Here is a 57671-nt window from a genome sequence, read left to right on the forward strand (position 1 = left end):
GCATGGCACGAATGGGGAATGCATGAGATCGATATGGCAGTACCAATGAGTCCTGATCAGGTACTTAGAAAACGAAGAGCAATATTCTATCACCAGTCTCAGAAAGATGGGGTGATGTTCCAGGGAGATGATTCGAGAGAATTCTGGGTAAGAGCCGAAGAAAGAAATAAAGAAACAGCTGGTAAATACCACCAATTAGGATTAGCAGATTATGCCGCAATAGAGGCGTTTAGAAGATATTATTACCAGGATTGATCTATGAAAAGCAAGTTTTTTTTATTCTTAGTTGTAGTAGGGGCATTTTGTGGTCAGATGCCTTTAGTTTTTTCACAAGCAGGATATACCTGGAAGGATGGGCGTGAATTTAAAATTTACGGACAACTGGATGATACGAATATATCTTATTATAAGCGTTTGCCAGATACATTAGAGCGTCATTTGAGAGCTCCTTTATGGAAGTTGTCTGAACAAGCTTCGGGCTTGTATATTAAATTTAAAACAAACACATCTTCCGTTTCAATTTCTTATCAGGTTGAAAATCCGATTGCGTTTCCTCATATGCCATCCACCGGGGTAAGTGGAGTAGATTTATATGCTAAATCTGGTGATACATGGCAATGGGTAAGCGGGAATTTTTCTTTTAAGGACACTATTAGTTATCATTTTAAGGGTATATCTTCAGATGAAGAAAGAATGTATCGATTGTATCTGCCTTTGTACAATCAAATAAAATGGTTAAAAGTTGGGGTTGATTCCAATGCAGTATTTCAAGCTATTGTTAAAAAGTCTTCGACAAATCCAATAATTATATACGGCACTTCAATTGCACAGGGAGCATGTGCTTCCAGAGCAGGAATGGCTTGGACAAATATTTTGGAAAGAACCATTGATTTGCCAATTATTAATTTAGGATTCTCAGGGAATGGAAGACTGGAAGATCCTGTAATAAATTATATCAAACGGTTTGATGCCAGTATGTTTATTTTTGATTGTATGCCAAATTTCACCAGTGGTCAAGGCTTAAATCCTATACAAGCCAGGATTCGTTTAAAAAAGGCTGTTTTAGAAATACGGAGTAAACATGTTGAGACCCCAATTCTTCTTGTCGAACATGCAGGGTATTCAGACGCGATTTTGCAAACCGGCAGGAAGACTATTTATGAAAACTTAAACAGGGAAGTGGTTGCGACATTTAAAGAATTACAAAGCCAGGGTATTAAAAATTTGTACTTGTTAAGTCGAGAAGAAATAGGATTAGGGGGCAATAGTTTTGTTGATGGGACACATCCAAATGATTTGGGGATGTATGAATATGCTAGCGCATACGGTAAAAAAATAAAAAATATTTTAGATTAATTAATTATGAATGTTATAACAAGATGTCTACTCAGCTGCATGATTATAGCTGGATTAAATTTTTCAAGATCTCAGACTTTAGATCCTTTTATTGAAAATCCGGACATTATAGAAATAAATAAGCTTCCTCCAAGAGCTAGTTTTTTTCCATATCAGTCTATACAAACTGCTGAATCTGATGAAATAGATAAAGCAGGTAATTTTCTTTCTTTAAATGGAACGTGGAAATTTAACTGGAGTAATTCACCTGAGGAAAGACCATTAGATTTTTATAAAGAGGATTATGCTGTAGATGGATGGGATGATATTGCCGTTCCTTCGAATTGGGAATTGGAAGGGTTTGGAGTTCCTATTTATGTAAATGCGAGATATCCATTTCAAAAAGGCAAACTTTCGCCACCAGATATTCCTGATGGCTACAATCCGGTGGGATCTTACAGGCATACATTTAGGATTCCGGATCACTGGAACCGACAGCATGTTTATATTCATTTGGGAGCTGTTAAATCGGCATTCTATATTTGGATTAATGGACAAAAAGTTGGGTATAGTCAGGGATCTAAATTACCTGCAGAATTTAATATTACTAAATATCTGAGACCAGGAGAAAATACAATAGCTCTCGAAGTTTACCGATGGAGTGATGGCAGTTATTTGGAGTGCCAAGATTTTTGGAGAATTTCCGGAATAGAAAGAGATGTCTATTTATATGCCAGACCTAAAACATACATTCAAGATTATTTCTCAAAGGCAGGTCTAATAAATAATTACGAGGACGGTTTATTAGATTTGGATATCACCATAGATAACGATCAGGATCGAAGCGTAAAAGGTAGCATAGAAGTTCAATTGGAGCGTAATGGAATATCACACTTTTTGAGTTCAAAAGAGGTAATACTCCAACCGAATAGTTCCGGTAATTTTTCTTTCACAAAAGAATTTCCGGAGATTCAAAGCTGGTCGGCTGAATTTCCTAATCTCTATAATTTAACTATCATTTTAAAGGATAGAAAGGAGCGTGTATTAGAGGTGGTTAAACGAGCCATAGGGTTTAGAACTTCTGAAGTTAAAAATGGGCAGTATTTATTAAATGGAAAACCAATTCTTTTTAAAGGAGTTAACAGACATGAGCATGATGCTATAAAGGGACATGTGGTTAGCAGAGCAGATATGCTCAGAGATATTAAAATTTTCAAAGAAAATAATATTAATGCAGTACGGACGGCACATTATCCTAATGATCCTTATTGGTATGAGCTTTGTGATATATATGGTATCTATGTTGTTGATGAGGCCAATATAGAATCGCATGGCATGGGGTATGATCTTACTCGTACCCTTGCCAATAATCCTGATTGGCTTAAAGCTCATAAGGCTAGGGTAAGCAGAATGATTGAAAGAGATAAAAACCATCCATCGATAGTAATATGGTCTTTGGGTAACGAAGCGGGCAATGGATATAATTTTTATGAATCGTACTTATTGGCTAAAAAGTTAGATGAAACCCGTCCCACTCAATATGAAAGGGCATGGCATGAATGGAATACGGATTTGTTTGTTCCTATGTACAGAACACCGGAAGAGGTTGAAGCGTATGCGAAAGATGACCAATGGGATAAACCTTTAGTACAATGTGAATATGCTCATGCAATGGGGAACAGTATGGGTGGATTCAAAGAATATTGGGATCTTTACGAGAAGTATGATAAGTTACAGGGTGGATTTATTTGGGATTTTGTAGATCAAGGAATTAAAACCGTTAAAAACGGAAAGGAAATTTATGCTTATGGTGGGGATTTTGGTCCTGAGGGAACTCCTTCAGATAATAATTTCCTCAACAATGGATTAGTTCAGCCGGATCGGAAATTAAATCCTCATATATATGAGGTAAAACATATTCATCAGAATATCAAATTCTATGAGGATGATTTGGCAAAGGGGAAAGTTCGAATGAAAAATTGGCATTTCTTTGATGATCTCAGGAATTATGAATTAGTATGGGAGGTGCTTGAGAATGGATCGAAAATAGGAACGGGAAAATTAGATAATATTCAGGTTCAACCTCAAGAAACATTGATTTTAGATCTTCCTTTCAAGTCGGTTTTAAAACCTGGGAAAGAATATTTTTTAAACCTGAAAGTGATTCTTAAAAAAGATGAACTTTTATTGAATAAAGGTTTCGAAATAGCTTATGAACAGTTTCAATTACAACCTTTTGAATTCAAACCTACCAATATTTCTAAGCAAAAAATTGATTATGAAGTAAGAGGGAATGAATTGATTGTATCTGGAAAAGATTTCGAAATGGTTTTTGATATAGAAAAAGGTATTTTGGATAAATTTTTATATCAGGAAGATCTGGTTTTAAAGGAAGGTCCACAGATTGATTTTTGGAGGGCTCCCACGGATAATGATTTTGGAGCAGGACTCCAAAAAAAGTATCGAGAATGGAAAGACTTGTGGATTACGCAAAAGGCGAAATATTCAATTGATAAAACCGAAGAAGACAAGGTCGTTCTTAATTTTGAAAAAAATGTTTTTGATGGCGATGCTAAACTAGTTCAAAGTTTTTCGATTCATGGAGATGGAAGTATGGAGGTTAAAAATGAACTTCGGGCCATGAAGGGTGAGCATTCTGATATATTCAGGTTTGGAAACTCTTTAGTTTTACCCGAGGATTTTAATGAATTAAAGTGGTATGGAAAGGGGCCGTTTGAATCTTATAGTGATCGTCAGCATGCCGCAAAAGTTGGCATTTATGAACAGCGTATTGATGAACAATATTTCCCTTATATACGTCCACAGGAAAATGGGACCAAAAGTGGAGTGAGATGGGTAGTTTTTGAGGGTGCTAATGGTATACAGCTCAAGATGTCTGCCGCAAAAGAGTTTTATTTTTCAGCGCTTAATTATAGTAAAGAAGTGCTTGATTCCGGTTTGGAAAGAAAGCAGGAGCACGCAGGTGAATTACCGAATCCGAGCAAAGAAGTTTATGTACACATAGATGGATATCAGCAGGGGCTAGGTAGTATAAATAGCTGGGGTAGGTTACCTATGGAAAAATACAGGTTGCCATTTAAAACTTATACATATTCTTATTGGATAATTCCGTCGAAAAAGCAATAATTATATAACGATAGTTTTTTAGTTAGTTTTTTGTAACCAGGATCGTCTTTATTGGTGAGTTATATATGTTGCTTACTAAAAGGTCCTGGTTATTTTTTTGCCAGTACTAAAGGGAGTAAAGATTTATATACCTCGTAGATCTTTTGATACTTGCAGTCATACATGTGTTAATACCTGAAAATTTCTTCTAACTGGTAGTAGCTATTTTTCTTATTAATTTATCATTCTTAAATTTAATTTTCTATTAAAAAACCATTTTATTAATAATATTTTAAAATTTTCATAATATTGCCACGATGGATACTATGGAAACAAATAAGCTGCGCATAAGGTTACTTCGTTATGGAGATGAGGATTCCTTTAAGCAACTCTATTTGGAATATTATTCAAAATTACAAGGAATAGGAAAGCGGTTTAATTTTAAGTTTTTAACACCGGAAGACTTTGTTCAGGAGACTTTTATAAAATTATATAAAAGTAAAGAGCAGCTTAAAGAAGATGTACTACTGGATAAACAAATCTATGTTATCTGTAGAAACATTATTTTGAATCATCTTAAAAAGGAAAAAAGAAGTATTTCTCTTGTCGGTGAGGACCTTATTGGCATGGAACATCAAGAAAATGACCAGGATTCCGAATTAATGGATAAAAAAAAGAAAGAGCTTTCGCGATTGATTAAACAGCTTCCAGAGAAAAGAAAAGAGGTTTTTACATTACATAAAATAGAACAATATACCTACGAAGAGATTGCAGAGATTACTCAATTATCTAAAAAGACCATAGCTAATCATATCTACCTTGCAAATAAGTTTATTTTAGAAAATCTTAAAAAAATTACCTTATAGATTAGGAACTTTCTTTTTTTCAATTGTTATGTATGTAAATAGCAATGAAAATTGGAAGAGCCTAAAAAAAAGTACAACGATATACTGGAAGACCTTTGGAACCAATCTCATGAGGTGTCTCATTCATCTGATGCAGAAGCTTCATGGCATCAATTTGCTGAGAGGGTTGGTATTAAGGAAAAACGTGAAGTGATCAGGATGCGAGCTATATATTATGCCGCAGCAGTAATTGCACTGACAATTGCCATTGGGAGTTTTATTTACCATCAGACCCGCATAGATTATTTGGTTGTTGAGAATCCAGGGATTGGTTATAAAAAAGTGATACTACCAGATAGCTCTATGGTATCTATTGCCCAAGGAACCACTTTGTATTATGCTCAAAACTTTAATGAGAAAAGAAGTGTCAGACTTGAGGGAGATGGATATTTTGAAGTTCAAAGGAATGAAGCATTACCATTTACTGTTGCCTGTTACAAAACATTAACTACTGTATTAGGAACTTCATTTAACATTAAATCGGATCGAAGGGAAAATGTAGATATCGCACTTTATGAGGGTAGTATTAAGGCTTCGGTGGAAGGAGTTAAGAACGATTGGCTATTAACTCCAGGTGAACAATTGAAATATAGAGGGCATAAAAAAATAAGTATAGAGCCCTTTAACAACTTTTTTAATCCTCTTGAATCCAATTTTGACCTTGAAAATGTTAGTGTAAAAGAACTTATAACCTACGTTAAGGAGATTTTTGGTTATGAAATTGTTATCGACACCGAATATCTTAATAACAGCATTACACTCCGAATCAATAAAAATGATTCTCTTCAAAATATTATAGAAGTAATAAGTACAATTTATAAACTAAAACCAGAAATAGATGAAGACATGAAAAGAATTACCCTATCGAAGTAAAAAAAGGATTCACCAAGCGTCCAAACTGAGAATCCTTTTTAGTAAAATTTAAAAACGGGAGTGTTAAGCATATTGTTTAACGGGCTCCGCTATTTAATTAACCAAAACTAACAAATTATTATGAGAAATCTACTCGTGGTGTTGTTTTTTATGACAACATTATTATGTTCTTCACAAGAAATTTCTTTATCCCTGAACAATCCTAAATGGGAAGAAATTCTTAAAAGAATTGAGTCTCAGAGCGAATACAAATTTGCTTACGACAGTACTTTTAAACTAACTACAAAATCTAATTTAAATCTAAAGTTTACCGATGCCTCTTTAGAGGATGTTATAGCATATTTGCAAAAGAATACGAATTATAATTTTAAGATTTTAGGAAAGAATATTACCATCACTGCCAAGCAGAATCAATCTTCGAAAGAACAGGCCATGACGGTGGAGGGGACTGTTTATGATGAGGCGGGTACACCACTTCCCGGAGTATCTGTAATGATTAAAAATACTACTGTTGGCGTTTCTACAGGTTTTGATGGTAAATACGGAATAGAAGCCAGGAAAGGAAATATACTGGTATTTCAATATATGGGATTTACCAAACAGGAGGTTATGGTTGATGGCAATCAACTGGATGTAACCTTGAAGGAAAATGTAGAAAGTCTTGATGAAGTTGTAGTTGTTGGATTTGCAACACAGAAAAAGGTTGATCTGACTGGTGCTGTAACTTCAGTAAAAGGAGATGAGATTGTTGAAAAACCCATGTCTGATGTTAGACAAGCTCTTCAAGGTGTGGTACCGGGTTTAACTATTATTGACAGAGGAGGTAGTCCGGGAAATGAGTCATTGTCTTTTAATATACGGGGATTAAGTTCTGTAAGCGCAAATACGAGTCCGTTGATCTTAATTGATGGAATTCAATCAGACATAACCCAAATTAACCCGAATGATATAGAAAGTATTTCGGTTCTTAAAGACGCTGCTTCAGCTTCAATATATGGAGCTCGTGCTGCCAATGGAGTAGTTCTTATAACAACCAAAAGGGGTGCTCAGGGAGAATATAAGGTAGATTACCACGGTTATGCAGGTGTTCAGACCCCAGCAACTTTACCCGAAGCGGTTACTGCCGAGCAATATTTACGTTTAGTCAATGAGGCATTGGTTAATGCGGGAAGGCCCGAAAAGTATTCTGAAGAATACATACAAAATACAATTGCTGGTACTGACCCTATAAATTATCCATATGTTAATTTGTTTGAAGAATTGTATAAAGATGGTTTCATTCAAAATCATTCTTTTGCTGTTCGAGGAGGAAATGAGGGAACAAAAATTGCGGTGTCTGCAAATTACTTAGATCAGGAAGGGATGTTGAAGAACACCAGGAGTACCAAGACCGGCGGTAGATTAAATGGTGACTTTAAGCTGAAAGATTATGCAAGGTTACGTACAGATATTTATTACAATAAGAGAAAATCTTTAACTCCCAACAGATATGGGGATGCCATTGGTGCTATTGTAGGGACTTCTCCTGTAACCGTTTTGCAATATCCAAATGGGGTCTATGGGCTGAATAAAGATAATACCAATGCTTTGGCTGCTCTTGAAAAAAGTGGAATGAACCAGAGTTTCAATGAGGACTTTAGTGTGAATCTTGGTCTGGACATTGATCTGATTGAAGGACTTACTCTAAAAACAGACTATTCTTATTTACGATCAACTTACAGGTATAAAAATTTCAGAGCTTCATATAATTTTAGAGACCCTAATGATATTTCTTCAATTGTTTATCGATGGACACCAAATCAGCTAGTGGATGGTCGCGATGAATCGGGACAATGGAACTTTAAGAGTATTCTTAACTACGACCTCAATTTAGATAATCACCAATTTAATTTTTTAGGGGGTATCGATGTTATTGAAAATAAGAGAAACAGAATCTGGGCTAGTCGACAAAATATTTATAATGAAGAAACCCCCGAGCTTAATTTAGGAGATGTCACTTCTGAAAAGAATGGAGGTTACAGCGAGGATTGGTCTTTGTTTTCCTATTTAGGACGGGTGAATTATAGCTTTAAAAATAAATATTTATTTGAGGGAAATATACGTTATGATGGCTCCTCACGATTTGGGGATGGTCATAAATGGGGCGTGTTTCCATCTTTTTCTGCTGGTTGGAGAATATCAGAAGAAGCTTTTATAGATTCAATTGAATGGATCAATAACTTGAAATTAAGAGGTTCATGGGGGCAATTAGGAAATCAGAATATTGGATTATACCGCTTTTCTTCAACAATATATTCGAATTACCCTTATAGCTTTAACGATAATGAGGTTGATGGTTTTTCGCAGCGGTATTATGCCAATGAAAACATAACCTGGGAAACTACTGAAATGACAGATTTTGGATTAGATATTGGATTATTTAATAACAAAATAGATATAGTTTTTGACTGGTTCATTAAGGATACTGATGATATGCTTCTAACCTTGCCAATATCTCCATTGGTAGGTTTGGATCCCTCTGAATTGAATATTGGTAGTGTTAGAAATGAGGGATGGGAATTCGCAATAAATTATAACGGGAACATTAATACATTTAATTATTCCATAGGTTTTAATATTTCTCAGATAAACAATACGTTAACGGACTTTGGTGGCAATGAACCTTCAATTAATAATTGGTTTATACTTAAAGAAGGTGAAGCTATTAATTCTTTTTATGGATATAGGTCTGATGGTCTTTTCCAGTCTCAGGAGGAAATTGATACCCATCCAACTCAGCCTAATCATGCGAGTTTAAAACCGGGTGATATTAAGTTGGTAGACTTAAATGATGATGGTGTTATCAATAGCGATGACAGGGCTATTATTGGTAGTAATATTCCTAAATATCAGTACGGAGTGAATTTGGGAGCTTCTTTTAAAGGTTTTGATTTAAATTTATTTTTCCAGGGAGCCTATCAAGTCGATAACTATCTCTATGGTGCCCCAAATGAAGGTCCTGCGTATGAGATATTTACGACTACACGTGTATTGGATCGTTGGACACCTGACAATACTGATGCCTCATTCCCAAGATTGGAAGCAGCTTCTAATAAAAATAATTATTTATTCAATGATTTTTGGTTAAGAGATGCCTCTTACCTGAGATTAAAGAACCTGCAACTCGGGTACTCACTTCCTGAATCGGTAATAGGGAGGATGAATGTTGATAAGATTAGGTTATATTTTGGGGGAACTAATGTGTTTACCATTACAGATGTTGAATCAGGTTTAGATCCTGAAACATTAGATGGAAGACCTTCTTATTATCCTCCGGTTTCTACCTATACGTTAGGATTACAACTTACTTTTTAACGATTAATGATATTAAAATATAAAGATATGAAAGTATATAAATCAATGATTGCGGTCTTTCTTCTACTATCTTGTATTGCATGCAATAACGATTTTTTAGAGAGAGCACCGAGTGATCAAATATCAACGGCCAATTTTTTTAAACAAACCAAGGATTTAGAGGTTGCACTGAATGCGGTATATGATGAAATAGGATTTAATTCATGGTGGGTTGCCTATGGTAGTGGAACAGATATGTTAAGGATTGAAGCGTTGACAGATAACGCTTTAGACCATCATTCCTGGAATGCGGGATATAGACTTGCCGATGGTACAGCAGCCCCGGATGACGGCTATTCCTCCTACAGGTGGAAAATGCGTTATGTTGGAATCCAAAGAGTTAATAGGATATTTGAAGGAGTTTCAGGTATAGAAAATATAGATGAAAAATATAAGAACAGGCTTTTAGGGGAGGCAGCATTTTTAAGAGCGTATTTTTATTTTGACTTGGTTTATCTCTTTGGCGATGTACCTTACCTAACCACCAGTGTTTCCCCAACCGAGGTTCAAGGAACTGAAGAAGGCCCTACCACCATTGCTCAAAGAGTGGATAAAGATCTAATTCTTGATGATTTGGTAACCCAACTCAATGCAGTCGTGAACGATTTACCAGTGTCTTATCCTGACTCCGATAAGGGTCGTGTAACCAGAGGAGCTGCACTTTTTCTTAAGTCTAAAATATTATTATATCAGGAAAAATGGAACGAGGCTGCAGCCGCAGCTAAATCAGTTATGGATCTTAATGCTTATCAGTTATTTCCAAAGTATGAAACCCTTTTCGATTATGAAGGGATTGGAAGCAGCGAGGTTATATTTGATATTCAGGTAAAACAAGATGTTAATCAGGGAGAATTCTACACGCAAAATTACGGACCAAATTCTGTCGGAGGATGGAGCAGTTCTTGTCCTCTTCAAAGCATGGTGGATGCATATGAGTGTATAGACGGATTAACGATTGAAAGCTCTCCATTGTATGATCCTAACAATCCATACGAAAACAGAGATCCTAGGTTAAGGTATTCTATTTTGTATCCTGGTCATGATTGGAGAGGTGGGGTGTATAATACAATTCCTGGTGCTACGTATGATAGTTCCATTGTTTATGGAGATCAATTAGGTGATGGAGCTCCGGGAGAGTGGAATAAAACTGCGACCGGGTATAATTGGTTGAAGTATATTTCTAATCAGGATATCGATGAGTCTGATTATTGGGATGGTGGAGTGCATTTTATACTGATGCGATACGCTGAGGTATTATTAGTTTATGCTGAAGCTAAAATCGAAGCTGGAAGCATTGACCAAAGTGTATATGATGCTATTAACGAGGTACGTCAGCGTGCGGATGTAAATATGCCTCCTGTAATGGGAGGGCTTTCTCAAAGCGAATTAAGAACTATAGTGAGAAGGGAAAGACGCGTTGAATTGGCCTTTGAGGGGCAACGTCTTTTAGATATCAGACGATGGAAAATAGCCGAAGACGTTATGCCGGGTGTGCCTGAGGGTTTAACTTACCTAGATGCTAACGATAATGAAGTTACCCTCAATTGGGGAGAACGTATTTTTGACCCTAATAAACATTACCTCTGGCCTATACCTCAAAACGAAATTGATATTTCAAAAATAGAACAGAATCCAGGTTGGTAGTACTTGAGTAGATCGAGAACTAACTTATAAATACCGATTTGTTTGCAGCCGATAGACAATATTTGATATTCTATCAATCCGATTTCGGCTGCATACAAGTTGGTAAGTACTCTTAGAAATCTAATTTTTTAGGGGCTAGGTTAGTATTGCCTAAATATTAATCAGAATAACTTACTTATTAAATGAATATGAATTACATGAGACTTTATTGTGTTTTCTTTATGATGCTACTATTTACAAAGATTTCTGTGGCTCAGGAAACCATTTATCCGGGTGCTAATGAAGGCACACCGTCGAAAGCGCAATATTTTAGTTGGATTAATAATACGAATGAAGGAGCTACAGAGGAACAAACCATGATCAACTTTGATTTTTTTGAATGGTTAAAAGACACCTATGGTATGCAGTTGGATATATATGCTTTTGATGCAGGAGCTATTGATGGAAAAAGATTTTATGGGAGTATAAACTCCGAAAGATTCGACGGACAGTTCCCGCATGGATTTGACCCTATTTATGAAAGAGCGAAAAGAATTGGATTCAGGCTTGGAGTTTGGGGCGGACCTGATGGTTTTGGAGATACCCCTGAAGAGGAAAAAAGACGTATACAACAAATGGTAAGCTTGTGCAGAGATTATGATTTTGCTCTTTTCAAATTTGATGCGGTATGTGGTCCTTTACGTCCTGAAAAAGAAGATGCTTTTATTGAAATGATGGAACAATGTCGAACCTATAGTCCGGATCTTATCCTTTTAAATCATCGATTAGGGCTTAATAAAGCGAAGCCCTATGCGACCACATTTTTATGGGGTGGTAATGAAACCTATATAGATGTTTTTATGACCAATAACACTACTGCTCCTCATCATCGGGCTGGTGCTTTAGCCAGAGGATTGGTGCCTGGATTAAAGCGATTAACGGAAGACCATGGAGTATGTATTTCTTCGTGTCTTGACTATTGGGATGATGATCTTATACTCCAGGCCTTTAACAGAAGTTTAATTCTTGCTCCCGAAATTTATGGGAATCCGTGGTTATTATCTGACGAGGAATTTCCCAAGTTGGCCAGGATCTATAATATTCATCGTAAATACAAGGATATTCTGACCAAAGGGATGGCACTCCCGGAAGATGTTTATGGACCGGATGCAGTTTCAAGAGGTGATCAAAATACGCGGATTATAACAGTTAAAAATTTAAGCTGGAGTGATAAGACGTATACCATTCGGTTGGATCAGGAAATTGGAATAAATGGAAGTGATGGTATTAAGCTAATTCAGGTGCATCCAAATGAACAGTATTTAGGCAGCTATACCTTTGGTGATGAGGTTAAGGTTAGTGTACCACCATTTCGTTCAGCTTTATTTATTGCAACGACAAGATCTTATGAAACTCCTTTAATAAAAGGTGCTCCTTATCAAATTATAAAAGATGTGCCGGGCGAGACTGTAATACTGGATGTTTTAGGAGCACCAGACTCCAAGCGTGTAATTTCTTTGCAAAATCCAGAATTATTCAAGAGCGGAATTGTTGAAGGTAAAAGCGCTGCTAAACTATTGGAAGGTAAAGGAGTGAAAGTGCGTTTTAAAGGAGAAGGTTTAAAACTTCCAACTCATCGAAAACTGAATGAATTTGAAGAAATACCAATCCCTCATGATTCAGATGCTTTGTATGAGGCTACTGTTTTTGCTGCCGATAATAATGCACTTGAGATACGATCGCTTCATCGTTCAGGGTCGACTGAAATACCTCAGGTTCAAAAAGCCAGAGATGCATTTTTTAATCAGAAGGTTTTTGTAGAAAGAGGTATCTGGGATAAGAACTTATTTGACGGAAGTATGGAAACTGGTTTTTGGCCTTCCCGAAAATATAATATTGATCAAAAGATAAAGGGAGGTGCATTTCGATTGAATTTAGGTGAATTGACAGCCATTGATCAGCTCATTATAAAGGTTCCGGATGATTTTTCTTTACAACCCTTATTGACTGGAGAGGCAAATTATGTTGAGGTTTCTAAAGATCTAAACGAATGGAAACAATTATCATACATAGCGGGTAAAACCATGTCTATTCACATAAACGATACTATTCAATACCTAAGATTTAAGGAGCAACCACAGCGGATAACAGAGATTGAGGGGCTTTATCAGGATAAACCATTAAATCGTAGAAACTGGCGGGCGTCGAACCTGTTTGCTTATTCAAATCAAATGAATCCGGTAAAAGCCTGGAAATCATCTTTTGTATTGGAGGAATTGGCTGGAAATAGTTATTTAAGTATTGCGCTTAATGGGAAGCACGGTATCGAAGGTGCCTATGTGGCAGCCAAGATAGACGGTAAATTGGTAGGAGCACCGGATAGAGCGGTTTCTTATCCTTCTAATACCTGGGAGTATGTTAATGCCAAAGCAGACAGTAATTATACATACTATATACCCTTAGACGATTCTTGTATAGGGAAGGATATTGAAGTTTATGTCATGGCTTATGATAAGGAGCATCTTGAAATACGTCCGGAGGTCTGGATATCATCACCTAATCAGGGGAAGGAAAAAATTAGAATTGAATTTGAACGTAAATAATCCAGAGCTATGTTTAGTAAAATAAAAACCGTCATGGTTTTCATTTGGTTACCATTTTTGGTAGCCTCTCAAGATAATGGTAAAATATACAGTGTAGTTTCACCTGATAAAGGGATCATTTTTAATTTAAAGGTTGGTAAGCAATTGCAGATTTCAGCTAGTTTTGAGGGTCAGGTTCTTCTGGAGCCTTCAATACTAGCAATGAATTTGTCTGATCGCGTACTCGGGGAAAATGCTGAGGTGGAAAACATAGAGAAGGCAAGCATTTCAGAAATCATTCATCCTATTGTAAAAATTAAAGAGGCCGAGATTTCCAATAATTGTAATGAACTACGGGTTCACTTTAAACAGGGTTTTTATTTAGTACTAAGGGCATACAATGAGGGATTTGCTTATCGTTTTGGTACTCAATACGATGAATCCATAACTATTCTTTCAGAAACAGGAGATTATCGTTTTCCTGAAAATCATATGGTTTGGTGGGGTAAGGAAACCCAATTTCAGTCTCATAATCAGGTGTTTTACGATTACCAGTCTTTGCGTAATACCAAGGCTACCGATTTGGCAAGTTTACCGCTCATCATTAACCCGATGCATGGACCTAAAATTGTGATTACAGAAACCGATTTGATCGATTATCCCGGAATGTGGATACAGGGCTCCGGAGCTAATACAATTTCCAGGGTTTCACCTAAATACCCTAAAACTATTGGTGCTTTATCAGATAGAAATCTTCCCATTTATGAGCGTGAAAATTTTATAGCTAAAACTAAGGGTTCCAGAACTTTTCCTTGGCGCATTTTTGTTGTTGCCAGTGATGATGCAGATTTAATAAATAATCAATTACCATTCGCTCTGGCCTCTTCCAGTCAGATTAAGGATCCGTCTTGGATTCAACCGGGAAAAGTATCCTGGGATTGGTGGAATGCTAACAATCTATTCGGGGTTGATTTTAAGGCAGGAGTAAATACAGCAACTTATAAGTATTATATAGATTTTGCCTCTAACTATGGAATTGAAAATATTTTATTAGATGAAGGTTGGTATACATTGGGTGATCTCTCTAAGGTTGTTCCTGAGATAAATATGGTGGAGATCCTTGACTATGCAAAACAAAAAGGTGTAGGTGTTATTTTATGGTGTGTTTGGAAAACTTTAGACGAGCAATTTGAAACAGCTTTTAAACAGTTTAAAGATTGGGGTATAAAAGGTATAAAGGTAGATTTCATGAACAGAGACGACCAGGAAATGGTGAATTTCTATTACAAAATAGCTAAAAAGGCTGCTGAGAATAAGTTGTTTGTTGATTTTCATGGTTCTCATAAACCTGCAGGAATTCATAGAATGTTCCCAAATGTTTTGACCATGGAAGGTGTGAACGGAGGGGAGGAGTTTAAATGGAGCATGCACCAAACTCCTGAACATGATCTTATAATTCCCTTTGGAAGAATGTTGGCAGGCCCTATGGATTATACTCCGGGTGCTATGATTAATGCTCAACAGAAAGATTATAGCCCGATATTTGATACACCAATGAGTATGGGCACACGTTGCCATCAATTAGCTATGTTCGTGTGTTATGAGAGTCCTCTTCAAATGTTATGTGACAGTCCCTCCCGATATTACAAAGAACCAGAATGTATGGAGTTTATGTCTGCGGTTCCGTCTGTTTGGGATGAAACCATTGTTTTAGCTGCGGAAATTTCCAATTATTTGTTGTTGGCTCGCAGAAATGGGAATGAATGGTATGTAGGAGGAATGACGGATTGGAATTCGAGAGCCATGGAAATAAACCTTTCTTTCCTTCCGAAGGATACAAAATATACCATGACTCTATATCAGGATGGGCTGAATGCCGATCGAATAGGAATTGATTATAAACAATCCAAACTAATCGTAGATCATTCTTTTAAGAAGTCGATTCATCTGGCTAAAGGAGGTGGTGTAGCTCTTCGATTGGTACCTGTTAATTAAAAATATTTAATTATGAAAAAAGTAATAAACTATAAAGTAGCTTTAATAAGTGTTTTATTTTTCTATGCGATGATGATTAACCTGGGGTGTAACTCTATAGATGAATCTTCTGCTGAGGAGACCAACAAGCCAGAGACCTCTAAATTTAACCTTAGCGTAGCAGCAATTGAGGAAGGGGCAGCTATTTATATTGATGGAGTGTATACCGGGAAAACAACACCGGCAAATTTTTTAGTTTCTAAAGGTGAACATGTGATTGGAGTTGGTCTTAATACTGCTAAAACTTATTTAAGGAGAGAAGTGCAAGTATCAAGTACCACCGAGCAATTGGTTATTTCTCTTGATGAAGCAGACCTGCAGCAACCAAAAAGGTGGAAGGTTCTTTTTGTAGGGGTAAATCAGGTTACGACTGCAAACGGTATTTGCATATCTTCCTACAGTACCGAACAATTAGATTTGGCTTACGAATTTCTGAAATGGAGTTTTGAAGAGAAGGTAGAGCCTTATTCATACAATACGACGAATTGGGAGTTTTATCGCAGCGATATTACGACTGATATTGTTCAGTTGAGTAATGATCATTTGATTAATCCGGAAATTTTTGAAAGTAAGGTTAATGATATACAAAAAGGGGATTATGATTTGATCGTATCCTTTTTTAGAGGGGCTCAACAAGATTGTTTCATAGCCGACTTTATTGGTATTGCCTGGTATGATGTAACGGCTCTCTCTTCTGAATCCTCTTATTTTACAATACGATATTACGATGATCTTGAAGGTGCCATAATAGCATCAAAACAAAACGATCCGGGAATGTTTATTCATGAATGGTTACATACGGTAGCCGAAAGGTTTTATCCAAACAGAGGGTATACCATGCCAACATTCAAAGGTCAGGTGGTTCATGCAGCAGAACGATATGGATATTCAGCTCCCTGGATGAGCTGGTATGAGGATATTATTGCAGGTAAGGTTAAGGACGGCTCCAGTTATGTAGGGATAGGACCTGAGGCATTTTTGGAATGTACAGTTAGGGAACAAGCTATTGGGCAATGTTTATGATTAGACAGGTGAAACACAATAGGTCACAATTTTATATGCCTTCACGAAGATTTGTTCAAATCATGATCATCTTGATGTTGGTTTCCTGTGCCAAGCAGCAACAAAGCAATAGGCAAAAAACTTCACAAACTGTTGAATCACATTTTATGGCACCAGCCTATACTCCTGGAAGTCTTGAGTTCGATATTAAAGAGGTTCCTTTCAGTAAGAAAGGGTCATATATGTCGTGTTCATCAAGAGGTTTAACTGATGATGATGAGGGACTTTTTATTTGGGATGTTTCGGGAAGAGGAGAAGATCGTGGTATTATTAAAATAGAACCTATATATCATGGAGATATTGTGGCTTCAACCATTACAGCAACACCAGAGAAATTAACCTTTAATACCGAATTTGGTGAATTGGGAATTAGCTTTGATGGCGATCAGGTATTACGTTTTTATTCAGAGCATGGCCTTGGTGTTAAATTGTCAGTTAGACAATCATATGTGTTACCTCGAAATGACCATCAATTAAGAATTATTCAGGGCGCCTTTTTACGGTATATGCTTAGTACCCTACGTGGTGAAATGCAACAGAAAGAAAATAAGGTTACCAATGGTATTATAATCAATATTGAGCCAGAGGATAATGGAATTATAGATTTTGTAATCGAAGAATATGAGAGTGAATGGAATGAACATGGGTATTCAGTGTCATTTTCGAAAGCAGTTGAGGAGGTTCGAAATCAGTTTTCTGAATGGATGAGAACAACACTTCCGGTGAATAAAGAGTACGAACATACAAGAGTATTGGCAGCCTATATAAATTGGTCAAGTATAGTTGCTCCCAGAGGTTTACTAAAAAGACCTACCATGTTGATGTCTAAAAACTGGATGCATCGGGTATGGAGTTGGGATCATTGTTTTAATGCTTTGGCACTTGCAGAAGGGAATCCCCAGCTTGCATGGGATCAATTTATGGTGATGTTCGATCAGCAACATGAAAACGGTGCATTGCCCGATTGCATGGATGATTATAGCATGATCAGGGGATATGTAAAGCCTCCCATTCATGGATGGGCGCTAGATAAGCTAATGATGCGTGGAGTGGTCACAAAGGAGCGTATGAAAGAAATCTACGAACCATTGACCAGGTGGACAGATTTTTGGATGAATTATCGGGACGATGATAAAAATGGGATGCCCCAATATCATCATGGTAATGATTCGGGATGGGATAATGGCTCTGTCTTTGCCGAAAACAGATATGTTGAAGGACCAGAGTTGAGTGCATACCTGATCATTCAAATGAACGTTTTAGCTAAAATAGCCAGAAAACTGGGAAGGACAAGTGATGCTGTTCATTGGGATCAAAAAGCAAATACTTTGCTAAATCGATTAATCGACCGGAGTTGGGTTAATGGAAAATTTGTTTCTAAGTATGTTGGTAGTGATAACTGGAATAAGAACAGTAAAAGTCTGATGGCTTTTTTACCACTGTTACTAGGAGAACGACTACCGATCGAGATCAGGGAAAAAATGATTCATGATTTATGTTCGGATGAAGGTTATGCCACGTTATATGGACCTGCGACAGAACATCTTCAAAGTTTGTATTATAAGGAAGATGGATATTGGCGTGGAGCTATATGGGCTCCAACCACCTATTTAATTATTGATGGTTTGGTCGCTTGTGGTGAAACTCATTATGCCAAAGAAATGACTACCCGTTTTGTTAATATGTGTAATGAAAATGGATTTGGTGAAAATTTTGATCCACTAACGGGAACTTCTTTGAGGGATCCTGCTTATACATGGACGGCAAGTGTCTTTTTATTATTGGCTCATGCAAATTTAGAATAAGAAATAGTTTAAGTTGGTTCAGTTTGTTTAAAGTCATTGCCGTATTACGGTGATGGCTTTTTTATTTTAATATGGAATTTGATATCAATAAGTAGTTAACAGGAAACTTACATTCTTAATCCATCAGGCTTTTTTGGGATGCATTAATAATGTTTATTTATTTTTAAAAGCTTAAAAGAAAACTAAATTGTTATCTGGTGATTAGTTTGTAATTTAGGTGAGGGTGGTAGGTTTATAGGGCGCTCCATTTTTATAATATTTTAAAATCATATAATTAGATGAAAGCTATTGTTTTAAATACATTATTTGCATTTTTTTTTGTCATGACTTCATGCTCCAATCAGGGAAGTGATGATCGACCTAATGTTGTTTTGATTATGGTTGATGATATTGGTTATGAGTGTATAGGAGCTTATGGCTCAACGTCCTATAGTACACCCAATATTGACAGGCTGGCCTCCAGGGGAATTCTTTTTTCTAATTGTGTTTCTCAACCTTTGTGTACCCCATCCAGAGTGAAGATTATGACTGGGAAATATAATTATAGAAACTATGATTATTTTGGACATTTAAATCTTTCGGAGTACACCTTTGGGAATCTCATGCAAGATTCGGGCTACGAAACATGCATAGCTGGTAAATGGCAATTAAATGGTCTTGCTTATAAGGATATCATAACGGATTGGAGCGATAGTTCCCGACCTGTTAAATTCGGTTTTCAGGAATATTGTTTGTGGCAACTAACCAAGGAGCGAAAACATGGCGGGCGCTACAGCAATCCATTGATCGAACAAAATGGAGAAGTATTAGAACGAAATGTAGATGATTACGGCCCCGATATATTCTCGGATTTTGTCATTGATTTTATTGAAAGAAAAAAGGATAAGCCTTTCTTCGTTTATTATCCAATGGTATTGGTTCATGATCCATTTGTTCCTACTCCGGATTCCTCTACTTGGTCAAACGTAGAAAACAGATATAAGAACGATACATCATATTTTAAAGACATGGTCGCCTATACCGACAAAATTGTGGGTAAGATTATCAATAAATTAGAGGCATTAGACCTTGATGATAATACCATAATAATTTTTACCGGAGATAATGGTACTCATCCTACTATTGAGTCTCAACTTGGTGAGGAACGAATAACAGGGGGGAAGGGTAACACAACAGATGCAGGAACTCATGTACCTCTAATTGTATATTGGCCCGATCAAATTAAGCGTCCTGTGGTTATAGATGACCTGATAGAGTTTAGTGATTTTTTTCCAACTTTAGCTGAGTTAACAAGCACCAACGTTGAAGCTGACGGTAAAAGCTTTTATCCATTATTGACAGGAGGAACTTATCAAGCCAGGAAGACTGCCTTTGTGCATTATGATCCTAGATGGGGTAAAAATGTAAATCGGTACAGAAACCAGTTTGTAAGATCTTTGGGATATAAGCTATATGCAGACGGTAGTTTATACGACTTAACAAATGATAAGCTGGAATTAAACCCTTTAACCATTGATTCCCTTAACACAGATGAACAAATTATAAGGACTGAATTAGTAAAAGAGTTAAAACGACATCCGGCCTGGAAATAAATAGACATTGAATAGCATCCTGATATTATTTATTTTGAGGTCGTATGTTTATTCAGCTCTTTCGGGAAATATCAAATTGTCCTTGTTGCAATTAATATTCCTTTGATCGTGTGTTTTTATCTAATAATGTTAAGCATGATCGTTGATTTGGTAGCGGATGGGAGGTCATAAAGGATATAGAAGTTGTTACAAAGCGGTTAAGTCTAAAATGATCTGTAATGTATTTGAACCAATGACTTTTGTTGTTTAACATGCTGATTCGTATTCTTTTAATGTTGTTTTGGTTTTCTTAATTTTAATAGAGTAAATCGGTAAAAAGTAAAGTTATGGAAAAGGCAAAAACATTTGATTCACTTGACAGAGAGGATAGAGAACTTCTACTAAAAGCGCCTGTATTGGTTTCATTTATGGCAGCCACTAAAGATAATATTATGGATGCACAGGAAAAGGCTGATGCCTTAGATATGGCTCATTTAAGAACTTTTACCGCGAATCCGAAGTTACAACCTTATTATATGGAGGTTGAGAAACGCTTTAAACCGCTGTTAAAAGAAATGATCGAGATGTATCTTCCTATGAATGAATATACCAGAAAGACAGTTAAAGAAGAGATCAATAAAATCAATGAACTTCTTGGAGAGATGGATAAGGAGTTTGCTACTCTATTACACAAAAGTCTTAATAGTTATGCGGAACACGTAAGAAAGGCTGATCGCAATGTTTTAGAATATTTCATGATCCCTTTTATAGTTCCCGGAATTAATGAATTATAGTATTTGATGAAAGATATCCAGGTTAGATGGGTACGCTAAAATAATTTGGATCCGTTAAATTAAATATGCAGATTACTCAGTTTAAAACCTGTAAAGTTTAAGGTGATTTCTGCCATGGCTAAAACATCTTTCAACGTTTAAATACCCATATAAATTCGATTCGAAGGAGATAGGCTCCCCGAATCGAATCATTAATAATTTGATTAACTTTCAGAAACTTCAACCTCAGAAGGGGTTTCCTCAAGTTGATTGTACTTCTCCAACTGTTCTTCTTCTCCCGTAAAGTATGGAAATACATCAAATATTGGAGATTCCGTAATAGATGGGATCGTATAATCACTCATGGTGTCTTTCATTGCCAATGTAGTGTTTTCGAACGCTTCTTTTACATCATTGGCCTGAACGAGTAAATAAATATTGGATTTACGTTCTTTTCCGCTTTGCTCATCAATGGTTATTAATGAAACTTTGGTTTTGAACCAACGATCTGAATTTTCAAACGGATGGACCTCAGAGAAATTAGCCACTTTGATATTCATGATCTGAAATTCCTCACTTGTTAACTCTACCATTACTTCATTAATTCTCGATTCAGCTTCGGTAAATGAAACAGCATCCAGAAGGTAGGTTTCAGAGGTTAGTTTTTGTTCTCCGGTTTCATGGGTTTTTCTATATTTTACTTTGCATTCGTACCAGGTTACGCTCATATTTTTAATTTTTTAGGGTGCCAAAAGTAAAATTAAAATGGTTCCATAAAAACTAATTAGACCCTGAGTTGTTCACAATTTATACTATCCGTACTTCAATACATCAGTATAGCGTTTAGATTGTGATGATTAGAGGTTAGGTCTGTTGATGAAGAGCAATGAATATACTTAAGGAAACATTTTATACAGGAATGAACAGTAATATACTCGTCCATACTTTATCCATACTTTAACCATACTTCATCTATACCGTAACTACGCTTGAAATATGCATTATTTGGTGCTTAATTTTGATGAGTTTGGTATTGAAAAATAAGATTTAAACGATTTTGCATGAATTTATACAATCTTATAAAATGCATGTAAAATTAGAAGATTATGAAAGAAACCTTAATTTTCTAATGTAAGTCTTTTGGGCTGTTTTACAGGTTTAAAAAGACAGCGGCACAAACAGATACATCATTCCGCAAATGAGAATTATGAAATTTAGTTAGGCATTTGGAACAGGGTATATTCGTTAGACTACTTATTAGTATAAAGAAGCTAATTCAATACGCACTTCTTTTAATTTTACAATGTATTCTTTAACATCGTGAATTAATTCACCGTCTTCGTCTAATTCGACCTTTTTGAATACACATACTTCATCATTAATTCTTTTGATATGTGCTTTGATGGTGGCATTTGAAAAGTAGATATTTACGATATCACCACAGCTGAATTTAGACTTTATTCTTTTAGCGAAGAAATTGGTTGAGAGTAAGTTTGGTATCATGTTTTATAAGTTTAGGTAAATAACAAAATTAAGATATTCCAAAATGCTGAAATTCATTCATTTACCGGGTAAACAGTACTTAATGTTCGATGTAAGTACCAAAACGAATTATTATAGAGTGATCAAAAATTTACAACCTTCATGAGGTCATGAAGGTTGTAAAATTCATTTTAAGAATGATTCTTATCTGTTTTGGTTGTTCATTTTTTGCATAATGGTATCAAATTTTTCATTGGTAATGGGATTTACGTTTTGAATTTTGAGATACCAGTTTAAAAAGTTATTCATTCGTTTAATTGAGCTTTGTCCTTTTTGAGATGTAATGGTAGTATTCATAACTCTCTGGTTTTTTTGGTATACATTGTAGTTACATACATCATTTAATCAATTATATCCTTAATAATTGTTTAAATGTAACCGATTTAACGGCAGTTCCATCATGAGATTACGAGGCGATAAAGTAGGTTTAAAACAGTTTAAATGAGCATTTAAAGCGTTTACTTAAATTTATGAAATTGAGGAGGTTAAGGTTGAAAGTTGTGGATTAACCGTGTTTAAAATCCGATAAAATGGGAAAAATGAATATTAATTCAGGGGGGAGATAAAAGAAAACCCCCACTCTAAAGGTGAGAGCGGAGGTTTAACACACACTAAAAACTAATCAAATTTAATGAATAGAGAATTGGTTGGTTAATGGTCTAGTTTAAATAATTGTGGACTGTCCGTAATTAATATTTTCCTGATTGTAGTTGATTGAATCCTCAGCATGAGCAATATAATCAGCAATAAAATCTCCTACTTGTTCAGTACCATACTGACTGTCCGGGTTAAGGTCGGTTGTTACTATTTTCATTTCAAGCGACTTATCGACCGCTTTATTTATGGCTTGAGCTTCTTCGTTTAATCCAAAATGCTCTAATAGCATGGCTGCCGATAAAATCGAGGCAACAGGATTTGCGATGTTTTTTCCTTTGGCTTGCGGAAAAGAACCATGAATTGGTTCGAACATTGCGTTTTCATCACCTACCGAGGCAGACGCTAATAATCCGATTGATCCGCCAATAACACTACCTTCGTCAGAAATGATATCACCAAACATATTTTCCGTTAAAATGACATCGAACTGACTTGGGTTTAAAATTAACTGCATTGCAGCATTATCAACAAAAAGGTAGTCTAATTCAACATCTTCGTAACTTTTACCAATATTTGTAACAACTTTCCTCCATAATCGGGAAGTTTCTAAAACGTTGGCTTTATCTACAAGTGTTAATTTCTTTTTTCTATTTCTTGCAGCTTTAAATGCAAGATGGGCAATACGTTCTATTTCTTTTTCTGAATATTCACAAAGGTCAGAAGCTATAGTTCCTTGTTCATTTAGTTTTTTCTCTCCAAAATAGATTCCTCCTGTGAGCTCACGATATATAGTAAGGTCGGTTCCTTCAATTCGATCTCTCTTTAAGGGCGATTTATCGATTAGTGTAGGGTAGGCCTTAATAGGTCTGATATTTGTGAAAAGTCCTAATGATTTTCTCAGCTTTAACAAGCCTTGTTCCGGACGTACTTTTGCCGATGGGTCATTATCATACTTAGGATCTCCGATGGCTCCGAATAAAACTGCATCATATTCCAGGCACAGATCCAAAGTTTCCTGGGGAAGCGGATCACCAGTTTTATCTATAGCAATAGCTCCAGCTAAAGCTTCTTTAAAGGTAAAAGTATGGTTATATACATCTGCTACGGCATTTAAGGTTTTAATTGCTTGAGCAGTTACTTCAGGTCCGATTCCGTCTCCGGATAATACAGCTATATTTAATTTCATAACTTCTTTACTTAAAATTTTCTGGAAGCTTCAAAAGCTTCAATCTTCTCACGTTTACTTACTAAAAAGTCGATATCATCATAACCATTAATCAAACACATTTTTTTATATGCATCGATATCGAACGATTCTTTAATGTCTGTATTTGCTACCTCAAAAGTTTGATCTTCGAGATTGACAATGAGCTCAGTATTTGCATTTTCTTCAATAGCATTAAATACAGCTTTTAATGTCTCTGGTGATACTTGAATTGGTAATAAGCCATTGTTCAGGGCATTTCCCTTAAAAATGTCGGCGAAATAACTCGATATAACAACTTTGAATCCATAGTCTGTAAGCGCCCATGCAGCATGCTCACGGCTACTTCCACAACCGAAGTTATCACCAGCAACTAATATTTTTCCGCTGTATTTATTATTATTGAATACAAAAGATTCATTTTCACTACCATCCTTATTAAAACGCCAGTCTCTAAATAAGTTTTCTCCAAAACCAACTTTATTAGTTGCCTTAAGAAAACGAGCAGGAATGATCTGGTCAGTATCGATGTTTTCGATGGGTAGTGGTATAGCTTGTGATTTTAATTTCTCAAATTTTTCCATAATATTCTTAGGCAATAACTAATTCTTCTTCCTCAATTTCTTTACTTACATCTACAATTTTACCGGCAATGGCCGTAGCCACTGCTACCAGTGGACTCGCTAAAATAGTTCGAGCTCCCGGACCTTGTCTTCCTTCAAAATTTCTATTAGAGGTAGAAACACAATATTCACCTGCAGGTATTTTATCTTCATTCATTCCTAAACAAGCGGAACAACCACTTTGACGTATTTCAAATCCTGCTGCTTCGAAAATATCTTGTAATCCTTCTGCTTTAATCTGTTTGGCAACTTGTTGCGATCCCGGTACAATAAGGGCAGTTACATTGTCAGCTTTTTGCTTTCCTTTTATATATGCTGCTGCGGTTCTGAAATCTTCAATTCTTGAATTGGTACAGCTTCCTACAAATACATAATTAATTGGCTTTCCAAGTAATTTTTCACCTTTTTCAAAGCCCATATACTTGATTGACTTTTCAAAAGAAACGTCATTGATCTCAGGTATACGGTCGGTGATTTTTATTCCCATACCCGGATTGGTTCCATAAGTAACCATCGGTTCTATATCGGCAGCATCAAACTCATATTCTTTATCGAATGTAGCTCCTTCATCGGTTGGAAGAGTTTTCCAGTAAGCTACTTTTTGATCAAACGCATCTCCTTCAGGGGCAAATTCACGGCCTTTTACGTATTCGAATGTCGTTTCATCAGGAGCAATCATTCCTCCACGAGCACCCATTTCTATACTCATGTTACAAACGGTCATTCGACCTTCCATGGTCATATCTTTGAAAACATCACCGGCATATTCTACGAAATAACCTGTACCAGAGTTGGTGCCTAGTTTGGCTATGATATAAAGAATAACATCCTTGGGAAGGACACCATTTTTAAGTTTTCCGTTTACGGTAATTCGCATACTTTTTGGTTTGCTTAACAGTAAACATTGGCTAGCAAATACCTGTGCGACCTGACTGGTTCCAATTCCAAATGCAATGGTTCCGAAAGCACCATGCGTAGAGGTATGGCTATCGCCACAAACCATGGTCATCCCTGGTTGCGTAATTCCTAATTCAGGTGCCATTACGTGGACGATTCCCTGATATGGATGCCCCAAACCATAAAGTGTAATTCCTTGCTTATTACAGTTTTCTGTAAGCATCTCCACTTGCTTTTTAGATAGAAGATCTTGAATGGGCAGGTGTTGATCTTTAGTTGGAACATTATGGTCTGCCGTGGCAACAATCTGATCTTTCCTAAAAACAGGTATGTTACGTTCTTCCAATTCTGCAAAAGCCTGCGGACTGGTAACTTCGTGAATTAAGTGTTTGTCTATATATAAGATTTGTGGCCCGTTTTCAACAGTATCTACTACATGAGCGTCCCAAACCTTATCGAATAATGTTTTCTTTTCCATTTATAAATTATGCAATCGCTTTAATATCAATTTTACTAAGTTCAATGATCTTATGAATATCGTCATCCAATACTTCTTTTTTAAGGTCGGCAAATTTCAGGAATTCCTGATAAACTTCATCAAGTTGTAACTTAGTTAATTCGTATCCTACATTTTTCGCACGGTAAGCTAATGCTGCACGTCCACTACGAGCTGTTAATACAATAGCAGACTCCGTTACCCCTACATCGGCAGGATCAATAATCTCATAGGTCTCCCTATTCTTGATAACACCATCCTGATGAATACCTGAACTATGTGCAAAAGCATTTGATCCAACAATCGCTTTGTTTGGCTGTACAGGCATAGCCATACTCTCTGATACCAATTTGCTCATTTCATACAAATGTTTCGAATTGATGTTAGTATCCAGGTTTAAGTATGGATGCTGGCGAAGAATCATAACTACTTCTTCTAAAGCTGTATTACCAGCACGTTCACCAATACCATTAATCGTACATTCTATTTGGCGAGCTCCATTGGCAACACCAGCGATAGAATTGGCAGTAGCCAAACCTAAATCATTGTGGCAATGGCATGATAAAATAGCCTTGTCTATATCCTTAACATTTTCTCTAAGGTATTTCATTTTTGCGCCATATTCTTCCGGAAGGCAATACCCTGTAGTGTCAGGAATGTTAAGTACAGTAGCCCCAGCCTTCACTACAGCTTCACAAATTTGAGCTAAAAATTCATTATCTGTTCTACCGGCATCTTCTGCATAGAATTCTACATCCTCGACAAAAGTCTTAGCGTATTTAACTGCTTCTACAGCACGCTCAATTATTTTTTCACGTGTACTATTAAATTTATATTTAATATGTGAGTCTGATGTACCTATTCCGGTATGTATTCTCGGCTTTTTAGCGTATTTTAGCGCTTCTGCTGCCACCTCAATATCTTTTTTAACGGCACGTGTAAGCCCGCAAACGGTAGCATTTTTAACGATCTTTGCAATTTCTGTAACCGAAGTAAAGTCGCCCGGACTAGAAATTGGAAATCCTGCTTCAATCACATCCACTCCCAGCAGATCCAGTCTTTCAGCTATAACCAACTTTTGTTCGGTGTTTAACTTACATCCAGGAACCTGTTCTCCATCTCTTAATGTTGTGTCGAAAATTTGGACTTGTTCTTTACTCATATTGAATTTTTATAGTAATTTCATTAATGTGGAACGAATATATATATTGCGGTGTTAAAGTCGAATACTTCTTTATATAGTATTACAACGTTTAATATAATTTTAAGATATTTAAAATACTGATAATCAGTTATTTACATTTTATTTTGTTACAATGACAAGCAGTCCAAAAGAACCATTATTTGTTTTAGTGAAGTCGCTCTCAAAATCTGAAAAGAGACAATTTAAACTCTATGTAAACAGGTTAGGGGTAAACGCTGATGCAAAATTTTTAGCCCTTTTTAATTTGTTGGATAAAATGAAGACTTATGATGAAGATGAAGTTTTAAAAAGTGGTATTGTTAAAAAACAGCAACTTTCAAATTTAAAAGCCCATTTATATAAGCAAGTGTTAACCAGTCTTCGAATGAATCCAGTTAACCAAAACGTTCGAACTCAATTAAGAGAGCAATTGGATTTTGCTACTATTCTTTATCATAAAGGCCTGTATAGGCAAAGTCTGAAAATTTTGGATAAAGCTAAAAAGCTGGCCATTGATAATGAGGAGAAGGTTATAGCCTTTGAAATTGTCGAATTAGAAAAGGTAATAGAGACTCAATACATTACGCGAAGTATAAGTGGCAGGGCCGATGAGCTAGCGGTGCAAGCCAAAGAATTGATGCAGGACAATGTGATTACGAGTAAGTTGTCGAATCTTTCCTTACAGCTTTATGGGATAATGCTAAAAATGGGTTATGTTAGAAGTGATGAAGAGTACAAATGGGTAACCGATTATTTTAATGCCAGAATGCCTGAGTTTAAAATTGAAGATTTGGGTTTTAGGGAGAAACAATGGTTGTATCAGGCGGAATTGTGGTATAGTTTTCTGACGCAAGACTTTTTGAATTGTTATAAATTTTCAAGTAAGCTGGTCGATTTGTTTTATGATCACAAGACGATGATCTATTTAAATCCCGTATTCTTTTTAAAAGGAAGTAACTATTTATTAGAGTCGCTTTATTACATAAAGTATAAATCTCAATTTCAGCAGAGTTTGTCCAGGTTGGAAGAGACCCTGGAAGATAGTCAGTTCCCGAAAAATGGAAATTTAGAGGTTCTGTCTTTTTTATACATCAATAGTAACAAGTTAAATCTTCATTTTCTGGAAGGTACTTTTGAAGAAGGTTTGCATTTAGAAAAGCCTATTTTAAAAGGTTTAAAAGGATTTAGTGATAAAATAGACGAACACCATGTAATGATCTTTTATTATAAGCTTGCTTGTCTTTATTTTGGAATAGGAGATAATAGAAAATGTATCTTTTATTTGAAAAAAATAATTGATAATAAGAGTTTAGTAATGCGCGAGGATCTTATGTGTTTTTCCAGAGTACTGAGTTTAGTGGCTCATTATGAAGCCGGACTTGATTATCATTTGGAAGTGCAGTTGAAAAGCACTTATAAGTTCCTTTTAAAAATGAATGATCTTCATGAGGTTCAAAAGGAAATGATCAAATTTTTAAGAAACCTCGGTAATATTTATCCTCATGAATTAAAAGGAGAATTCAAAAAATTACATTCCCGATTGAAGAAATATGAGAATGATCCTTACGAAAGGAGAGCTTTCTTATATCTCGATATAATTTCATGGTTAGAGAGTAAAATAGAAAATAAGCCGGTTGGTGAGATCATCAGAGAAAAATCTAAACTTTTAATTCGATAAGCTTTTAAGCTTAAGAAATACTTATAGGGTTGGTAACAAAATCACATCATTTACGGCATATTCTGGAACTTAATTTCGCGGTACTATGCATTAGTACCTCGGGAACACTGGGCAAGTATATAAGTTTACCACCTGAACAAATCATTTTGTTCAGGTCAATTATTGCGGTAATTTTCATCTATATTTATTGTAGGTTAAGGAAATACGACTTTAAAATATCGGGGTTAGATTTCAAGATGGTTCTAATTTGTGGTGTTTTTTTTGGCATTCACTGGGTGACCTATTTCTATGCATTAAAGCTTTCTACGGTTGCTATAGGGATGCTCTCGATATATACCTATCCGGTGATTACTTCATTTTTGGAACCTGTAATATTAAAAACAGGATTTCAAAAATCGCATTTGGGTTTAGCGGTATTGGTTTTAACAGGTATTTATTTTCTGGTGCCGGAGGTGAGTTTTAAAAACGATCATTTTATAGCCGTAGTGGTGGGGATAATTTCTGCTTTATTTTATGCCATTAGAAACATTCTTATGAAACCAAAAGTGGCACGTTATGACGGGTCTGTTTTAATGTTTTATCAATTATTGGTCATTGTGTTAATGTTGAGTCCTTTATTATTATTCTCTGATTTTCTGCAGGTGCAAACTCAATTGTTGCCAATTGCCTTTTTAGCGCTTATTACCACTACAGTTGGCCACACGTTGTTATTGATGAGCTTTAAGCATTTTAGTGCTACTACGGCAAGTATTATGAGTAGTGTTCAGCCTATATACGGGATCCTTCTCGGGATGCTGTTTTTAAATGAAATACCAGAACTTCATACCATTATTGGAGGCCTATTAATCTTGAGTGCTGTATTTATCGAAAGTACCCGAACTATGCGGACTGCCAAAAATTCATAATTAATTACAGGCCTGCCACAATGGATCGTTTGGAAGCGGAGCAATAATTGAAACAGGTTCTTTCTTTACCGGATGAACAAAACTTAGTTTTCTTGCATGTAAATGGATACTGGCATCTGGATTACTTCTGTTAAAACCATATTTAAGGTCTCCTTTAATTGGACAACCAATTGCTGAAAGTTGACTTCTTATTTGATGATGTCGACCAGTTTCCAAATCTATTTCTAATAAATAGTAATTATCGAGCTCTTTGATGACTTTGTAATGCAGTACGGCCTTTTTACTGTCAGGTACCTCATTAAGGTGAGCATAGGATTTATTTTGTTTGGAGTTTCTAACCATCCAATGAGTCAAGGTGTCCTGGGTGTGGGGAGGTTTATTTTTTACCAATGCCCAATATGTTTTACTTGCTTCTTTAGATGCAAAAAGTTTATTTAAGCGAGGTAAGGCCTTTGATGTTCTTGCAAATAAAACAATACCGGTAGTGGGGCGGTCTAATCGGTGTACCACTCCTAAATAAACATTTCCTGGTTTATTGTATTTTTCTTTTAAGTAATCTTTTACAATGTCACTGAGAGGTGTATCGCCCGTTTTATCACCTTGTACAATATCACCGGCTCTTTTGTTTATAACTACAATATGATTGTCTTCGAAGAGTACCTGAAGGTTCTTTTTGTTTGATATTTTTTTCAAGGTGATAAAGGTTGAGAATTACTTAGTATTGTTCATCATCATTAGGGAAGTCCTGATTTTTAACATCAGCAACATATTGTGATACGGCTCCGGTGATTTCGTCATAGAGGTTCAAATAACGTCTTAAAAATCGAGGACTGAATTCATGGGTAATCCCTAACATGTCATGTATCACTAAAACTTGACCGTCTACTCCATTACCCGCACCAATACCAATAATAGGAATGCTTACACTTTGAGCTACTTCTTTCGCCAGATTTGCAGGGATCTTTTCCAGAACAATAGCAAAACAACCAATTTTTTCCAGGTATTTGGCATCCTCTTTTAATTTTTCAGCTTCCTGATCTTCTTTGGCTCTGACTGTGTAAGTGCCAAATTTATAAATAGATTGCGGAGTTAAGCCCAAATGGCCCATAACCGGGATCCCTGCGTTTAAAATTCGCTTAATAGATTCTTTAATTTCTTTACCTCCTTCAAGTTTTACTGCATGTGCGCCACTTTCTTTCATGATACGGATTGCTGATCGCAAGGCTTCTTTTGGGTCGCTTTGATAACTACCAAAAGGTAAATCGACCACAACCAGGGCTCTATCTATTGCTCGAATTACCGAACTGGCATGATATATCATTTGGTCGAGAGTGATGGGGAGCGTTGTTTCATGTCCTGCCATAACATTACTTGCTGAGTCTCCTACTAAAACTACATCGATTCCTGCTGCGTCGACCATTTTGGCCATACTATAGTCATATGCAGTTAACATGGATATTTTTTCTCCATGTTTTTTCATATCGACAAGTGATTTTACGGTAACTCTTTTGTATTCTTTTTTAGCTACAGACATAATGATTGTTTTTAGAGACAGTAAAAATAATGAGTTTTGTTAAACTTTTCTTTAATCGTATCGTTAAATCCTTATTCCTGTTTAACTTTAAAAAAAATAAACTTCCATGTTACGTTTTATACTATTGGTTTTGTTGTTCTTAACTCAAATGGTTTTTGGGCAACGTTCTACAGACGAAGCTGCAGTAAAGGAAACAATTGATGAGTTTTTTACTGGTTTTCACCAACAAGATTCGATTCAAATAAAAGCAACGGTGTTCAATCCGGTGATGCAAACTATAGGAAAGAGTAAAGAAGGTCTGACTTTGGTTAGAACAGAAACTTTTTCTAATTTCTTAAAATCAATTGTATCTATTCCTGAAGACAAGGTGTATCAAGAGAAGTTATTGGGCTATGAGATTAAGATTGACGGAGACATGGCTCACGCCTGGACTCCGTACGAATTTTGGCTAAATGATGAATTTAGTCATTGTGGTGTCAATTCTTTTCAATTGGTTCGCAAGGATGACGACTGGAAAATTATATACATAGTTGACACCAGGAGGAGGGAAGGGTGTCAGTAAACAATTTTTTTAAAATATTAGCAATCACTCAGGTTAACTCCTACAGCCAGGCCTCCTTCAGAGGTTTCTTTATATTTTGAATTCATATCCTTAGCGGTTTCCCACATGGTATTGACAACTTTGTCTAAAGGGACTTTTGCATTCTTAGGATCTGTATCCATGGCTAACTCGGCGGCATTAATTGCCTTAATGGCTCCCATAGCATTTCGCTCAATACATGGTACTTGTACCAGTCCTGCAATAGGGTCGCAAGTTAATCCCAAATGGTGTTCCATGGCAATCTCAGCAGCAATCAGAACTTGCTCAGGTGTTCCACCCATTAACTCCGTAAGTCCGGCAGCAGCCATGGCAGAGGATACTCCTATTTCGGCCTGACATCCTCCCATGGCAGCAGAAATAGTAGCACCTTTTTTAAATATACTGCCAATTTCTCCTGCTACTAGCAAAAATTGTTTGATATCATCGAAGTTGGCATCGTGATTTTCGATAACCATATAATACATCAATACCGCAGGTATAACTCCTGCGCTCCCATTTGTTGGGGCGGTTACAACCCGACCCAAAGAAGCATTAACCTCATTAACTGCAATCGCGAAACAGCTAACCCATTTAATGATTTGACGGAATTTAACCTCTGTATCACGAATTGCATAAATCCATTCTACGGGGTTGTTATATGGTTTTTCACTGATGAGTTTTTGATGTATATCGTAAGCTCTTCTTCTTACATTCAGACCGCCGGGTAGGGTGCCTTCCGTATGGCAACCAGTATACATGCATTCTAACATGGTATCCCACACCCGATTCAATTCTCTGTCAATTTCATCATCGCTTCTTAGCGACTGCTCATTTTCCAAAACTATTTCTGAAATAGTTTTGTTGTACTTTTCGCAGTGCGCCAGAAGTTCAGTAGCTTTTTGGATAGGATGAGGAAAGGTTTTAAAGGTAGCCAGGTTTTCTTTGGCATGAGTCCGTTCTTCCTTAACCACAAAGCCTCCACCTATTGAATAGTAGGTTTCACTATGTTGTGAACCTTCATGTGTGGTAGCTTCAAAAGTTAGTCCATTGGCATGAAAAGGTAAAAATTCTCTATGAAAAATAATTTGATTTTTTGGATCAAATTCTATTGTTCTTTTCCCTCCAAAATCGATGGTGTGCCCATCTTCGATTTCTTTTATGATGGCGTTAATGTTTTCAACCGGAACATATTCAGGATCGGCACCAGCCAATCCGAGCATAATAGCCAAGTCGGTGGCATGTCCTTTTCCGGTTAGGGACAGGGAGCCATAAACATGAACTTTTATTGCATTCACTTTTTCAAACAGACCTTCTTCCTGTAGTTCTGAAATCCACCTTTCGGCTGCTCTCCAGGGTCCTAAAGTATGCGAGCTGGAAGGGCCAACTCCAATTTTAAGCATATCAAAAACGCTAATACACTCCATTCACGAAATCGTTTTAGAATTTGGCAAATATACATTTTGTTGTAAAAGTAACTAAAGAGAATATTAAATAGTTTACAATCATTTTTTCTTTCAATGAAGATATTTCAGGTATAAAAAACATTTATGACAGCTTGTCATATTTTGCGTAATGGCATAGTCATTGACATATACAGAGCGAAACATTAAAAGAATTTTCAACACAATTTAGAAAATATAAGAACATGAGTAAAATTATTGGAATTGACTTAGGAACAACCAACTCTTGTGTTTCGGTGATGGAAGGTAACGAACCTGTAGTTATACCAAACGCAGAGGGTAAGCGAACTACACCATCTGTGATTGCTTTTGTTGAAGGAGGCGAAATAAAAGTTGGTGATCCTGCAAAGCGTCAAGCTGTAACAAACCCGCATAAGACTATTTATTCGATCAAGCGTTTTATGGGGAATAAGTTTGATGAATCAAAGAAAGAAGTAGCGCGTGTACCGTATAAGGTAGTTAATGGAGATAATACGCCAAGAGTAGACATTGATGGTCGTTTATATACACCACAGGAGTTATCGGCTATGATTCTTCAAAAAATGAAGAAGACTGCAGAAGACTATCTTGGTCAGGATGTAAGTGAAGCTGTTATTACAGTTCCTGCATATTTTAATGACTCACAGCGTCAGGCTACAAAAGAAGCAGGTGAAATTGCAGGATTAAAAGTACGCCGTATTATTAACGAGCCGACTGCAGCTGCTTTAGCCTATGGTTTAGATAAGAAATCAACGGATCAAAAGATTGTAGTTTTTGACTTTGGTGGAGGTACGCATGACGTTTCTATCCTCGAATTGGGAGATGGTGTATTTGAAGTACTTTCTACTGACGGAGATACCCACTTAGGTGGAGATGATGTAGATGAAACTATTATCAATTGGTTGGCAGAAGAGTTTAAAGCAGAAGAAGATATAGATTTAAGAAAAGATCCGATGGCGCTTCAACGTTTGAAAGAAGCTGCGGAAAAAGCTAAAATTGAGCTTTCTTCTTCATCTCAAACTGAAATTAACTTGCCATATGTAACTGCTACGGCTTCGGGACCAAAACACCTGGTAAAGACATTAACACGATCTAAATTCGAACAATTAATCGATGAAATCGTAAAAAGAACTATTAAGCCTTGTGAATCTGCTCTGAAAAGTGCAGGTATCTCCACTAATGATATTGATGAAGTTATTTTGGTTGGTGGATCTACTCGTATTCCAGCAGTTCAAAAGGCAGTTGAAGACTTCTTCGGTAAAAAGCCTTCTAAAGGAGTTAACCCAGACGAGGTAGTTGCTGTAGGTGCTGCTATTCAGGGAGGGGTATTAACTGGAGATGTTAAAGACGTATTGTTATTGGATGTTACTCCGCTTTCATTAGGTATTGAGACTATGGGAGGTGTAATGACTAAACTTATTGAGGCAAATACGACGATACCTTCAAAAAAATCTCAGGTATTCTCAACTGCAGCGGACAATCAGCCTTCGGTAGAAATACATGTGATACAGGGTGAACGTCCAATGGCACAAGATAATAAGACTATCGGGCGATTCCACCTGGATGGTATTCCACCAGCACCAAGAGGTGTTCCTCAAATTGAAGTAACATTTGATATTGATGCTAACGGTATCATTCACGTAACCGCTCAGGATAAGGCTACCGGTAAGAAACAGGATATTAGAATCGAGGCTTCATCTGGATTAACAGAAGAGGAAATCGAAAAAATGAAGCAAGAAGCTGAAGCTAACGCAGAAGCTGACAAGGCTGCTAAGGAAAAAGTAGATAAGCTGAATGAGGCAGATGCAATGATTTTCCAAACGGATAAGCAATTAAAAGACTTCGGAGATAAGCTTTCTGATGATAAGAAGAAGCCAATTGAAGATGCTTTAGAAGAATTGAAAAAAGCTTATGAGTCTAAGGATGTTGAAACCATCCAGCCAGCTTTGGATAAAATAAATGAAGCCTGGAAAAATGCTTCTGAAGAGTTGTATAAAGCTCAGGCAGAATCACAACAGGCTGAAGGTGGTGCTCAACAAGGCCCATCAGCAGGAGCAGCTTCTGGATCTAAAGAATCAGATGATGTTCAGGATGTAGATTTTGAGGAAGTAAAATAAATTTCTTCCATCTTATAAAAAAAAGCGACCTCAGGGTCGCTTTTTTTATGTTTTTAGATTGATTAAATGATATTCCCGTAGGTGTCGACTACTAAATTTTTCTTTTGATTATCCTTACGTAGTTGAATTCTATATTGTTTTTTGGTGTCCTTGTCTACATAATATGAAACCAAGTAAATATCTTTATGTAACGTCCATCCCGGATATTTCTGATATACAGAATTTCTTATAGCCGGAGGTAATAGTACATTTTTGAATTTCTCATAAGATCTTACAATTTTACCCTCTTCATCAAAAGTGGCAATAATCATACTATTAGTATGCTCGAAAAACACTTTATACGAATCGTATTCATCATCAAATAGGTCAGATTCTGTAATGTCATAACTGGCAACTTTGTGCTGCATGTCTTTAACATTCTCCGGAGAGTTATTGTCTAATACATCTTTTAAATAAGTGGTGTTTATTGGTGTTGCCGATACGGTAACACTTTCCAGTTCAACTTGTCCTACCTGAGAATATCCTACGTTTATAAAGGCCATAGCTAGTATAGCCATCAACATCTTTTTCATAATGATATGTTTTAATGGTTAAAAATAATGTTAAGCTAGAGGAGGGAATAGCACTTTATTAATACTGCTGATCATTAGTATTTTGCTACTTAAATTTACGAATTTAAGGGTTCAAGTTTTGCTACTTAGGTATCAGATCTGGCTATTTTGTGAAAAGTTTTAGAAAATAGGATCATTTTCATAATAAAATCTAAAACAAGCCTATTTGTTAGATTCTGTTATTTTAATGAGAGCTTCAATGTTATTGATTGTAATGTGTTTTCTTGTAATATCAATGATACCTTCTTCTCTTAAATGTTGCAGTTGTCTGTTAACGACAGCTCTTGTAGTTCCAATCATTCCAGCAAGTTCATCATGAGATAAATCACTGATTCCATCAATGGTATTGGATTTTTTATTCGAATGGTTCAGTAATAGTTTCGCTAATCTGGTAGAAGTGTCTTCGAGGCTAACATCAATGACATAATTTTCTAAGGTTCTGATTTGTTTTGTCAGGTATGTCAATAAATTTTGAGTGAAGCCCGGATTCTTATCTATCCAGGTTTTCATATTTACTATAGGTATGCACAAGACTTTTAATTCGTCTAAAGTTTCATAGTAAACATGATGCTCTTGATTGTCTAATAGTGAAAGTACATCAAACATATCTCCTTTTCTTAACATGAATAAGGTTAAATGCCTGTTGTTGGATCCGTTTGTCTTATATATTTTAAGTCTTCCGGATATGATAATGTGAAATTTGTAAAGTGCTCTTTTGCAGTCAATAATACAGGTTTTTTTAGGCCATTCTTCTGCCGATCCAAGCTGTAAAAGGTTGTTCAGTTCACTATCGCTTACTGTGTTTAGGAGTGGGTTCTCTCTTAGAGAATCTAGATATTTCTGATATGTTTTAAAACCACTTTCCATATACCACATAAAAATTACTTATAACATGAAAGGTTATGTGAGAATTTGGGTATTGTTTGAGGGCTCTGTTACGTCTTAATACAAATAGACCTATGTTATTTGGAAAGTATTACTTAAATATACGAAAAAATAAGGCTTGTAATGGCAAAATGTATATTAGGTTGCGTTAGGTCTTTAAAATAAGTCGTTGGATATGACAAAAAATTTAACAATGATGCGGATATTTGTAGTGATTAAATAATATCAATGATCTAATGGATTTTAATAAAGAAGAAATACTAGCTAAATGCAATGCGATATGTGAAAACACCCTAATGGAAACATTGGAGATAGTGTATACGGATGTTGGTGATGATTTTCTGGAGGCCAAGATGCCAGTTAATCATAGAGTGCATCAGCCTGATGGAGTACTGCATGGAGGTGCCATGGTAGCATTAGCAGAAAGTGTGGGTAGTGCGGCTTCAATGGTGTTTCTGAACTCTAAAGATTTTTTTATCAGAGGTATTGAAATTTCAGCTAATCATGTGAAAAGTGTTAAAGAGGGTGATGTTTATGCAAGAGCAACTGTTCTTCATAAGGGTAGGACCACTCAACTTTGGAACATCCAGATTAGAGACGGCAATGAAAATTTAATTTCTGTGGTAAAATTAACAACGATCGCATTACCTAAAAAGTAAGGATGATTAGCAATCAAGATCTCTTTAATAAAATACAGCTTCAATTTGATAGACAGCTTCCTTTTGTTGTTTTCAGAGAACCTTTAGGGAAAACGCTGACCTTAGTTTTGCAGGATACGGATACCCTTGAGCGTTTAAATTCTTTTGAAAAAGAGGGGTTTGTTTTTGCTCCTTTTGATCATTCAAAAAAAGGTGTACTGTTACATCCGGATACTATTTACGTGTCAGAATATCATGGGTTGAGTGATTCGATGTTTTCCGGATACCAGAAGGCTGTGGAGGATTCGGGAAAAGAGAATCATGTTAATTTGGTGTCCATGGGGATCGATAAAATTAAGGATGGTTTATTTAGTAAAGTAGTGCTTTCAAGATTTCAGGAGGTACCATCCAATGATTTAAAGCCACTTGAGGTTTATAACCGGCTACTCAATAGATATAGAAATGCTTTTGCCTACTTTTGGTATCATCCAAAGGTAGGGATGTGGATGGGAGCAACTCCTGAAACTTTAATTGATATCAAGGGTCAGCATTTTAAAACCATGGCCTTAGCAGGTACTCAAAAGTATAATGATTCTGAGGAGGTATGCTGGGGACAAAAGGAATTGGATGAGCAAAAAATTGTAACGGATTTCATTCTGGAAAGTCTAGCTGGTTTATCTGACGACCTTGAGGTGTCTGAGGTGACAACTATCAGGGCTGGAAATTTATTGCATTTGAAAACAGACATTAGAGGAGAATTGAATAAGAGTTTTGATGTAAAAGATTTGATAGAAACATTACATCCGACACCTGCCGTTTGTGGTTATCCTAAAGATCAATCCAATCGCTTTATTTTACAACATGAAAATTACGATCGGAAGTTTTATACCGGATACTTGGGCTATTTCAATGGGCAAGAAGAACGTTCTTCATTTTATGTAAATCTCCGATGTATGCAGCTTTTTGAGGATAAAGCAGTTATATATGTAGGGGGAGGGATTACTCAGGATTCTGACCCTGTTTCAGAATGGGAAGAAACAGTTAATAAAAGCCAAACCATGTTGAATGCACTTGGATAAATAAGTTTTCATTTCCTTCGGTTATCCTATCATTATTGAGTATTTTTACGCGGCAAATGAGACTTCATAGTACATGAAATATTCTAATATTCCAGCTGCTCAACTTATCGTGCAGCTTTGTAAGCAAAAGAACATTCAACATATAGTAATATCTCCAGGTAGTAGGAATGCTCCATTAACAATTGGTTTTTCGGAAGATCCTTTTTTTAACACCTATAGTATTGTCGATGAGCGGTGTGCTGCCTTTTTTGCGATGGGTATTGCTCAACAAATAGGAAGACCGACTGCTGTTATTTGTACTTCAGGGTCTGCTTTGTTAAACTATTATCCTGCCGTGGCAGAAGCTTTTTATAGTGATATTCCATTAATGGTAATATCGGCAGACCGTCCGGTATATTCTATAGATATAGGAGATGGACAGACGATTCGCCAGAAAAATGTTTTTGAAAACCACATTTTGTATAATGCTAATTTAAAGCAAGATATTCGTAAAGAGGGGACTGTGGTTTTTGGGGATGGAAAACTTCAACCCGAAATTATGAATGCGTTAAGTTCCGGGAATCTTCAGAATGGAATTCAACATTACAATAGTTTTGAAGTAAATAAGGCTATTAATATTGCTATTGGTAAAAAGGGGCCGGTTCACATAAATGTGCCATTTGAAGAGCCTTTATATCAGATGATAGAGCGTCCAACGGTTGCCATAAATCCAGATCATTTAAAAGATGAAAATTTCGATAGCGATAATGAGGAGCTTTCGGCTTATGTTGATGTTTGGAATGCCTCTGAAAGAAAAATGATATTAGTTGGGGTGAACCCACCAAACGCTATAGAACAAAGGTTATTAAATATCCTTGGAAAAGATGATTCCGTTATAGTCTTTACTGAAACAACGTCAAATCTAAGTCATGAAAAATTTTTTCCGGGAATAGATAAGATCATAGCCCCTATAGAAAAAGATGTGAATAGCGAACAATTATTTGCTGAATTAAAACCTGATGTTCTGTTAACCTTTGGTGGAATGGTGGTATCCAAGAAAATTAAAGCATTTTTACGTAAATATCAGCCAAATCACCATTGGCATGTTGATACCAAAAAGGCCTATGATACCTTCAAGTGTTTGGGTAAACATTTTCAAACCACTCCTAATGAATTTTTGGAATCATTTTTACCTCAAACCAAATCGGTTAAAAGCGAATATCATCCTCATTGGTTCAAGGTACAAAACTATAGAAGAAAAAAGCATAAAGAATATTTAAGTGAAATTCCGTTTACGGATTTCAAAGCTTTTGATCAATTGCTAACTGCAATCCCCGACAATTATCAATTGCAATTAAGTAATAGTTCTACCATTCGTTATGCACAGTTATTTGAAATAAATGAAAGGACTACTGTGTTTTGTAACAGAGGTACCAGTGGAATTGACGGAAGTACTTCAACGGCTATTGGTGCTGCGACAGTTGCAGATGAACCCACCCTTTTAATTTCTGGTGATCTGAGTTTCTTTTATGATAGTAATGCATTATGGAATAATTATATCAAAAACACTTTTCGTATTATTGTAATTAATAATTCTGGAGGAGGTATTTTTAGAATTCTTCCAGGGCATAAGAATACGGATAATTTTGATACTTATTTTGAAACCAAGCATAATTTGCAGGCAGATCATCTATGTGAAATGTATGGTTTTGAGTATTTAAAAGCTGAAAATGCATCGGAAGTTGAAGAAGGCTTGAGTACCTTTTTCAATTCAAGCGATAAACCTAAATTGTTAGAAATATTTACACCAAGGCAGCTCAATGATGAAGTTTTGTTGAAGTATTTCGAGTTTTTAAACCAAAAGTAGGTTTTGACCTGCTTGTATAAGACAATATATTATGATTAAAATTGGAGAATATAATACGCTCGAAATATTACGACTTACTTCTGTAGGGTTATTTTTGGGAGATGAAGAGGAGAATGATATCCTATTGCCTAATAAATATGTTCCGGAAAATTATGAGATCGGTGATAAGCTGAAGGTTTTCTGTTACCTGGACCATGATGAACGTCCGGTAGCGACCACCTTAAAACCTAAAATAATCTTGAATAATTTTGCTTTACTTCAAGCCGTGGAGGTGAATGAAATAGGTGCATTTATGGATTGGGGTCTTGAAAAACATTTGTTTGTGCCTTACCGTGAGCAAGCCCGTAAAATGGAGAAAGGGAAATGGTATTTGGTGTATTTATACATGGATGAGGAGACAGATAGACTGGTTGCTTCGAGTAAGACGAATAATTTTATTTCGAATGAAGAATTATCCGTTGAAAAGTTTGAAGAAGTAGATTTGATAGTTTCAAGACATACAGAAATGGGTGTGGAGGTTATCGTCAATCAAAGGCACAAAGGTCTGGTTTATGAAAATGAAATCTATAGTGATTTGCATTTGGGAGACCGTTTGAAGGGGGTTGTGAAAAAAATAAGAGATGATCACAAAATTGATATTTCTTTACAACAGATTGGTTATAAGAATATAGAACCTACTGCGCAAAAAATACTAAAGGAACTAGAGGATAATAACGGTTTTCTTGGTTTACATGATAAAAGCGATGCTGATTTAATAAAAGAGATGTTGGGAATGAGTAAAAAGAGTTTTAAGAAGGCCATTGGATCCTTATACAAGCAAAAACTCATTCAGATTAAAGAAGACGGTATTTATTTAAACAAATAAAGGAAAGGATTTAATAAAAATAATAGCATATGAGTTCACCAAATTGGAGAATAATAGAGGGTTATGAAGATATAACTTATAAGAAATGTGATGGTGTAGCCCGGATAGCATTTAACAGGCCTAATGTAAGAAATGCATTTAGACCAAAAACAACGGCTGAGTTGTATAAGGCATTTTACGATGCCAATGAAGATACCAGTATCGGTGTTGTTTTATTATCTGCTGAAGGACCATCAACCAAGGATGGTGTTTGGTCATTTTGTAGTGGAGGGGATCAAAAAGCCAGGGGTAAACAAGGTTATGTAGGCGATGATGGATATCATCGTTTAAACATACTTGAAGTTCAGCGTTTGATTCGTTTTATGCCAAAAGCGGTTATTGCTGTAGTTCCCGGATGGGCTGTAGGAGGTGGACATAGCTTGCACGTAGTTTGCGATTTGACTCTTGCCAGTAAGGAGCATGCTATTTTTAAACAGACTGATGCGGATGTAACTAGTTTTGATGGTGGTTATGGATCGGCATATTTGGCAAAGATGGTAGGGCAGAAAAAAGCAAGAGAGATTTTCTTTTTAGGAAGAAACTATTCAGCTCAAGAGGCCTACGAAATGGGAATGGTAAATGCTGTTATACCTCATGATGAGTTGGAGTCAACAGCTTATGAATGGGCACAGGAAATTTTAGCAAAATCTCCAATTTCTATCAAAATGTTGAAGTTTGCCATGAACCTTACTGATGACGGTATGGTAGGGCAGCAAGTGTTTGCAGGAGAAGCTACGCGTTTAGCATATATGACAGATGAAGCAAAAGAAGGGCGTAATGCATTCTTAGAAAAGCGTAAACCAAACTTTGATAAAAAGTGGATTCCTTAATAAAAGGAACTTACGGAGATTATAATAATTAATAAACTTTTTATGTCGGGTAAAACAAAGGCTTTTATAGCTGCTGCACGTTTGCGAACACTTCCTTTGTCTTTGTCAGGAATCATCGTTGGAACCGGATTAGCTGCGGCTGATGGATATTTTAGTTGGCAAATTTTTGTTTTGGCTTTACTGACCACGGTTGGATTTCAGGTGCTGTCAAATTTTGCAAATGATTATGGAGATGGTGTAAAGGGAACTGATGCAAACCGAGTAGGAGAAAAGCGGTTGGTAGCTAGTGGATTAATTACTCCAAAGCAGATGAAGAGCGCTGTCATTCTCACTACTGTTATTACTTTAGTGATTGCACTAATGTTAATTTATGCGGCATTTGGAAGTGAACATTTCTTCTTGTCTTTTATTTTCTTTATTCTGGGAATTGCTTGTATTGTAGCTGCAATTAAATATACTGTTGGTAAATCTGCTTATGGATATTCAGGTTTTGGAGATATTTTTGTTTTTATTTTTTTTGGTTTGGTTAGTGTGGCAGGCTCTTATTTTCTTTATGCTAAAGCCCTGGATTTGACGATTTTTTTACCTGCACTGACCATCGGTCTTTTGAGTGTTGGAGTTCTAAATCTCAATAATATGAGAGATCGTGAGACTGATATCCAAACGGGTAAAAACACGATGGTGGTAAAAATAGGGGCAGAATTTGCAAAGTATTATCATTACTACCTTTTAATATCAGCCATGTTCTTTAGTTTAATTTTTGTTGTTCTAACTTATAAAGGCCCTTTGAATTTACTTTTTATAATAGCTTTTTTCCCACTTGTGAAGCATTTGGTTACGGTTTATAAAAATGATGAACCGCAAGAGTTAGATCCTGAGCTAAAAAAATTGGCACTCGGTACTTTTTTATTTTCTGTGTTATTTACGTTAGGACAAATTTTGTAAATTCAAGAAAAATAAAACCTTAATTTAAAAACAATCTTTGTAGATGAAAATTACATTTTACGGTCATGCTTGTTTGGGGATTACAATTGGAGATATTAATGTCCTGGTGGATCCGTTTATAACTGGAAATGAAAAAGCCTCACATATTGATATAGACAAAATATCAGCGGATTATATTTTATTAACACATGCACATCAAGATCACATACTTGATGTAGAAGCTATCGCCAAAAGGACTAATGCGGTGATCGTTTCAAATTTTGAAATAGCTGCGTATTATGGTAAAAAAGGTTTTGATCATCACCCTATGAACCATGGTGGTACATGGGATTTTGAGTTTGGAAAGGTAAAATATGTTCCGGCTATTCATACTTCTTCTTTTCCAGACGGTAGTTATGGTGGTCAACCCGGAGGGTTTGTGATTGAAGGAGAACATAAAAATATATATATCGCAGGTGATACTTCATTAACTATGGATATGAAGTTAATACCAATGTTCACTAAATTAGACTTAGCTATTTTGCCTATAGGAGATAACTTTACAATGGGTGTTGATGAGGCGATCAAGGCTTCCGATTTCGTTGAATGTGATAAGATAATGGGATATCATTATGACACATTTGGATATATTGAAATAGATCATGAAGAAGCGAAGCGTAAATTCTTTGATAGTGATAAAGATTTGATGTTGCTTGAGATTGGCGAAAGCATCGAACTTTAAATAATTGAAGAAATTATCCATGAAAGCAACCTACCACAAGTATATTCTTGATTTTAAAAAACCAAGCGGGACCTCAAGAGGTGTTCTTACCCAGAAAGAAACCTGGTTTATTATTTTAGAAGAAGATGGTAAAAGAGGAATTGGCGAGTGTGGTATACTCAGATCTTTGAGTATCGACGATAAACCCAATTATGAGGACCGACTCAAGTGGGTTTGTGATCATATTCATCTTGGTAAAAAGACATTAATTCACAAGCTAAAACACTATCCATCAATTCAATTTGGCTTAGAGCAGGCTTTTTTATCTCTTGAAAGTCAAAATGAATTTTTGTTATATCCTTCAGACTTTACAAGTGGTAAGGATTCTATCGAAATAAACGGATTAATTTGGATGGGGGAGGCTTCTTTTATGAAGCGACAGATAAAAGAAAAGCTCCATCAGGGTTTTCGATGCATAAAGATGAAGATAGGAGCCATTGATTTTGAAACAGAAATTAATCTTTTAAGAGCCATTCGTAAAGAGTTTTCATCTAATGAAATAGAGTTAAGAGTTGATGCTAATGGCGCTTTTTTACCTGATGAGGCTCTCGAAAAATTAAAGTGCCTTTCAGAATTTGAACTTCACTCTATAGAACAGCCCATAAAGCAAGGTCAATTTCAGGACATGGCTAGACTTTGCGAATTATCGCCATTACCAATAGCCCTTGATGAAGAATTAATAGGAGTCTTTGATGTAACAGAGAAGGAGGAGTTATTACAAGTTATAAAACCGCATTATATTATTTTGAAGCCAAGTTTGGTGGGAGGATATGGGGGTAGTACTGACTGGATTGATCTGGCGGATAAAATGGATATAGGTTGGTGGATAACGAGTGCGTTAGAAAGTAATATCGGTCTTAATGCCATTGCTCAATGGACCTATACTTTGAATAGTAAAATGCCTCAGGGACTTGGAACAGGTGGATTGTACACCAATAACATCGATGCCCCGTTGGAGGTTAAGAATGGTGCTTTGCATTATAACAGGAAGGTAGATTGGAATTTTAATTTATAATAAGAACATGTATATAGAACAAGGTTATAAAGGGAACATAGGTTTATGGAAATATTGGGTACTTCCAGTATGCTTTATCGGGTTTATTATTTTTAACTACATCAGTACAGTTAATTCGCCGGTGAGTGTAGAGGCTATGCTTCAGAGTATGATCGACAAACTCGGATCAAACATTGTTCTTATTATATTGTTGGCGCCATTGGCGGTTGGACTATTTGTTGTTTGGGGTTGGGTAAAGCTGGTACACGAACAATCGATCACTTCGCTTACCACTTCAAGAAGGAAGGTTGATTGGAAACGAATTTTCTTCGCTTTTATTCTTTGGGGAAGTATATCTTCCGGAATGATAGGTGTTGATTATTTTTTAAATCCCGAAAATTATCAGTTAAATTTTAATTTAGTTCCGTTTTTAATATTGAGTCTTATCAGTATTGTTTTAATTCCCCTTCAAACGAGTTTTGAAGAATATATGTTTAGAGGTTACATGATGCAGGGTATAGGACTTATGGTTAAAAATCGATGGGTTCCCTTATTTGTAACTTCTATTTTGTTTGGTTTAATGCATTTGGGGAATCCGGAGGTGGAAAAGCTCGGCTTTGGTATCATGGTATATTATATAGGTACCGGCTTCTTTTTGGGAATAATTACTTTAATGGATGAAGGATTAGAGCTTGCCTTAGGGTTTCATGCTGCTAATAATTTATTTACAGCCTTGTTGGTTACTGCTGATTGGACTGCTTTTCAAACAAATTCGGTTTTAAAGGATGTTTCTGAACCTGTATTGGGTTTTGATGTATTATTTCCGGTTTTTATAATCTTCCCGATATTGATCTTTATTTTTTCTAAAAAGTATCATTGGAGTGATTGGAGGGCTAAGCTTTTTGGGGAAATAACAGCTGTTGAACCCTAAATAATGATGAATGAATATTTATGAAATTATTGGCTGGATAGGCTCATTTTTTTATCTCGTTGCCTATGTGCTTCTGAGCTTTAACAAAATAAGGCCGGACAGATTGCCATACCAGGTTATGAATGTATTGGGAGGTTTATGTTTGGTAATATGTGCCTATGATACCAAAGATCGTCCTAATTTCTTTACCAATCTTGTATGGATGATTATAGGTTTTATGGCAATACTAATGATTTTAAAAAAAAAGAAAAGATCTTGATTTAGACCTTTTCATTAATTTTAAGCATTTCCAGCGCTGCTTTTTTATATCGCTTTATCTTTTCTTCATATACTGGGGTTGAAGCATCATATAAAGAAAGATAGTAGTAGGAGCCTTCTACTAAAATAAAAATAAGTTCTGCTGTTTCTTTGGCATTTTCAACTTCTACAACGTTATCCGTTTGAGCTTCTTTAATGACTTCAGTTAGATAGTTTCTTAATGATTGATGCATGTTTTTATAAGCTTCCTGTATTGCTTTATTTCTAAAAACCAGAGCAAAGCTGCTATAAAACACACCATCATCTATAAGGGAGTTCCATTCCCTTGAAAACAGGTTGTTAATAGTACTTATCAGTTTTGTACGGCTATCTCCTGAATGGTTAGGATTATATAAGGACTTATAGTTATCCAGAATATAATTGATTAGTCCAAATATTAACTCATCCTTAGAGTTAAAATAATGGAGAATAAGGCTATTATTTACATCAAGTTCTTTAGCCACTTTAGCTACTGATGTATTTTCCAGGCCTTCTTTTTTGGCAACATTATAAAAGGCTTCTATAATCTCTTTTTGTCTTTCTTTTTTTAAACTTTTTCTACCCATTATGCAAACATAGTTAATATTTAGTTAACAAAAATAATACAAAGATTTTAAATTGATTGACCATTCAATCAAAATATTTTAATACTTTAGCATTCCATTAACGATAACCTAATTAATAATTAAAAGTAATTAAATGAAAGCTTTAAACTTGTTTAATGTTGTGAGTAACAAGGCAGGTGGTTGTTTTTTAAAAAGGAATGAAATAGGCAAAAATCTATTATTATTTACATTTTTAATTCTTAGCCACGTTGTTTTTGCGCAAGAAAAATTGGTAACTGGAACTGTTACCGATATTGAAACAGAACAGCCATTACCAGGCGCTACTGTTATGTTAAAAGGTACCACTACAGGTCAGGTTACTGATTTTGATGGTAAATTTTCAATTGCAGTACCTTCTTCTGAATCGATTTTAGTAATATCCTATGTTGGGTTTAAAACGACAGAGGTAAAAGTAGGGGGGCAAAATACCTTAAACGTGAAACTTCAAGTCGAAGCCAGTGCCTTGGATGAAGTTGTGGTTACTGCTTTGGGGATTCAAAAAGAAACTAAGGCTCTTGGGTATTCAGTTCAAGAGGTTGAAGGGGAGTCACTTGTTAAGGCAAGAGAACCTAATGTGGTAAACTCTTTAACAGGTAAAGTTGCCGGTTTAGTTATTAGTAATAGTACTGAATTATTTCAGGATCCCGGAATTTCATTAAGGGGAAGACGTCCCTTAATTGTTATTGACGGAGTACCAAGTACTGATAATGATCTTTGGAAGGTTAATGCCGATGATATTGAAGATATAAGTGTGTTAAAAGGAGCTACGGCTTCTGCACTCTATGGTTCTATTGGTCGAGGTGGAGCTATGATGATAACCACAAAAAGAGGTAAACAGGGAAAGGCATCTATTGATTATAATGTGAGTGTCATGTTTCAACCTGATTTTATCCGTATTCCTGAAGTACAGAGTACTTATGGGAATGGTAATAATGGAGTATATGAATATGTAAACGGTTCTGGTTCTGGTTCTGAAGGAGCAGGTTGGATTTGGGGGCCTAAATTAGATCAATTAGATCCTTCTACTCCGAGCGGTTATTGGGAGACCCCTCAGTTTAACAGTCCAATTGATCCAGTTACAGGGGAACGTATTCCTATTCCTTTTCTATCACGAGGTAAGGACAACGTAAAGAACTTTTTTGAAACGGGGATGATCGTTACAAATAATTTATCAGTAAGTGGAGGAACTGAAAAAAGTAACTTTAGAGTTTCAGCATCACATATTTACCAAAAGGGAATTGTACCTAATACAGATTTAAAGAACTCTTCATTTGGTGTATCCGGAGGTTATAAAATAACCGACCGTTTAAATGTTGACGCTTCTTTAACCTATAACAGACAGTATACGAGTAACTTTCCTGATGTTGGATACGGACCGTTCAATTACTTATATAATTTAGTTTTATGGACAGGACCAGATGTCGATGTACGGGATCTTAAAAATTATTGGGTAGAAGGACAAGAAGGAGTGCAACAACGCCACTTTAATAAATCTTGGTATAACAACCCTTATTTTATAGCTTATGAAGCTTTAAAAGGATATTATAAGGACAATAGCTTTGGACAAATACGTTTAAATTATGAAGCTACTGATGACTTAAACTTTAGTTTGAGATCTGGATTTAATTCCTCAAATGTTAATAGAGATTGGAAAAGGCCAAAAAGTTTCATTGGCTATGGAGATGTATCCTTAGGAAATTATTCGGTTGCTAATAACAATGAATTCAGCATTAATACGGATTTATTAGCAAGTTATAATAAAGAAATATCTGAAGATTTTGTTGTTACAGCTACTGCTGGTGCATCCAACAGATATAAGTCATGGCGAAACATGAATGTAGGCACTGATGGGCTTACAATTCCTGAATTTTATAATATTGACAATTCTATAAACCCAATAAGTGGAGGGAACTGGAATGGAGAAGAACAGGTAAATAGTGTTTATGCTACGCTAGATCTGGAGCTCTTAAACTCCATGTATATTAATATTACAGGAAGAAATGACTGGGTTTCTACTTTGCCAGTTGCGAATAATTCCTTTTTCTATCCTTCCATGTCATTTTCAGTTGTACTTTCCGATTTATTGAATTTCGACGCAAGTGATCCATTTATTAAATTAAGAAGTTCTTGGGCTAATGTTGGTGATGGCGCTCTTCCAGGCGGTACCTATTCCCAATTACAAGCTTATGATACAGGAAGAACCTGGAATAATACACCATCCCTTTCTTATCCTGGAACACTCTTAAACCCTGATTTAGAACCTGCAAATTCAGATACTTATGAATATGGTTTAGACGTTAGGTTTTTTAATAACCGTTTAGGTCTTGATGTAGCATATTATACCATAACAGATACTAATAATATTGTTTCTATTCCGGTTTCGACAACTTCAGGATATGGTTCAAGGCTGATTAATGGAAATGTTTATAAAAGAAGGGGTGTAGAGCTCGTTTTATCAGCAACTCCAATAGAAACAGATAATTTCTCCTGGAATTTGGTATCTAACTGGAGTCATAGTTACAGGACCCTGGAAGAGGTATATGATGGTTCGGATAAGTTGAACAATATCAAGGTTGGAGAAAGAACTGACCAGATTTATAATTGGCAATATTTAACTACCCCGGGAGGTCAGCTTATTTATGGAAGTAATGGTATGCCTTTATGGGAACCGGTAGTTAGATACCGTGGTAATAATGATCCGGATTGGGTTTTTGGTCTTCAAAACACCTTTACCTATAAGAACTTCAAGTTAAGTGCTTCTCTTGATGGAAGAATTGGAGGTTTGATATATTCAAGTACCAATCAAAAAATGTGGTGGGGCGGAACTCATCCCGGTACTGTAAATGAGCATCGTGATGCTGCCAACAATGGTGAGTCGACCTACATTGGACCCGGAGTTGTGGTTGTTGAAGGAGATGTTGAATATGATGTAGAAGGGAATATACTAAATGATACACGAATTTATGCTCCTAATACCACCAAGGTTAATTATATCTCATGGATGAAAAATACCAGTAATGCACTATATGATCATTACTATGATGAAACTTTCATGAAACTAAGAGAAATCATTTTAACCTATAATGTTCCTAATGGCTTTGCCAATAAAATAGGATTTCAAAAAGCATCAGTTTCTTTAATCGGAAGAAATCTTGCGGTATGGTCAGATTTACCAAATGTCGATCCTGATCCGGGTTATGATCTTTTGCAAACACCATCTACAAGAAATATAGGTTTCAATGTTAACTTAACCTTTTAATTAGTTCAATAATAAAAAGATGAAAAATTTAAATATCATATTTAGCTTAATCTTGATCACCATATTTGTGGGATGCAAGGATTTTGAGGAATATCAAATTGATCCAAACAGGACGACTGAGGGTGACCCTGGTCTACTTTTAACTGGAATTCAAATAAGCAATCTGCAACAAGTAACTTTATCCGCAGCTTTGGCATGTAGACAAATGGTTTATACTGATGGGTCTTCTTCGGAACAATATTACGGTTGGCAACGATCTGGATTTGGGGCATACAATAGTCTCAGACAAGTTGTTAAAATGGAAGAAGAGGCCATGAAAATTGAGAACACTAATTATATAGCTTTAGGGAAATTTTTCAGAGCCTATATATTTTTAAGGTTAACGAATACCTTTGGGGATGTACCTTATTTTGACGCACTTCAGGGATCTGAAGGAAATTTCACTCCCAAATATGATAAGCAGGAAGATATATATCTAAGTATTCTTGATGACCTAAAAGCAGCCAATCAATTACTGAATGAAGACAATGGAATTATAAATGGAGATTTAGTGTATGAGGGATCTATTGAAAATTGGAAAAAAGCGATCAATTCTTTGAGTCTTCGAGTTTTAATTTCACTATCTAAAAAAGAAGGCAATACGAAATTAAATGTTGTAAATCGTTTTAAAGAGATTGTGGAGAATCCTTCGCTATATCCAATCTTTAATTCAAATCAAGATAATCTTCAATTGCCTTATTATAATTTAGAAGGTAATGAGTATCCTTACTTCAATAATAACAGCATTAAAACGGCCTATTATTTTGATGAGTCTTTTGTTGATTTACTTAAAAACTATGAAGATCCCAGGTTATTTACGCTTGCAGACAAAGAAGAAAATGGAAGTGATTTAGAGGAGACAGATTTTAATGCATATGGAGGATTCGATGGAAGTGCATTATTAGATGTCAATACCGGTAGATTAGCCAATGGAGAAGGCTCGCCAATTGATGAGCGATATTACAATGATCCAATAAATGAACCTTCCATTGCACTCGGATATGCGGAGGTTGCTTTTACACTGGCTGAGGCAGCAGCGCGCGGTTGGATTAATTTAGATCCGGCCGAACAATACTATAAAGGTATTGAAGCTTCTATGAAATTCTATGGTGTTGATAACCAGGACATAGAATCTTATTTACAAAATGCTGCAGTTCAGTATGTACCGCAACAGGGGATAGAAATGGTTATTACCCAAAAATACATATCATTCTTTATGAACTCAGGATGGGAACCATTCTACAATCAACGCAGAACAGGATTTCCTGAGTTTAAGACGAATGGAGGTGGTGTATTAAACAATGAAATCATACCTATGCGTTGGATGTATCCTCAAAGTGAAATTAATGAGAACCTTAATAATCTGGAATCGGCAGTAAACCGTCAATTTCCTGATGGTGATAATGTTAATGGAGAGATGTGGTTATTAAAACAAGAATAAAAAAAGTTCAAAAAAATGAAAAATCTTAGATTAATAATAGGCTTATTAGGTATTTTGGTAGTGTTAGCCTGTAGCGACGATGACACTATAAAAGATCCTATCTTTGAATTTATTTCCTTTCAGAATGAGTCGGTTACTATAAATGAAAATGGAGGAAGTATAGAACCAATACCGGTTGTTCTTAAGTTGATGGGATATGAACCTACGGAAGATATAAGAGTAGATTTATCCGTTACCAACACTAATGTTGAGGAAGGTATAGACTATGAATTATCTTCAAAATCATTAATTTTTAAAAGTGGAAGTTTTATCTCAGACACCTTATTCGTAAGTACCATCGACAATGAGATCGGGACTGACCTGGAAAGAAGTTTTGATATTCGTATTGAGAACATTAGCAAACCGGAAATAAAAGTAGGGTTAGGTATTGAAAATCCAACTAATGCTGTTATGAAGGTAGTTATAGCAGATGATGAATGTACAGAAACGATTTCTGTTTTTGACGGAGCACTAACGAATCAAACACCATGGGGAACACATGATATTAATGGATCGGTGAATGGTTCTGTTGTTACTTTAGTAGGGAACTTAATTACCTATTCACCATTTTCCAATGCAACTCTGGAGGTTACTTTAACACCGGATTTGGATGGAGGAACAAAGGGATCTGCAACGTTTGATGATTTTAATGCTGGTACGGATAGCGATGGATATGAATATCAGTTCAGACAGGTAGGGTCAGGTTCTTATGATGTTTGTTCAGGAGAAATACATATTGGTTTTGATGTGTATTATATGTCTGGCGGATCATGGGTTTATTGGTATACAACAAATAATACAATAACTCTTCAGTAACTTAAAAGTGAAGTTACTTTAGTTTAATTTGGTTGATCTAAATGAAGGGAGTTTAACTCCCTTCATTTTAATTTAAAAATTGAATGAAATGATAAGACAAAAGCTGAAATATTTATTCATTACACTTCTATTTGTAGGCGTGTTTAGTTGTGAAGTTACCAAAAAGCAACAGGATCAAGATGATAATACCATATCTGAAGAGATTTCATTTAATGGAACTTTAAAGGTTTTATCACTCAATACATGGCATGAAACAACCCGGGTTGAAGGAGGGTTTGAAGCATTGGCAGAAGTCATTGAGCAAGCGGAGGCTGATATTGTGATGCTATGTGAAATTAATAATTACAATAATGTTACTTTTAGTACGAAAATAGTGGGGGAGCTTAAAAAAAGAGGAATTGAGTATCATTCTTTCAATTCTGGGAAGTCTCCAATTATTTTATCTAAATATAACATTATTGCTACTCCGTCAATAGCATCGAATTCACTAACAAAGTGTATCGTAGAAGTGAATGATGAAACCACCCTGGCAGTTTATGCAGCACATCTTGATTATACGCATTACGCATGTTACTTGCCAAGAGGATATGACGGCATTACCTGGAAAAAACTTCCGGAACCTGTTTTAGATGTTAATGAAATATTGGCTCAAAATAAAGCTTCACAACGAGATGAGGCGATATCATTGTTTATAGAAGACGCATCTAAGGAAAAGGAAAAAGGAAACCTCGTGTTTTTAGGTGGAGACTTTAATGAACCTTCACATTTAGATTGGACAGATGCAACAAAAAACATGTTTGATCACAATGGGGTGGTAGTGCCATGGCATAATAGTGTTATGCTTGAGAAGCAAGGCTATTTAGATTCCTATAGAGTAAAGTTTCCGGACCCGGTATCGCATCCTGGATTTACATGGGAGGCTTATAACAGGGATGTGGAAATTTCTGAAATGATTTGGACCCCTGATGCCGACGACAGGGATCGAATTGACTTTATATATTACAGTGAAAATGAGCGATTAAATGTAGAGGATGTTATAGTTGTGGGACCTTCAGAAACTATTGTTAAAGGTCAAGCTATACAAGATAAAACGGCTTCTGATAAATTTCTGGAACCCACGGGTAAATGGCCTTCAGATCACAAAGGTGTTTTGGCTACCTTCAAAATAGAGTAAAATTAAAGGATATTTTAAAGTGAAAAATTATAATTCCAAAAGAAGAGAGGCATTAAAAAAGTTGGGGATGGCAGCCGGGGCTATATCTTTAAGCCCTATCCAATCTATAGCATTACCCAAGAAATTAAAACACACTACTAATAGACTTTTAAGATTGGCCCATATTACGGACATTCATTTATCTTCAGCTAATGATGCTCCTAATCGTTTCAGAAAATGTTTGTCCGAGATAAAAGATCATGATGTCGATTTCTTCCTTAACGGTGGTGATACAATTATGGCTGCGGATTATAGTCATATAACACGTGAGAGTGTTATCGAACAGTGGAATGTTTGGGATCAAGTACGTAAAGAATTTGATACCTACAAAATGTACAGTTGCCTTGGTAATCACGATATGTGGTGGGCAGCACCCAATAAAGATGATGAGATGTATGGAAAAGATTATGTCATTAAAAAATTGGGAATGCCTAATCGGTATTATAGCTTTTCTCAAAAAGGATGGTATTTTATTATACTTGACAGTAATAATAAAAATGCTGGATCTTTGGATGAGGAACAGCGTACTTGGCTTGAAAATGAGCTTGATAGGATTCCGAATAATGCATCGGTGCTAGTGATGTCTCATTATCCTATACTAGGCGTAAGTACCATTCCGTATGGAGGTAGCCATACAGATAGTGCCTATATTACCAAATTGTTCTATGAGCATAGTGATAAAAAAATTCATTGTATAAGCGGTCATATGCATTTATTGGATAGTGCCACCTATAATAATGTTAATTATTATTGCAATGGATCGTTGAGTGGATTTTGGTGGGGAGAAGGAAATAAAGACTCTGCTAAAAAATACTGGTATCACGAAACACCGCCAGGTTATGCCATAATAGATCTTTTTGAAGACGGATCTATCACTAATACTTATTATCCACATTCTTTTTAGTAAATGAAAAAGTTACATTTAGTAATATTAGCATTAGCTTTCAGTCTATCGGGTTGTAAGGATAAAAATGAGCCAAATACTTTCAAGGTCATGGCCTGGAATATCCTTCATGGGGGAAATGATATAGAAAACGGACCTGAGAATGTAATTCAAATAATAAAAGAAGTTAATCCGGATGTTATTTTAATGGTAGAAACATATGGATCAGGTAAAAAGGTAGCAGATGCTCTTGGATATAACTTTCACCTCATTGCTCCTGAAGGAACATCTGAAGATGACAAAGGAATCAATTTATCCATCATTTCCAGGTATCCATTCGGAGATCGCATAGATACTGAGCATCCATTTTATTTGGGTGGAAGAGAAGTTTTTGTAGATAAATACAAAGTCCGTTTTTTTACCAATTGGTTTCATTATTTACCGTGGCATGATCAGCCTCATGAAATGGGGAAAACTGCAGAAGAACTTCTTGAATGGGAGCGAACAGAGACCAAATTTAAAATGATTCAGAAAGTTTTGCCCTATCTTGAAACATATGCCTCACAAACGGATTCTATCCCCATGATATTCGGAGGAGATATGAATACCCCATCTCATTTAGATTGGGGCGAAAATACTAAAGAAATACATAACGGGTTAGTGGTTCCCTGGTATGCTACCAAGGTATTAGAAAGTATAGGATTAAAAGATACGTATAGAATGTTGAATACTGATCCTATTCAGAATCCCGGAATTACATGGGATGTAAAGGATAAAAAAGACGAACACCGAATAGATTATATTTTTTATAAAGGGGCTAAACTGACCCCTATAAGCTCAGGGTCTTATAAAGCATTCCTAAATGAACCTTTTCAAATAAATAATAAAACCATCAGATATCCATCTGATCATGGTTTTGTCGTCACAACTTTTAAAATAAACTAAAACAAATACATAGCAATATGAAAGCGAACTTCAAAATAACATTAATTTGTTTATTCATCATGAACATATTTTACGCTCAAAAAGCCAGGGATAAAGTATTGTTTGTAATAGTTGATGGTATTTCATCTGATGTTATCGAAAAAATTAATACGCCTAATCTGGATGCCATCACAAAGGAAGGAGGTTATACCACAGCATATGTTGGAGGAGAAAAAGATGGTTATTCGCAAACACCAACAATTTCTGCTGTAGGTTATAATAGTTTAATAACCGGGACATGGGTAAATAAGCATAATGTTTGGGGGAATAGTATCAAGGCACCTAATTATAATTATTGGACTATATTTCGATTCGCAGAGGAATTAAGACCAAATCTTAAGACTGCGATATTCTCTACATGGCTTGATAATCGTACTAAGTTGATAGGAGAAGGAAAGCCAGAAACCGGAAATATAAAATTAGATTACCATTTCGATGGTTTTGAGCATGATACTATAAATTTCCCACATGGCAATAGTAGTATGTATATTCATAAAATAGATGAACACGTAACCGATGGAGCCGCTTCATATATTAAGGAGGGAAGCCCTGATTTAATGTGGGTTTATCTTGAATATACAGATCATATGGGACATGAGAATGGTGATAGTCCGCAGTTCCATAATTCTATTGAAGCCATGGATAAAAAGATAGGTAAATTATGGAATTCTATTCAGTATAGAGAACAAAATTTTAACGAAAACTGGACTATTTTTGTTACAACAGATCATGGTCGTGATGAACACACGGGTAAACATCATGGTGGACAAAGTGATAGAGAGCGGTCCACGTGGATTGTTACAAATTCCAAGAACTTAAACTCTTATTTTAAAGAAGAGGTTCCAGGAGTTGTTGACATTATGCCAGCCATGTTATCAAAACTAAAACTTGAGCCGGAGAAAAATCAACTTTGGGAAATTGATGGAACTTCAATTACCGGCAAAATTTCTGTTGCAAAGGCAAAGGCAAAAAGAATTAACAATGGGAAAATTCAATTAACCTGGAAATCATATAATCCTAAAGAAAAATTGAAAATATGGATTAGTAGTACTAACAATTTTAATCAGGGTGCTGATGATCACTATGAGCTTATAGGAAAGGTGAAATCAGGTGCGGAAAAAACAGTGTTAGAATTAGATGTTAGTTCTTCGGAAATATATAAAATTGTTATTGAAGGGAAATATAATAGTAATAATACTTGGATAGTGAATAAAAAATAGCATCATACTTTTAATATATATTATGTTTATGCCCTACAAACTGGTAGGGCATTTTTCATTTCTGCTCAGGCTGTTAATATATTGTGCATGGAAATTAAAAACTATTATTGATCATTAGGATCGATACAATACAAGAACAAATTAACAATGAATCAACTTTTAAAAAAAATTAGCCTGCTGTTGTGTGTAGGGGCATTAAATCTGCACGGACAAACACTAGATCCGGTAATAGAGAACCCTGATGTGGTAGCGATAAATAAATTACCACCAAGAGCCTCTTTTTTTGCATATGAATCTTTGCAACAGGCAGAAGAAAATGAATCTTCAAGATCAACACGCTTTTTATCCTTAAATGGTACCTGGAAATTTAACTGGTCGAGGAGTCCGGAATTAAGGCCAAAAGATTTCTATAAGAGTAATTATTCAACTCTGGGGTGGGATGACATAGAGGTGCCTTCAAACTGGGAAGTTGAAGGTTATGGAATTCCTATATATACCAATACTGAATATCCATTTAATACCACCAATCCAAATCCACCGGATATTCCGGATGGATACAACCCGGTAGGTTCTTA

Annotated in this window: 47 protein-coding genes and 1 pseudogene (1 of these 48 running past the window's edge); 35 read left to right on the forward strand and 13 right to left on the reverse strand. The window is 35.9% G+C overall.

Annotated features, from left to right (window positions below):
• From BM361_RS11915 to BM361_RS11975, 13 genes and pseudogenes are all read left to right on the forward strand, one after another.
• A pseudogene (locus BM361_RS11915) lies at window positions 1-255 on the forward strand (glucosamine-6-phosphate deaminase); the annotation flags it as partial.
• Between the two features lie 3 nt (window positions 256-258).
• Window positions 259-1356, forward strand: a complete 1098-nt coding sequence (locus BM361_RS11920; protein ID WP_074979072.1) for an SGNH/GDSL hydrolase family protein — start codon at window positions 259-261, stop codon at window positions 1354-1356.
• Between the two features lie 39 nt (window positions 1357-1395).
• Entirely contained in the window at window positions 1396-4482 is a 3087-nt protein-coding gene (locus BM361_RS11925) for a beta-galactosidase, LacZ type (RefSeq protein WP_074979074.1), read from the forward strand.
• A gap of 296 nt (window positions 4483-4778) precedes the next feature.
• Window positions 4779-5327, forward strand: a complete 549-nt coding sequence (locus BM361_RS11930; protein WP_317039398.1) for an RNA polymerase sigma factor — start codon at window positions 4779-4781, stop codon at window positions 5325-5327.
• Between the two features lie 51 nt (window positions 5328-5378).
• Window positions 5379-6239, forward strand: a complete 861-nt coding sequence (locus BM361_RS11935) for a FecR family protein (protein ID WP_074979076.1) — start codon at window positions 5379-5381, stop codon at window positions 6237-6239.
• A 120-nt stretch (window positions 6240-6359) separates the two neighbouring features.
• Window positions 6360-9593: a SusC/RagA family TonB-linked outer membrane protein gene (locus BM361_RS11940; RefSeq protein ID WP_074979078.1), complete on the forward strand. Its 3234-nt coding sequence runs from the start codon at window positions 6360-6362 to the stop codon at window positions 9591-9593.
• Window positions 9594-9620: 27 nt separating this feature from the next.
• Window positions 9621-11276, forward strand: a complete 1656-nt coding sequence (locus tag BM361_RS11945) for a RagB/SusD family nutrient uptake outer membrane protein (protein WP_175496580.1) — start codon at window positions 9621-9623, stop codon at window positions 11274-11276.
• Between the two features lie 197 nt (window positions 11277-11473).
• Window positions 11474-13858, forward strand: coding sequence for a hypothetical protein (locus BM361_RS11950; RefSeq protein WP_139226712.1), 2385 nt, complete (start codon window positions 11474-11476; stop codon window positions 13856-13858).
• Between the two features lie 33 nt (window positions 13859-13891).
• Complete coding sequence (locus BM361_RS11955; RefSeq protein ID WP_175496581.1) at window positions 13892-15832, forward strand: glycoside hydrolase family 97 protein; 1941 nt, start codon at window positions 13892-13894, stop codon at window positions 15830-15832.
• Window positions 15833-15844: 12 nt separating this feature from the next.
• Window positions 15845-16894 carry a PEGA domain-containing protein gene (locus BM361_RS11960; RefSeq protein WP_074979086.1) on the forward strand — a complete coding sequence of 350 codons (1050 nt, stop codon included), beginning with the start codon at window positions 15845-15847 and terminating at the stop codon, window positions 16892-16894.
• A gap of 146 nt (window positions 16895-17040) precedes the next feature.
• Window positions 17041-18738: an amylo-alpha-1,6-glucosidase gene (locus tag BM361_RS11965; RefSeq protein WP_074979428.1), complete on the forward strand. Its 1698-nt coding sequence runs from the start codon at window positions 17041-17043 to the stop codon at window positions 18736-18738.
• A gap of 278 nt (window positions 18739-19016) precedes the next feature.
• The gene (locus tag BM361_RS11970; RefSeq protein WP_217643775.1) at window positions 19017-20330 is read left to right on the forward strand and encodes a sulfatase family protein; all 1314 of its coding nucleotides are present in this window, start codon (window positions 19017-19019) and stop codon (window positions 20328-20330) included.
• 326 nt (window positions 20331-20656) lie between these two features.
• The gene (locus BM361_RS11975; RefSeq protein WP_038263310.1) at window positions 20657-21103 is read left to right on the forward strand and encodes a hypothetical protein; all 447 of its coding nucleotides are present in this window, start codon (window positions 20657-20659) and stop codon (window positions 21101-21103) included.
• A gap of 203 nt (window positions 21104-21306) precedes the next feature.
• Here BM361_RS11975 and BM361_RS11980 read toward each other — a convergent pair whose 3' ends face one another.
• The 7 genes from BM361_RS11980 to BM361_RS12005 all read right to left on the reverse strand — a co-directional run bounded on the left by BM361_RS11980 (window position 21307) and on the right by BM361_RS12005 (window position 27603).
• On the reverse strand, window positions 21307-21810 hold the full coding sequence (locus tag BM361_RS11980) for a DUF4494 domain-containing protein (RefSeq protein ID WP_038263312.1): 504 nt from the start codon (window positions 21808-21810) through the stop codon (window positions 21307-21309).
• 529 nt (window positions 21811-22339) lie between these two features.
• Entirely contained in the window at window positions 22340-22585 is a 246-nt protein-coding gene (locus tag BM361_RS11985) for a hypothetical protein (RefSeq protein WP_074979087.1), read from the reverse strand.
• 183 nt (window positions 22586-22768) lie between these two features.
• Window positions 22769-22921, reverse strand: coding sequence for a hypothetical protein (locus BM361_RS16990; protein WP_161808345.1), 153 nt, complete (start codon window positions 22919-22921; stop codon window positions 22769-22771).
• Window positions 22922-23288: 367 nt separating this feature from the next.
• On the reverse strand, window positions 23289-24407 hold the full coding sequence (leuB, locus tag BM361_RS11990; protein WP_038263316.1) for a 3-isopropylmalate dehydrogenase: 1119 nt from the start codon (window positions 24405-24407) through the stop codon (window positions 23289-23291).
• Between the two features lie 11 nt (window positions 24408-24418).
• The gene (gene leuD / locus BM361_RS11995; RefSeq protein WP_038263319.1) at window positions 24419-25009 is read right to left on the reverse strand and encodes a 3-isopropylmalate dehydratase small subunit; all 591 of its coding nucleotides are present in this window, start codon (window positions 25007-25009) and stop codon (window positions 24419-24421) included.
• 7 nt (window positions 25010-25016) lie between these two features.
• Entirely contained in the window at window positions 25017-26423 is a 1407-nt protein-coding gene (gene leuC / locus BM361_RS12000) for a 3-isopropylmalate dehydratase large subunit (RefSeq protein WP_074979089.1), read from the reverse strand.
• Between the two features lie 7 nt (window positions 26424-26430).
• The gene (locus BM361_RS12005) at window positions 26431-27603 is read right to left on the reverse strand and encodes a 2-isopropylmalate synthase (RefSeq protein ID WP_074979091.1); all 1173 of its coding nucleotides are present in this window, start codon (window positions 27601-27603) and stop codon (window positions 26431-26433) included.
• 154 nt (window positions 27604-27757) lie between these two features.
• Between BM361_RS12005 and BM361_RS12010 the strand changes: the two genes are divergently transcribed.
• Window positions 27758-29302, forward strand: coding sequence for a hypothetical protein (locus BM361_RS12010; protein WP_074979093.1), 1545 nt, complete (start codon window positions 27758-27760; stop codon window positions 29300-29302).
• A gap of 29 nt (window positions 29303-29331) precedes the next feature.
• Window positions 29332-30207, forward strand: a complete 876-nt coding sequence (locus BM361_RS12015) for a DMT family transporter (protein ID WP_074979095.1) — start codon at window positions 29332-29334, stop codon at window positions 30205-30207.
• On the opposite strand, the gene BM361_RS12020 is transcribed toward BM361_RS12015, so the two are convergent.
• Both BM361_RS12020 and panB read right to left on the reverse strand, forming a co-directional pair.
• Window positions 30208-30900 (reverse strand): RluA family pseudouridine synthase, encoded by a 693-nt coding sequence (locus tag BM361_RS12020; protein WP_074979097.1) that lies wholly within the window; start codon window positions 30898-30900, stop codon window positions 30208-30210.
• A 22-nt stretch (window positions 30901-30922) separates the two neighbouring features.
• Window positions 30923-31741, reverse strand: a complete 819-nt coding sequence (gene panB / locus BM361_RS12025) for a 3-methyl-2-oxobutanoate hydroxymethyltransferase (RefSeq protein WP_038263332.1) — start codon at window positions 31739-31741, stop codon at window positions 30923-30925.
• 106 nt (window positions 31742-31847) lie between these two features.
• Between panB and BM361_RS12030 the strand changes: the two genes are divergently transcribed.
• Entirely contained in the window at window positions 31848-32303 is a 456-nt protein-coding gene (locus BM361_RS12030) for a nuclear transport factor 2 family protein (protein WP_074979099.1), read from the forward strand.
• A 17-nt stretch (window positions 32304-32320) separates the two neighbouring features.
• Here BM361_RS12030 and BM361_RS12035 read toward each other — a convergent pair whose 3' ends face one another.
• The gene (locus tag BM361_RS12035; protein ID WP_074979106.1) at window positions 32321-33745 is read right to left on the reverse strand and encodes an L-serine ammonia-lyase; all 1425 of its coding nucleotides are present in this window, start codon (window positions 33743-33745) and stop codon (window positions 32321-32323) included.
• Window positions 33746-33966: 221 nt separating this feature from the next.
• Between BM361_RS12035 and dnaK the strand changes: the two genes are divergently transcribed.
• The gene (gene dnaK, locus BM361_RS12040) at window positions 33967-35877 is read left to right on the forward strand and encodes a molecular chaperone DnaK (protein ID WP_074979108.1); all 1911 of its coding nucleotides are present in this window, start codon (window positions 33967-33969) and stop codon (window positions 35875-35877) included.
• Between the two features lie 62 nt (window positions 35878-35939).
• Here the strand turns inward: dnaK and BM361_RS12045 are convergent, their stop codons facing one another.
• Window positions 35940-36449, reverse strand: coding sequence for a hypothetical protein (locus BM361_RS12045; protein WP_051413424.1), 510 nt, complete (start codon window positions 36447-36449; stop codon window positions 35940-35942).
• 201 nt (window positions 36450-36650) lie between these two features.
• Window positions 36651-37364: a Crp/Fnr family transcriptional regulator gene (locus tag BM361_RS12050; protein ID WP_083425940.1), complete on the reverse strand. Its 714-nt coding sequence runs from the start codon at window positions 37362-37364 to the stop codon at window positions 36651-36653.
• A gap of 245 nt (window positions 37365-37609) precedes the next feature.
• Here BM361_RS12050 and BM361_RS12055 point away from each other — a divergent pair, with 245 nt between their 5' ends.
• From BM361_RS12055 to BM361_RS12100, 10 genes are all read left to right on the forward strand, one after another.
• Window positions 37610-38032 carry a PaaI family thioesterase gene (locus tag BM361_RS12055; protein ID WP_038263349.1) on the forward strand — a complete coding sequence of 141 codons (423 nt, stop codon included), beginning with the start codon at window positions 37610-37612 and terminating at the stop codon, window positions 38030-38032.
• 2 nt (window positions 38033-38034) lie between these two features.
• Window positions 38035-39090 (forward strand): isochorismate synthase, encoded by a 1056-nt coding sequence (locus tag BM361_RS12060; RefSeq protein ID WP_074979112.1) that lies wholly within the window; start codon window positions 38035-38037, stop codon window positions 39088-39090.
• 73 nt (window positions 39091-39163) lie between these two features.
• Window positions 39164-40936 (forward strand): 2-succinyl-5-enolpyruvyl-6-hydroxy-3-cyclohexene-1-carboxylate synthase, encoded by a 1773-nt coding sequence (gene menD / locus BM361_RS12065; protein WP_074979113.1) that lies wholly within the window; start codon window positions 39164-39166, stop codon window positions 40934-40936.
• Between the two features lie 31 nt (window positions 40937-40967).
• Window positions 40968-41801 (forward strand): CvfB family protein, encoded by an 834-nt coding sequence (locus BM361_RS12070; protein ID WP_074979115.1) that lies wholly within the window; start codon window positions 40968-40970, stop codon window positions 41799-41801.
• A gap of 29 nt (window positions 41802-41830) precedes the next feature.
• On the forward strand, window positions 41831-42670 hold the full coding sequence (locus tag BM361_RS12075; RefSeq protein WP_038263361.1) for a 1,4-dihydroxy-2-naphthoyl-CoA synthase: 840 nt from the start codon (window positions 41831-41833) through the stop codon (window positions 42668-42670).
• Window positions 42671-42712: 42 nt separating this feature from the next.
• Window positions 42713-43615 (forward strand): 1,4-dihydroxy-2-naphthoate octaprenyltransferase, encoded by a 903-nt coding sequence (menA, locus tag BM361_RS12080; protein WP_038263363.1) that lies wholly within the window; start codon window positions 42713-42715, stop codon window positions 43613-43615.
• Between the two features lie 43 nt (window positions 43616-43658).
• On the forward strand, window positions 43659-44336 hold the full coding sequence (locus tag BM361_RS12085; protein ID WP_074979117.1) for a metal-dependent hydrolase: 678 nt from the start codon (window positions 43659-43661) through the stop codon (window positions 44334-44336).
• 19 nt (window positions 44337-44355) lie between these two features.
• On the forward strand, window positions 44356-45390 hold the full coding sequence (locus BM361_RS12090; protein WP_074979119.1) for an o-succinylbenzoate synthase: 1035 nt from the start codon (window positions 44356-44358) through the stop codon (window positions 45388-45390).
• A 7-nt stretch (window positions 45391-45397) separates the two neighbouring features.
• Window positions 45398-46300, forward strand: a complete 903-nt coding sequence (locus BM361_RS12095) for a CPBP family intramembrane glutamic endopeptidase (RefSeq protein WP_074979120.1) — start codon at window positions 45398-45400, stop codon at window positions 46298-46300.
• Window positions 46301-46310: 10 nt separating this feature from the next.
• Window positions 46311-46559: a CBU_0592 family membrane protein gene (locus BM361_RS12100; RefSeq protein WP_074979122.1), complete on the forward strand. Its 249-nt coding sequence runs from the start codon at window positions 46311-46313 to the stop codon at window positions 46557-46559.
• 1 nt (window position 46560) lies between these two features.
• Here BM361_RS12100 and BM361_RS12105 read toward each other — a convergent pair whose 3' ends face one another.
• Window positions 46561-47163 carry a TetR family transcriptional regulator gene (locus BM361_RS12105; RefSeq protein WP_038263376.1) on the reverse strand — a complete coding sequence of 201 codons (603 nt, stop codon included), beginning with the start codon at window positions 47161-47163 and terminating at the stop codon, window positions 46561-46563.
• A 133-nt stretch (window positions 47164-47296) separates the two neighbouring features.
• Here BM361_RS12105 and BM361_RS12110 point away from each other — a divergent pair, with 133 nt between their 5' ends.
• The 8 genes from BM361_RS12110 to BM361_RS12145 all read left to right on the forward strand — a co-directional run.
• The gene (locus BM361_RS12110) at window positions 47297-50461 is read left to right on the forward strand and encodes a SusC/RagA family TonB-linked outer membrane protein (protein WP_083425941.1); all 3165 of its coding nucleotides are present in this window, start codon (window positions 47297-47299) and stop codon (window positions 50459-50461) included.
• A gap of 19 nt (window positions 50462-50480) precedes the next feature.
• The gene (locus BM361_RS12115) at window positions 50481-51941 is read left to right on the forward strand and encodes a SusD/RagB family nutrient-binding outer membrane lipoprotein (RefSeq protein ID WP_074979123.1); all 1461 of its coding nucleotides are present in this window, start codon (window positions 50481-50483) and stop codon (window positions 51939-51941) included.
• Between the two features lie 15 nt (window positions 51942-51956).
• Window positions 51957-52796, forward strand: a complete 840-nt coding sequence (locus tag BM361_RS12120; RefSeq protein WP_074979125.1) for a Calx-beta domain-containing protein — start codon at window positions 51957-51959, stop codon at window positions 52794-52796.
• A gap of 88 nt (window positions 52797-52884) precedes the next feature.
• Window positions 52885-53970, forward strand: coding sequence for an endonuclease/exonuclease/phosphatase family protein (locus BM361_RS12125; protein ID WP_074979127.1), 1086 nt, complete (start codon window positions 52885-52887; stop codon window positions 53968-53970).
• Between the two features lie 19 nt (window positions 53971-53989).
• Window positions 53990-54913 (forward strand): metallophosphoesterase family protein, encoded by a 924-nt coding sequence (locus tag BM361_RS12130; protein WP_254785822.1) that lies wholly within the window; start codon window positions 53990-53992, stop codon window positions 54911-54913.
• 3 nt (window positions 54914-54916) lie between these two features.
• On the forward strand, window positions 54917-55837 hold the full coding sequence (locus BM361_RS12135; RefSeq protein ID WP_074979129.1) for an endonuclease/exonuclease/phosphatase family protein: 921 nt from the start codon (window positions 54917-54919) through the stop codon (window positions 55835-55837).
• A 59-nt stretch (window positions 55838-55896) separates the two neighbouring features.
• Complete coding sequence (locus BM361_RS12140) at window positions 55897-57096, forward strand: alkaline phosphatase family protein (protein ID WP_254785824.1); 1200 nt, start codon at window positions 55897-55899, stop codon at window positions 57094-57096.
• Between the two features lie 147 nt (window positions 57097-57243).
• Window positions 57244-57671, forward strand: the 5' portion of a protein-coding gene (locus tag BM361_RS12145) for a beta-galactosidase, LacZ type (RefSeq protein ID WP_074979133.1). It continues 2683 nt past the right edge of the window; the window shows 428 of its 3111 coding nt (coding positions 1-428); it begins with the start codon at window positions 57244-57246; its stop codon lies off the right edge, out of view.

This window comes from Zhouia amylolytica (genome assembly GCF_900116365.1).
In the GTDB taxonomy this organism is placed as follows: domain Bacteria; phylum Bacteroidota; class Bacteroidia; order Flavobacteriales; family Flavobacteriaceae; genus Zhouia; species Zhouia amylolytica.

Bases quoted from the DNA above. Each gene is read 5' to 3' on its own strand.
- BM361_RS11920 (WP_074979072.1), top strand. From the start codon at position 259: ATGAAAAGCAAGTTTTTTTTATTCTTAGTTGTAGTAGGGGCATTTTGT.
- BM361_RS11925 (WP_074979074.1), top strand. From the start codon at position 1,396: ATGATTATAGCTGGATTAAATTTTTCAAGATCTCAGACTTTAGATCCT.
- BM361_RS11930 (WP_317039398.1), top strand. From the start codon at position 4,779: ATGGATACTATGGAAACAAATAAGCTGCGCATAAGGTTACTTCGTTAT.
- BM361_RS11940 (WP_074979078.1), top strand. From the start codon at position 6,360: ATGAGAAATCTACTCGTGGTGTTGTTTTTTATGACAACATTATTATGT.
- BM361_RS11945 (WP_175496580.1), top strand. From the start codon at position 9,621: ATGAAAGTATATAAATCAATGATTGCGGTCTTTCTTCTACTATCTTGT.
- BM361_RS11950 (WP_139226712.1), top strand. From the start codon at position 11,474: ATGAGACTTTATTGTGTTTTCTTTATGATGCTACTATTTACAAAGATT.
- BM361_RS11955 (WP_175496581.1), top strand. From the start codon at position 13,892: ATGGTTTTCATTTGGTTACCATTTTTGGTAGCCTCTCAAGATAATGGT.
- BM361_RS11960 (WP_074979086.1), top strand. From the start codon at position 15,845: ATGAAAAAAGTAATAAACTATAAAGTAGCTTTAATAAGTGTTTTATTT.
- BM361_RS11965 (WP_074979428.1), top strand. From the start codon at position 17,041: ATGGCACCAGCCTATACTCCTGGAAGTCTTGAGTTCGATATTAAAGAG.
- BM361_RS11970 (WP_217643775.1), top strand. From the start codon at position 19,017: ATGAAAGCTATTGTTTTAAATACATTATTTGCATTTTTTTTTGTCATG.
- BM361_RS11975 (WP_038263310.1), top strand. From the start codon at position 20,657: ATGGAAAAGGCAAAAACATTTGATTCACTTGACAGAGAGGATAGAGAA.
- BM361_RS11980 (WP_038263312.1), bottom strand. From the start codon at position 21,810: ATGAGCGTAACCTGGTACGAATGCAAAGTAAAATATAGAAAAACCCAT.
- BM361_RS11985 (WP_074979087.1), bottom strand. From the start codon at position 22,585: ATGATACCAAACTTACTCTCAACCAATTTCTTCGCTAAAAGAATAAAG.
- BM361_RS16990 (WP_161808345.1), bottom strand. From the start codon at position 22,921: ATGAATACTACCATTACATCTCAAAAAGGACAAAGCTCAATTAAACGA.
- leuB (WP_038263316.1), bottom strand. From the start codon at position 24,407: ATGAAATTAAATATAGCTGTATTATCCGGAGACGGAATCGGACCTGAA.
- leuD (WP_038263319.1), bottom strand. From the start codon at position 25,009: ATGGAAAAATTTGAGAAATTAAAATCACAAGCTATACCACTACCCATC.
- leuC (WP_074979089.1), bottom strand. From the start codon at position 26,423: ATGGAAAAGAAAACATTATTCGATAAGGTTTGGGACGCTCATGTAGTA.
- BM361_RS12005 (WP_074979091.1), bottom strand. From the start codon at position 27,603: ATGAGTAAAGAACAAGTCCAAATTTTCGACACAACATTAAGAGATGGA.
- BM361_RS12010 (WP_074979093.1), top strand. From the start codon at position 27,758: ATGACAAGCAGTCCAAAAGAACCATTATTTGTTTTAGTGAAGTCGCTC.
- panB (WP_038263332.1), bottom strand. From the start codon at position 31,741: ATGTCTGTAGCTAAAAAAGAATACAAAAGAGTTACCGTAAAATCACTT.
- BM361_RS12030 (WP_074979099.1), top strand. From the start codon at position 31,848: ATGTTACGTTTTATACTATTGGTTTTGTTGTTCTTAACTCAAATGGTT.
- BM361_RS12035 (WP_074979106.1), bottom strand. From the start codon at position 33,745: ATGGAGTGTATTAGCGTTTTTGATATGCTTAAAATTGGAGTTGGCCCT.
- dnaK (WP_074979108.1), top strand. From the start codon at position 33,967: ATGAGTAAAATTATTGGAATTGACTTAGGAACAACCAACTCTTGTGTT.
- BM361_RS12045 (WP_051413424.1), bottom strand. From the start codon at position 36,449: ATGAAAAAGATGTTGATGGCTATACTAGCTATGGCCTTTATAAACGTA.
- BM361_RS12050 (WP_083425940.1), bottom strand. From the start codon at position 37,364: ATGTGGTATATGGAAAGTGGTTTTAAAACATATCAGAAATATCTAGAT.
- BM361_RS12055 (WP_038263349.1), top strand. From the start codon at position 37,610: ATGGATTTTAATAAAGAAGAAATACTAGCTAAATGCAATGCGATATGT.
- BM361_RS12060 (WP_074979112.1), top strand. From the start codon at position 38,035: ATGATTAGCAATCAAGATCTCTTTAATAAAATACAGCTTCAATTTGAT.
- menD (WP_074979113.1), top strand. From the start codon at position 39,164: ATGAAATATTCTAATATTCCAGCTGCTCAACTTATCGTGCAGCTTTGT.
- BM361_RS12070 (WP_074979115.1), top strand. From the start codon at position 40,968: ATGATTAAAATTGGAGAATATAATACGCTCGAAATATTACGACTTACT.
- BM361_RS12075 (WP_038263361.1), top strand. From the start codon at position 41,831: ATGAGTTCACCAAATTGGAGAATAATAGAGGGTTATGAAGATATAACT.
- menA (WP_038263363.1), top strand. From the start codon at position 42,713: ATGTCGGGTAAAACAAAGGCTTTTATAGCTGCTGCACGTTTGCGAACA.
- BM361_RS12085 (WP_074979117.1), top strand. From the start codon at position 43,659: ATGAAAATTACATTTTACGGTCATGCTTGTTTGGGGATTACAATTGGA.
- BM361_RS12090 (WP_074979119.1), top strand. From the start codon at position 44,356: ATGAAAGCAACCTACCACAAGTATATTCTTGATTTTAAAAAACCAAGC.
- BM361_RS12095 (WP_074979120.1), top strand. From the start codon at position 45,398: ATGTATATAGAACAAGGTTATAAAGGGAACATAGGTTTATGGAAATAT.
- BM361_RS12100 (WP_074979122.1), top strand. From the start codon at position 46,311: ATGAATATTTATGAAATTATTGGCTGGATAGGCTCATTTTTTTATCTC.
- BM361_RS12105 (WP_038263376.1), bottom strand. From the start codon at position 47,163: ATGGGTAGAAAAAGTTTAAAAAAAGAAAGACAAAAAGAGATTATAGAA.
- BM361_RS12110 (WP_083425941.1), top strand. From the start codon at position 47,297: ATGAAAGCTTTAAACTTGTTTAATGTTGTGAGTAACAAGGCAGGTGGT.
- BM361_RS12115 (WP_074979123.1), top strand. From the start codon at position 50,481: ATGAAAAATTTAAATATCATATTTAGCTTAATCTTGATCACCATATTT.
- BM361_RS12120 (WP_074979125.1), top strand. From the start codon at position 51,957: ATGAAAAATCTTAGATTAATAATAGGCTTATTAGGTATTTTGGTAGTG.
- BM361_RS12125 (WP_074979127.1), top strand. From the start codon at position 52,885: ATGATAAGACAAAAGCTGAAATATTTATTCATTACACTTCTATTTGTA.
- BM361_RS12135 (WP_074979129.1), top strand. From the start codon at position 54,917: ATGAAAAAGTTACATTTAGTAATATTAGCATTAGCTTTCAGTCTATCG.
- BM361_RS12140 (WP_254785824.1), top strand. From the start codon at position 55,897: ATGAACATATTTTACGCTCAAAAAGCCAGGGATAAAGTATTGTTTGTA.